The 57,671-nt window shown below is 56.0% G+C and carries 54 protein-coding genes and 2 tRNA genes (1 of these 56 cut by a window edge); 27 read left to right on the top strand and 29 right to left on the bottom strand.

Annotation, left to right across the window (positions count from 1 at the left end; translation table 11 throughout):
• The 8 genes from ACSYSO_RS02010 to ACSYSO_RS01975 all read right to left on the bottom strand — a co-directional run.
• Positions 1-100, bottom strand: partial view of a hypothetical protein gene (locus tag ACSYSO_RS02010; protein WP_489760374.1) — the start only. 191 nt of this gene lie to the left of the window's left edge; the window shows 100 of its 291 coding nt (coding positions 1-100); it begins with the start codon at positions 98-100; the stop codon falls past the left edge of the window.
• 2 nt (positions 101-102) lie between these two features.
• Entirely contained in the window at positions 103-558 is a 456-nt protein-coding gene (locus ACSYSO_RS02005) for a DUF4176 domain-containing protein (RefSeq protein WP_489760373.1), read from the bottom strand.
• A 5-nt stretch (positions 559-563) separates the two neighbouring features.
• Positions 564-5,234: a type VII secretion protein EssC gene (gene essC, locus ACSYSO_RS02000; RefSeq protein ID WP_489760372.1), complete on the bottom strand. Its 4,671-nt coding sequence runs from the start codon at positions 5,232-5,234 to the stop codon at positions 564-566.
• A gap of 108 nt (positions 5,235-5,342) precedes the next feature.
• On the bottom strand, positions 5,343-5,636 hold the full coding sequence (locus tag ACSYSO_RS01995; protein ID WP_489760371.1) for a WXG100 family type VII secretion target: 294 nt from the start codon (positions 5,634-5,636) through the stop codon (positions 5,343-5,345).
• Between the two features lie 85 nt (positions 5,637-5,721).
• Entirely contained in the window at positions 5,722-10,710 is a 4,989-nt protein-coding gene (locus ACSYSO_RS01990) for a hypothetical protein (protein ID WP_489760370.1), read from the bottom strand.
• Positions 10,707-11,252, bottom strand: a complete 546-nt coding sequence (locus ACSYSO_RS01985) for a hypothetical protein (protein WP_489760369.1) — start codon at positions 11,250-11,252, stop codon at positions 10,707-10,709. Before ACSYSO_RS01985 ends, ACSYSO_RS01990 begins: the two co-directional genes overlap by 4 nt.
• Positions 11,249-12,970 carry a serine/threonine protein kinase gene (locus ACSYSO_RS01980; RefSeq protein WP_491701913.1) on the bottom strand — a complete coding sequence of 574 codons (1,722 nt, stop codon included), beginning with the start codon at positions 12,968-12,970 and terminating at the stop codon, positions 11,249-11,251. Before ACSYSO_RS01980 ends, ACSYSO_RS01985 begins: the two co-directional genes overlap by 4 nt.
• A 324-nt stretch (positions 12,971-13,294) precedes the next feature.
• A tRNA-Arg gene (locus ACSYSO_RS01975) sits at positions 13,295-13,367 on the bottom strand.
• A gap of 170 nt (positions 13,368-13,537) precedes the next feature.
• On the opposite strand from ACSYSO_RS01975, the gene ACSYSO_RS01970 reads away from it, so the two are divergent.
• Positions 13,538-14,152 carry a CYTH domain-containing protein gene (locus tag ACSYSO_RS01970; RefSeq protein ID WP_491701912.1) on the top strand — a complete coding sequence of 205 codons (615 nt, stop codon included), beginning with the start codon at positions 13,538-13,540 and terminating at the stop codon, positions 14,150-14,152.
• A 129-nt stretch (positions 14,153-14,281) separates the two neighbouring features.
• Here the strand turns inward: ACSYSO_RS01970 and ACSYSO_RS01965 are convergent, their stop codons facing one another.
• The 3 genes from ACSYSO_RS01965 to ACSYSO_RS01955 all read right to left on the bottom strand — a co-directional run bounded on the left by ACSYSO_RS01965 (position 14,282) and on the right by ACSYSO_RS01955 (position 17,545).
• Entirely contained in the window at positions 14,282-15,235 is a 954-nt protein-coding gene (locus tag ACSYSO_RS01965; protein ID WP_489760366.1) for a tetratricopeptide repeat protein, read from the bottom strand.
• A 67-nt stretch (positions 15,236-15,302) separates the two neighbouring features.
• Complete coding sequence (locus tag ACSYSO_RS01960) at positions 15,303-16,316, bottom strand: DUF8094 domain-containing protein (RefSeq protein ID WP_491701911.1); 1,014 nt, start codon at positions 16,314-16,316, stop codon at positions 15,303-15,305.
• Positions 16,316-17,545, bottom strand: a complete 1,230-nt coding sequence (locus ACSYSO_RS01955; protein ID WP_489760365.1) for a hypothetical protein — start codon at positions 17,543-17,545, stop codon at positions 16,316-16,318. The genes ACSYSO_RS01960 and ACSYSO_RS01955 overlap by 1 nt, the downstream gene beginning before the upstream one ends.
• Before the next feature lie 176 nt (positions 17,546-17,721).
• Here ACSYSO_RS01955 and ACSYSO_RS01950 point away from each other — a divergent pair, with 176 nt between their 5' ends.
• On the top strand, positions 17,722-18,717 hold the full coding sequence (locus ACSYSO_RS01950) for an FKBP-type peptidyl-prolyl cis-trans isomerase (protein WP_489760364.1): 996 nt from the start codon (positions 17,722-17,724) through the stop codon (positions 18,715-18,717).
• A gap of 160 nt (positions 18,718-18,877) precedes the next feature.
• On the opposite strand, the gene nucS is transcribed toward ACSYSO_RS01950, so the two are convergent.
• The 10 genes from nucS to ACSYSO_RS01900 all read right to left on the bottom strand — a co-directional run bounded on the left by nucS (position 18,878) and on the right by ACSYSO_RS01900 (position 28,383).
• Positions 18,878-19,807, bottom strand: a complete 930-nt coding sequence (nucS, locus tag ACSYSO_RS01945) for an endonuclease NucS (RefSeq protein ID WP_489760363.1) — start codon at positions 19,805-19,807, stop codon at positions 18,878-18,880.
• Positions 19,808-19,949: 142 nt separating this feature from the next.
• Positions 19,950-20,228 (bottom strand): F0F1 ATP synthase subunit epsilon, encoded by a 279-nt coding sequence (locus tag ACSYSO_RS01940; protein ID WP_489760362.1) that lies wholly within the window; start codon positions 20,226-20,228, stop codon positions 19,950-19,952.
• Positions 20,228-21,712, bottom strand: a complete 1,485-nt coding sequence (gene atpD / locus ACSYSO_RS01935) for a F0F1 ATP synthase subunit beta (RefSeq protein ID WP_489760361.1) — start codon at positions 21,710-21,712, stop codon at positions 20,228-20,230. Before atpD ends, ACSYSO_RS01940 begins: the two co-directional genes overlap by 1 nt.
• Positions 21,713-21,720: 8 nt before the next feature.
• A complete protein-coding gene (locus tag ACSYSO_RS01930) occupies positions 21,721-22,668 on the bottom strand; it encodes a F0F1 ATP synthase subunit gamma (RefSeq protein WP_489760360.1) in 948 nt (315 codons plus the stop codon).
• 3 nt (positions 22,669-22,671) lie between these two features.
• On the bottom strand, positions 22,672-24,303 hold the full coding sequence (gene atpA / locus ACSYSO_RS01925; protein ID WP_489760359.1) for a F0F1 ATP synthase subunit alpha: 1,632 nt from the start codon (positions 24,301-24,303) through the stop codon (positions 22,672-22,674).
• A gap of 61 nt (positions 24,304-24,364) precedes the next feature.
• Entirely contained in the window at positions 24,365-25,192 is an 828-nt protein-coding gene (locus ACSYSO_RS01920; RefSeq protein ID WP_489760358.1) for a F0F1 ATP synthase subunit delta, read from the bottom strand.
• A gap of 66 nt (positions 25,193-25,258) precedes the next feature.
• Positions 25,259-25,792: a F0F1 ATP synthase subunit B gene (locus ACSYSO_RS01915; RefSeq protein WP_489760402.1), complete on the bottom strand. Its 534-nt coding sequence runs from the start codon at positions 25,790-25,792 to the stop codon at positions 25,259-25,261.
• Positions 25,793-25,840: 48 nt separating this feature from the next.
• On the bottom strand, positions 25,841-26,071 hold the full coding sequence (atpE, locus tag ACSYSO_RS01910) for an ATP synthase F0 subunit C (protein ID WP_489760357.1): 231 nt from the start codon (positions 26,069-26,071) through the stop codon (positions 25,841-25,843).
• Positions 26,072-26,138: 67 nt separating this feature from the next.
• A complete protein-coding gene (gene atpB / locus ACSYSO_RS01905) occupies positions 26,139-26,951 on the bottom strand; it encodes a F0F1 ATP synthase subunit A (RefSeq protein ID WP_489760356.1) in 813 nt (270 codons plus the stop codon).
• Between the two features lie 403 nt (positions 26,952-27,354).
• Complete coding sequence (locus tag ACSYSO_RS01900; protein ID WP_489799057.1) at positions 27,355-28,383, bottom strand: homoserine O-succinyltransferase; 1,029 nt, start codon at positions 28,381-28,383, stop codon at positions 27,355-27,357.
• A gap of 280 nt (positions 28,384-28,663) precedes the next feature.
• Here ACSYSO_RS01900 and ACSYSO_RS01895 point away from each other — a divergent pair.
• A tRNA-Met gene (locus tag ACSYSO_RS01895) sits at positions 28,664-28,737 on the top strand.
• On the opposite strand, the gene ACSYSO_RS01890 is transcribed toward ACSYSO_RS01895, so the two are convergent.
• Positions 28,697-28,984 (bottom strand): helix-turn-helix domain-containing protein, encoded by a 288-nt coding sequence (locus ACSYSO_RS01890; RefSeq protein ID WP_491702041.1) that lies wholly within the window; start codon positions 28,982-28,984, stop codon positions 28,697-28,699. The two genes, ACSYSO_RS01895 and ACSYSO_RS01890, sit on opposite strands and share 41 nt — an antisense overlap.
• Positions 28,985-29,074: 90 nt before the next feature.
• Here ACSYSO_RS01890 and ACSYSO_RS01885 point away from each other — a divergent pair, with 90 nt between their 5' ends.
• On the top strand, positions 29,075-29,311 hold the full coding sequence (locus tag ACSYSO_RS01885) for a helix-turn-helix domain-containing protein (protein ID WP_491701910.1): 237 nt from the start codon (positions 29,075-29,077) through the stop codon (positions 29,309-29,311).
• A gap of 2 nt (positions 29,312-29,313) precedes the next feature.
• A complete protein-coding gene (locus ACSYSO_RS01880; RefSeq protein WP_491701909.1) occupies positions 29,314-29,499 on the top strand; it encodes a hypothetical protein in 186 nt (61 codons plus the stop codon).
• Positions 29,500-29,504: 5 nt separating this feature from the next.
• Here ACSYSO_RS01880 and ACSYSO_RS01875 read toward each other — a convergent pair whose 3' ends face one another.
• Complete coding sequence (locus ACSYSO_RS01875; protein WP_491701908.1) at positions 29,505-29,792, bottom strand: hypothetical protein; 288 nt, start codon at positions 29,790-29,792, stop codon at positions 29,505-29,507.
• A 103-nt stretch (positions 29,793-29,895) separates the two neighbouring features.
• Between ACSYSO_RS01875 and ACSYSO_RS01870 the strand changes: the two genes are divergently transcribed.
• The 21 genes from ACSYSO_RS01870 to ACSYSO_RS01770 all read left to right on the top strand — a co-directional run bounded on the left by ACSYSO_RS01870 (position 29,896) and on the right by ACSYSO_RS01770 (position 44,710).
• A complete protein-coding gene (locus ACSYSO_RS01870) occupies positions 29,896-30,051 on the top strand; it encodes a hypothetical protein (RefSeq protein WP_491701907.1) in 156 nt (51 codons plus the stop codon).
• Positions 30,035-30,172 (top strand): hypothetical protein, encoded by a 138-nt coding sequence (locus ACSYSO_RS01865; protein ID WP_491701906.1) that lies wholly within the window; start codon positions 30,035-30,037, stop codon positions 30,170-30,172. The genes ACSYSO_RS01870 and ACSYSO_RS01865 overlap by 17 nt, the downstream gene beginning before the upstream one ends.
• Entirely contained in the window at positions 30,172-30,372 is a 201-nt protein-coding gene (locus tag ACSYSO_RS01860; protein ID WP_491701905.1) for a hypothetical protein, read from the top strand. The genes ACSYSO_RS01865 and ACSYSO_RS01860 overlap by 1 nt, the downstream gene beginning before the upstream one ends.
• A gap of 425 nt (positions 30,373-30,797) precedes the next feature.
• Entirely contained in the window at positions 30,798-31,157 is a 360-nt protein-coding gene (locus tag ACSYSO_RS01855; RefSeq protein WP_491701904.1) for a hypothetical protein, read from the top strand.
• Positions 31,154-31,351 carry a helix-turn-helix domain-containing protein gene (locus ACSYSO_RS01850; RefSeq protein WP_491701903.1) on the top strand — a complete coding sequence of 66 codons (198 nt, stop codon included), beginning with the start codon at positions 31,154-31,156 and terminating at the stop codon, positions 31,349-31,351. Before ACSYSO_RS01855 ends, ACSYSO_RS01850 begins: the two co-directional genes overlap by 4 nt.
• A complete protein-coding gene (locus tag ACSYSO_RS01845) occupies positions 31,348-32,091 on the top strand; it encodes an HNH endonuclease (protein ID WP_491701902.1) in 744 nt (247 codons plus the stop codon). Before ACSYSO_RS01850 ends, ACSYSO_RS01845 begins: the two co-directional genes overlap by 4 nt.
• A 116-nt stretch (positions 32,092-32,207) precedes the next feature.
• Positions 32,208-32,528 (top strand): hypothetical protein, encoded by a 321-nt coding sequence (locus ACSYSO_RS01840; RefSeq protein ID WP_491701901.1) that lies wholly within the window; start codon positions 32,208-32,210, stop codon positions 32,526-32,528.
• Between the two features lie 5 nt (positions 32,529-32,533).
• Positions 32,534-33,964 (top strand): hypothetical protein, encoded by a 1,431-nt coding sequence (locus ACSYSO_RS01835; protein ID WP_491701900.1) that lies wholly within the window; start codon positions 32,534-32,536, stop codon positions 33,962-33,964.
• Positions 33,965-34,051: 87 nt separating this feature from the next.
• Positions 34,052-35,197 (top strand): phage portal protein, encoded by a 1,146-nt coding sequence (locus ACSYSO_RS01830; RefSeq protein ID WP_491701899.1) that lies wholly within the window; start codon positions 34,052-34,054, stop codon positions 35,195-35,197.
• Positions 35,184-36,776, top strand: coding sequence for an HK97 family phage prohead protease (locus ACSYSO_RS01825; RefSeq protein WP_491701898.1), 1,593 nt, complete (start codon positions 35,184-35,186; stop codon positions 36,774-36,776). Before ACSYSO_RS01830 ends, ACSYSO_RS01825 begins: the two co-directional genes overlap by 14 nt.
• Complete coding sequence (locus tag ACSYSO_RS01820) at positions 36,773-37,108, top strand: hypothetical protein (protein WP_491701897.1); 336 nt, start codon at positions 36,773-36,775, stop codon at positions 37,106-37,108. Before ACSYSO_RS01825 ends, ACSYSO_RS01820 begins: the two co-directional genes overlap by 4 nt.
• On the top strand, positions 37,105-37,464 hold the full coding sequence (locus ACSYSO_RS01815) for a hypothetical protein (protein WP_491701896.1): 360 nt from the start codon (positions 37,105-37,107) through the stop codon (positions 37,462-37,464). The genes ACSYSO_RS01820 and ACSYSO_RS01815 overlap by 4 nt, the downstream gene beginning before the upstream one ends.
• 15 nt (positions 37,465-37,479) lie before the next feature.
• The gene (locus tag ACSYSO_RS01810; RefSeq protein ID WP_491701895.1) at positions 37,480-37,953 is read left to right on the top strand and encodes a hypothetical protein; all 474 of its coding nucleotides are present in this window, start codon (positions 37,480-37,482) and stop codon (positions 37,951-37,953) included.
• A complete protein-coding gene (locus tag ACSYSO_RS01805) occupies positions 37,946-38,326 on the top strand; it encodes an HK97 gp10 family phage protein (RefSeq protein WP_491701894.1) in 381 nt (126 codons plus the stop codon). The genes ACSYSO_RS01810 and ACSYSO_RS01805 overlap by 8 nt, the downstream gene beginning before the upstream one ends.
• A gap of 3 nt (positions 38,327-38,329) precedes the next feature.
• Positions 38,330-38,743: a hypothetical protein gene (locus ACSYSO_RS01800; RefSeq protein ID WP_491701893.1), complete on the top strand. Its 414-nt coding sequence runs from the start codon at positions 38,330-38,332 to the stop codon at positions 38,741-38,743.
• A 132-nt stretch (positions 38,744-38,875) separates the two neighbouring features.
• Positions 38,876-40,597, top strand: coding sequence for a tape measure protein (locus ACSYSO_RS01795; RefSeq protein ID WP_491701892.1), 1,722 nt, complete (start codon positions 38,876-38,878; stop codon positions 40,595-40,597).
• Positions 40,594-42,105, top strand: coding sequence for a hypothetical protein (locus ACSYSO_RS01790; RefSeq protein ID WP_491701891.1), 1,512 nt, complete (start codon positions 40,594-40,596; stop codon positions 42,103-42,105). The genes ACSYSO_RS01795 and ACSYSO_RS01790 overlap by 4 nt, the downstream gene beginning before the upstream one ends.
• A 15-nt stretch (positions 42,106-42,120) precedes the next feature.
• Positions 42,121-43,317 carry an SGNH/GDSL hydrolase family protein gene (locus ACSYSO_RS01785; protein ID WP_491701890.1) on the top strand — a complete coding sequence of 399 codons (1,197 nt, stop codon included), beginning with the start codon at positions 42,121-42,123 and terminating at the stop codon, positions 43,315-43,317.
• Positions 43,318-43,596 carry a hypothetical protein gene (locus tag ACSYSO_RS01780; RefSeq protein WP_491701889.1) on the top strand — a complete coding sequence of 93 codons (279 nt, stop codon included), beginning with the start codon at positions 43,318-43,320 and terminating at the stop codon, positions 43,594-43,596.
• Positions 43,597-43,598: 2 nt separating this feature from the next.
• Positions 43,599-44,432: an endolysin-like domain-containing protein gene (locus ACSYSO_RS01775; RefSeq protein ID WP_491701888.1), complete on the top strand. Its 834-nt coding sequence runs from the start codon at positions 43,599-43,601 to the stop codon at positions 44,430-44,432.
• A gap of 11 nt (positions 44,433-44,443) precedes the next feature.
• A complete protein-coding gene (locus ACSYSO_RS01770) occupies positions 44,444-44,710 on the top strand; it encodes a hypothetical protein (protein WP_491701887.1) in 267 nt (88 codons plus the stop codon).
• Here the strand turns inward: ACSYSO_RS01770 and ACSYSO_RS01765 are convergent.
• Together ACSYSO_RS01765 and ACSYSO_RS01760 are read right to left on the bottom strand one after the other, a co-directional pair.
• Positions 44,707-45,534 carry a tyrosine-type recombinase/integrase gene (locus ACSYSO_RS01765; protein WP_491701886.1) on the bottom strand — a complete coding sequence of 276 codons (828 nt, stop codon included), beginning with the start codon at positions 45,532-45,534 and terminating at the stop codon, positions 44,707-44,709. The genes ACSYSO_RS01770 and ACSYSO_RS01765 overlap by 4 nt on opposite strands.
• Before the next feature lie 200 nt (positions 45,535-45,734).
• Complete coding sequence (locus ACSYSO_RS01760; protein WP_491701885.1) at positions 45,735-46,073, bottom strand: winged helix-turn-helix transcriptional regulator; 339 nt, start codon at positions 46,071-46,073, stop codon at positions 45,735-45,737.
• Positions 46,074-46,335: 262 nt separating this feature from the next.
• Between ACSYSO_RS01760 and ACSYSO_RS01755 the strand changes: the two genes are divergently transcribed.
• Positions 46,336-46,974, top strand: coding sequence for an SDR family oxidoreductase (locus ACSYSO_RS01755; protein ID WP_489760540.1), 639 nt, complete (start codon positions 46,336-46,338; stop codon positions 46,972-46,974).
• Positions 46,975-47,168: 194 nt separating this feature from the next.
• On the opposite strand, the gene ACSYSO_RS01750 is transcribed toward ACSYSO_RS01755, so the two are convergent.
• From ACSYSO_RS01750 to ACSYSO_RS01735, 4 genes are all read right to left on the bottom strand, one after another.
• The gene (locus ACSYSO_RS01750) at positions 47,169-53,729 is read right to left on the bottom strand and encodes an LPXTG cell wall anchor domain-containing protein (protein WP_489760542.1); all 6,561 of its coding nucleotides are present in this window, start codon (positions 53,727-53,729) and stop codon (positions 47,169-47,171) included.
• A 159-nt stretch (positions 53,730-53,888) separates the two neighbouring features.
• Complete coding sequence (locus tag ACSYSO_RS01745; RefSeq protein WP_489760543.1) at positions 53,889-54,758, bottom strand: hypothetical protein; 870 nt, start codon at positions 54,756-54,758, stop codon at positions 53,889-53,891.
• Positions 54,759-54,991: 233 nt separating this feature from the next.
• Positions 54,992-55,312, bottom strand: a complete 321-nt coding sequence (locus ACSYSO_RS01740) for a WhiB family transcriptional regulator (protein ID WP_491702040.1) — start codon at positions 55,310-55,312, stop codon at positions 54,992-54,994.
• 439 nt (positions 55,313-55,751) lie between these two features.
• A complete protein-coding gene (locus ACSYSO_RS01735; RefSeq protein WP_489760545.1) occupies positions 55,752-57,296 on the bottom strand; it encodes a hypothetical protein in 1,545 nt (514 codons plus the stop codon).
• Between the last annotated feature and the right edge of the window lie 375 nt (positions 57,297-57,671).

Raw genomic sequence — 57,671 nt, 5'->3', positions numbered from 1 at the left:
GCAGAGACATAGAAATAGATTTCACCTTTGAACCGGCATCACTACACCCACGCGTCAGCTCATCAAGCCTCGCCTTATTCAGCTGAATCATCCCACCCATATTCACTCCTCACCTTTCACAGTATTCTCATCAATATCAGTCTCAGATGCACTATCACCATTCTCAAGAGACTCGGTACCGTCAAGATTGTCAGACTCAGCGTCGTGCAGGTCCGCATACGCATCTTCAACAGTCTGATTAATATCCTCCTGAGTTAGCGGGTCAGGATGAGCTTTATCCATGGTAATGAATCGTAGCGCCTCATCGATGGTCTTCACCATCTCAGCGTTCTCCTCATCATGGAACCCTTTAAACACAACCTGCTTAATATCTTCATGATTGAAGTAGAGCAAGATGTCACTCATCATCCCTTCGGGATATAGACACCCACCATAATCGACATAAAGCATGCCTTGATCGTGCGGCACAGACACACCCCGAGAAACAATCATTAACTTTTTATCGTTGCCTCTCACCTCAACGACGCTACCCAACGGCAGAAAATCTGGAGCATCCATATTCCTTATTCCTTTCTTTCCGATTCTTGAAAAACCACTTTGACCTCATGCGGAACACCATCAACAGTGCTGTACCCGCCATCATCGCCAAGATTCTTTTTACGCTGTCCGTAAGTCAGCGGAGTGACAACGCTTTGTGATTCAAAACCAGACCCAATCCAAAGTCCATTGTTTATTCCTATTTGCGAAGTAAACCATGACTCACTATTGACATTCCGCGCTTCTGCAGCAGCATCAAACATAACGATACGAATGTTGTCTTTAAGCCGAAGTCCTTCCAGCCATTTCGTAAGTTCCACAGCTACACCAGGTTCGGCTCGTTGCAAAGCATTACTCATTCCCGAAACAAATATCAACGTGGTTTTCTCAGGAAGCTCTGTGAAATTGGCTGCGGCATCGAGCCACTCTACAAATTCATGAGCATCGACAGATTCGATCTCACAGATACCGGGCAGTTCCTCAAGTTGCTCGCTCACATCAAAAAGGTACGTCTTGAACCGTGTATCAATGGAACTTACCCGAATCATCTCTTCTATGAAAGCAGTGCCTGCCTGCACCTTATTGTACGAACAACGTTCAATAGCATGAGCATCAAAATCAAACTCTGCTGGAGATAGGTCGTCAACATGCAACCCATATCGTAGATTAAGCGAATTGCCGACTTTCGGTAGCTGTTGCAGCACTGCTTGAGTTACATGCTCCGGCAAAACCGGCACAGCTTGGGCCGCACCGAGCACATTGCCCTCAACGTTCCTTACTTCTGCGCGTAGATCGGCACATATTTGCACCGCATACCCAAACTCGTCGGCATCACGTCCGAGCACTTGCGCGCCCTGGAACATAAATGTGGTGTCTTCACTCTTGACCAGGCCTTGAGCAAAGGCGGTAGGACGAGATACTCCGTTCATGCTGCCCAGTAGATTCATGTACTCGTCCGCGTTATCCAGCATGAACACCATACGCTGCTTCACATTGCTGGCAAGTCGCAACCTTACGTCGCTGGAAGAAGAAGCTGTCAGCAGCAATGAAATACCTACACGCTGACCATCACGAGCTATTTTAACCAGCCGATCCATCAGCTGCTGTTCGTAAAGCTCGGTGAAAGCGGCGATGCCGTTAATCACAAACACCACTGCTGGCATATCGTCATGCGTGGCGGTGTAGCGTTCGAACGAACCGCCGAACGGCACCAGCGTGCGCCGTCGATCCTGGATCATCGCATCGAGCATGTCGAATAGGCGCATCACTTTCTCGTCTTCGCCATTCACGATCACATCGCCCACCTGCGGGGCCGCTGCCAACGCAGTCAATGATTCCGAACCGAAGTCAATCGCATAGATATTGCATTCACTAGCCGTGTGTGTGCGTACCAGATCAAGTAGCATTGCCAGCAACACCGATTCCATGCCCGAGTCTGCGCTGCCATACAGAACCGCATTGCCGCCAGCAGTCAACGGCAATGTGAGCAACCGCTGCTGCTGATGCGCCGGATCATCAAGTATGCCAACAACCGGCTCCAGCACATATCCATCCTGCGCGGCATACTCATCAGGCTCCTCGAATGCAGCGTCTTCCGCCACTTCGGCGCTGTCCTCCAACAATGCCGCATCACGCTGGCGCACCTCTTGCCGATGCTGTTCCACACGTTCAAGCGGCAACAGTTCCGGCAAAGGATCCAGCCAAAGCTGGCGTGCACGCATATGCTCACTCTGCGCCACTTCAGCAATGTGCTGAAGCACGACCACCAACTGTGGCGCCGCGTCTTCTGCGGCAAGCCCGTCGTGCGTCTCCGGCTTTGCCGCGGCAATTACCTGCCCGAGATTGGATATCAAATCTACAGAGTCATCCACTTGCTTTCGGTATTGTTCCGTAGGTACATAGGGGCTTCCCGAATAGGCAGCCTGCCCCAAGGCAAACATCTCGTTGTACCCTACCAGCATATAGAACCGGCCTGCCTGAGTCAGCTCCGCCGCGTCCGGTCGCTGTATCATCTCTTGTGAATCGGCGGCATCAGCCACCTTAAGTGAGACCTTGAAACGGGAATTACTCCAAATCTGGTCATTGACCACACCACTTGGCTTCTGCGTGGCCAATACCAGGTGCACTCCCAACGAGCGGCCGATGCGCGCCGCACTCACCAACTCGTCCAGAAACTCAGGCTCCTGCTGTTTCAGTTCTGCGAACTCATCTGCGACGATGAACAAGTGCGGACATGGCTCGCTCACCAAGCCATCGCGATACATACGCAGATACTTGTAAATATCGACGTTCTCGCCACCGGCCACCTCGCGCGCCTCATTGAAGAGCGTCTGCCGTCGTTTCAACTCGCTTTGAATCGAAACCATGCTGCGCACAATGGCAGCACCGTCAAGGTTGGTAATGGTACCGGCAAGATGCGGCAACCGTATACGATTGTTGTCAAAGGCACCAGCCAAGCCACCGCCCTTATAGTCGATAAGCACAAAGGCCACTTCTTCAGGCGAATATTCCACACACATGGACAGTACCCATGTGATGATGAACTCTGATTTTCCAGATCCTGTGGTGCCCGCAATAAGACCGTGTGGGCCGTGGAATTTCTCATGCAGGTTCAGATTGAACGGCTCCCCTTGTGAATCCACACCGACTCTGGCCGCCAATGTCTCGGAAGCATGCGATTCATTCCAGCGAGCTTTGACATTAAGCTGTTCAACATTGCCGGCCTCATACATATCAAGGAAGTTCAGCGAATCAGGCAATACGGAGTGCGCTTCGGCCACATCAAGACGCACCTCAGCGAGCGCCTGCGAGAGCCTGAGGCAGTCCTCATCGCTCGCAAAGGCATCAGCTACGAAACGTAGTCCTCCATTGGAGGTGTCATCCGCGCCAAGCAACATTCCCTCGCTGCCATCCACCGAAATGATGGCGGTGCACTGCTTGGGCAGATCGTTACGATTCGCCGCCTGACATACGAGAGTAAAACCAGGAGCGGGCCTTCGGGCAAGGTCGTCAATGAAATCGCTTTTCTCCATGAGACTCTTTGACGTGCAGACCACCACGTAGTAAGGCATCGCAATACTGTCTTTGTCGCTTTCTTCTCGACGCTCTTCGGCGATCTTGCCGAGATGCAAGGATAGGCCAGACGTTTCCTGTGCGGAAGTGGCCAAATATCGCTCTGCTCGGTCGTCCGAGAACATGTGGGGCAATGCCTCGGCCCAAACCCACCGCTCACGCTCATCCGGATCGCACACCAGCACTATCTTGACATCTTCGTACGAATGCAACGCGGCAATTTGCGCCACCAAACCTTGCATCAGAGCGGTTGCAGTGTCCTTCATACCGTGCAAACCGACCACAGCGTTTTTGGTCAGCCGCAAGGCAACCGGAACATCTCTGACCTCTTTCGGCTCGCGCGCCAACTGATAGACCACCTGAGACAAATCATCTTTTTCAACAGTAAAATGCTCTTCAGGATACCGTATATCTGCGTTCAACGGAATGGTCCCCATCCCCAAACGCAGCTCTAAAAAGTCATCGTGAGCGCTCGTGCGGTCCATCATGCGCGAGTCTCCCGCAACCACACGTTGGATGCTCTCCTGAGTGCTGATCCTGTTTTCACTCAGAATACGCTTTTGCTGTTGCGATGCCGCTGCAATCCTGCTGCGTACACCATCAAGATATTCGGCGTACCGTTGCCGTCTTTTTACCTCTTCTGCAGCAATCTGCTTATTCTGCACTCGCTTGCTCAGTATTGGCCAAATCACGCTGCCCAACAACATGGAAATTGCCATGACAGCAGTCGGCAGCACGGACATCAACGACCCACCGGGTTGCTGCGCCTGGGAGAACGAGGATGCACCGGATACCAGCGAAGCAAGTACCATGAACATTGAAGGGCCGACCTGCATTGCGGCCGACGTCTTGTCAGGCTTTTGCGCAGCCGGGGGCTGATCCACCGAAATGGCAAAGGGCTCTACGTCTCTTTTGAATCTAGGTGCCGGGTAAAAATATTGTGAATCATCGTCTCCATCAATGCCATCGTCTTGGTCCTGGTCCACCACCGGCGGCTCATGGTATTCCATGCAGCCATCTCCCAATCGGGGTTCAAACCCAATGGGACGGTTGTAACTGATGAAGTTGGCTCCCACAGTTATTTTCAATCCTAGGATTTCCACCACATCAGAGGGGTTGAGCTTGCATGGGGCAAGCGCGGCAATCCGAACACCATTTACGTATGTGCCATTCCCTGAGTCAAGATCGGTGAGTGTAAATAATCCGTCGGCAAATTCAAGACGCGCATGATCAGTGGAAACGTATGGCGAATCGTAGACGAACTCATTATGCGGCGATCTGCCTATCGTCAACGAACCGTCTGCGGTAAAGCCGGTAATGGAAAATGTTGTATCCCCAATACCTGTTGGAGACACAATGATGGAAGCTTCAATGTCTCCTCCGCGCACCGTATACGCACAGGTTTGCAGCGGGTCAATGTCAACTCGGTGATGCTGATGCCCGGCCTCATCAAATAATTCTGTTCCTCTGCGTGGAGCCAGAGTCCACGCCTCGTGCCGAGCCTCCACCAAGGCCAAGCGACGATGTTCTTCACCCTCAGAAGTCGTGAGCCATTGGATGCCGGAAGCCTCATCCGGCAGCGCAACCGCACTGATTCTCGCGTTCTCAAGTATGGTGAATAGCATATCTTCTCCCTGCTCCACATCTCAACATTGCTACATTTCTTGGTTCAGCCACCGCATGGTGCGGCAAAGCATGCTCTGCCGCACCATAAGCTGCTGGTAGGGCTAGATTCAGCCGCGGAAACCACTCGCGATCTGCGAATCGGTATCTTCAAGCGTCTGAGCCGTCTGGTCAAGAGACCTAGCGATCTCGTTGATCAGATTTTCTGCCTGCACAAAGCTCGGGCGCAGCTCCTGGAAACGCTGTGCATATGAGCGGCTCGAGGCGCCTTCCCACTCGCTCTGCAACTGTTGGAGCAAATTATCCATCTTGTGGATCACTCCATCAACGTTGTTGGCCTCTGTCCTGTACTGTCCAGCACGCTGGCGCATGGTATCCGGCGTAATCCTAATTTGACCTGCCATGGTTATTTCCTTTCCATAACTCCCGAACCTCACGGGATTTCCACGCCGACTTTCGGCGCAAATCTATAATGATGCTTTCGGATCTTTATCTTCCGAAAACATTCTTCTGGTACGCTGTCGTTCGTCTATATCTGATCAACAGCACAACTCCCAGCGCAGCAAGTGCGATGGCAAGAATGGTGATAACAATGCCGGGCAGCAGCAGTCCCTTGACCATGGCGTACGACCACCAACTGGAGGCGACTATCACATTGCGATATGCGGATACTGTCGTGTTCCCCGCCATATCAACTGAGGTAAGCGTAATGCTATGAGCCTTTTCATCGGCATTGAGCTTGTATGACATTGGTGCCAGCACATCATCACCCGACCACTGCGCGACATTGTGTCCATCGACGTTCATCGTGACTGAACGCAGTGCCACATCGTCATGCGCGTCCACCACAAAATTGTGCGTCGGCTCGTAGAACACCGATTTGTCGCCCAAATCCGCGATCTTCGAAGATGGAGCATGACCGTCAACTGCAAAGTTGACTTGTGCGTCACCATTGCGTCGCTCATTCTTCTTGTTCATCGTATTCTGTGACAGATTTCCCGCTTCGTCCACGGAAGTCATACGCAGCCGGTAATAACCATCATCGTTGAACAGTGATGCAGGAAAATCGTAAACTGCCATCTGCCACCCAGATGAGTCTTGCTTGGTCATGTGGTAATCGGCTCCGTCGTTGATGGAAGATACTTGTTGATCGTGCACCAACTCCATATGCGACTTTGCGATATCGATACCGCTGACATTAATTTCAGTCACTCTGATAGCGCGCGGAGACTTGATGTACTTACCAAGCACGTCCTGCGCGCTCTTGTCCAGAATATAGTTCGACCCAAATCTGTTGAGGCTGTACACGACTTTCTGTTCGCTCTCATTGCCGGCCTTATCTTTGATCGTGGCCGTTAATGTATATACATCGTCATTGTCAACGGTGTGCCCAATATCTTCAAACGATACTGTCTTTGATGTTTCTCCTTCAGACTCGGAATCCTTGACATAGGCAAAGTTGTCTTTGGCTTTTCCACGCTTGGCGCTTTCACTGCGCGATTTCCCCGGTATATGAGTGCGAGTCAGCGTGTAATCGGTGAGCATAGAGTCAAAGTTCGCGTCGCTGAACTCTATCTTTGGCAACAAAGTGCCTGAATACGCCGTCTTATCGTTGACACCAGAAATCACAACCTGCGGCTTTGTCATATCAACGATGAATTCAGGCTCCTCAACCACTTCCGCCACGTTGCCGGCCAAATCCGTAGCTTCGACTCGCAATGTGTAGTGTAATTCCTTGTCGAAGTTGACTGTCGCCTGACGTTCGTAATCTTCGTCCGCCGCACTCCATCCACTAGCTGCAGGAGGAGTGACCGCACGTCCCTTGTCATCCTTGGCGGTTGTGCTGATAATGGTCTCATCCGCGCTGAAGTTACGTTCAGTTTGACGGATAGTGGCTTTACGCGTTGCCTTGTAATAATTGCCAGACTCGGCATCATCGTTATCAAAGCTCAGAGAAAGTATCGGTTTCTGTGTATCGATGGTGAACTCTTCATGATATGGATGAGCACGATGCTTCGCAGGATCGGTTAGGCTGACGTCAATCAACCAGTCTCCATCTTGCTCGCAGGGCAAATCGGCGACCCATGTTTTACCATCGCCATTGTCGTTCTTGAACTTTCCGGCAGTAACACGTCCTTTTGACCCGTCAACTGCATACATGACAACATCTCGCCACTCATCATTGGTTTTGATAAAGTCAAAATTCGATTCGACAACAGTCACTGTCCCGTTACGTTGCGCCTTGTAATATTTCCCGTTGCGCACATCATTATTGTCGTAGGATACACTGATGGCCGGCGCCACCTTGTCAATAACGATTCCCGAAACCTTCTTTGGCAGATTCGCCGACTTCGCGTTCCCTAGATCGATGTGCGCTTGATTACCGGCCTTGTCTTTGATACTGACGACCGAGCCAGCCAACACCAATCTCTGCGAATCGTTACCGAATGCGATATTCACATTGCCATTGCTGCTGGTCGTTATGGCTGGGTGCTGAGCGTCGACTTTTTGCCACTGCCCAGAGAACTGTACCGTACCGTCATCAATACCTGAAACCGCATCTGCAGTTTGCACTGTAATATGTTCATCACCTTGTGCGAAAATCCATCCCCATTGAGCAATATCGACATCGGAGTAATGGACTTCCGAGAAATCCGGGGCCGTGTAATCAACACAGAAGTGCGAATCCTTACTGAGCGCTGTTGTGGAATCATGCCCGATAGGCACATAATCGAACCATAACCGGTACTCGCCTTCAAGGGAACGATGCTGCCCATCGATCTGTGACTGGGGCATAGGCACACTTGTTGACCACTCGTCCGAGTCGCTGGAATCCTGTTTGAAATCAAGCAACTTGACGCCCGGAAACTCGTTGCCACGAGATGCCTCGCCATCACCATTGCCGCACTTCCACTGTTGTTGTTGCTCATGTGCACCGCATAATGAATACCTCAGAGGGCCATCAGAACGGCCGGGCAGATGACGTGTCACATCAAACCACTTATCATGAATGGTCAGCCGTGCACTCACAGCCCCACGATGGTAGAAAGGATTGCTGCTTTCGGGCGCTCCCTGATTATCGACAAGAGTGATATTGGACGTGACACTTCTAGTATCATTGACCACAACCACATCAAATCCAGGATTGAATGGCGAACCGTCACTTGCCAGTACCGCGTCAGCATCAGTCATTGTGGTATCTGTAGTGCAATTACCAGCATAGTCACACATTGATGCCACCATGCTACTTATTGGATATGCACCATCAGCATCAAGCTCAACACTGGCTGAAAAACCAGACAACTCGTCGGTGTTTAAAGTCGTTGTAACACCTTCGTGAGAAGGATGCTTACCCTGTGCTACAGCAAGCGCATCAGCATAATCATCGTAACGTACATAGCTGAATGAGAATGAACTCACCCCGGAAACTTGTCCTTCACTCAACTCTCGCTTTACAGCATTTTCTCGAGCATGCGACCGCGTGTCTGAGACTCGTCTAAGGAGATCTTCGGCATCGACCTTGATTCCAATATGACGCTCAGGATTAGTGGCAGCAACCGTGACAGGCACTGTCCCAGATTTATCCACAAAGGAATTGTTCTGCAGCCACGTATCCGCAGATGAATCAGATAAGGTGACCGCTGCCACTGCAGTGGGAGCTGTGCCGTCAATTAGTACGGAGTTTATCTTAGCTTCCACAGTATTACTGCCACCATTCACAGCATTTGTCGAACTGCTCAGCATGGTTGGCACAGTTGTGTAACTCAGCGCATATGTTACTGAATAACGTCCCTCACCAAGCACCGTATTTTCATCGTTTTCTGTCTTGCCTGTACGAGCATTCACATCACAAGGATGTTTTCCGATACACCGTGCTATGTTGCTGTTCGCATCTTCCGATGAGAGGTTGTAGGTCACTTTGGGGCCAAACACACTCAAATCGTTCTTAAGCGCATTACTCAGTTCGTGGCTAAGATTCGGAACAACGGTAACTTGCTTAGCTTTGAGTGTTTTCCCTTCACAAGAATCCTCATCCGAAGCCCCACACAGCACATTCGAAGACATATCTTTGATCTTTATACCGAAAGAGTCATGATATATATCAGTACTCGGGAATGCAACAAATTCCATCTGCTGCACCGAACTACCGCTATCATTCGCATCTGCGGCAAAGGGAGGCATCTTATCTAACGTTGCCACATCACCTGCATTACCGGCTTGGTCAAACGCACGGAGGGCAAAATCTGACAGCTTTACTGTGCCGATTGTTCCTACCCGCCCTATTTGCTTTGTTCGAATCAACAAGCTCTGATCAATATTGAACTCACAATGCAACGTATCATCTGACGGACTATTGCGCCCGTTTTCTGCTGAGCATCGCACTGCTGCAGGGTCCAGTACGTCCCCTTTGTACATCACCTGAAATGCTTGCGGCCCCGACACGGTAGCATCTATCTGCTGCTGACTCACAGATGCAGTACTGCTGGTAGGCTTAGGCTTCCAATCGGTAACCTTTACCTTCACTCGCACACCACGCTCATCGACTCGAAGTGTGTGCTTACTTCTATCTAGGCTAACCTGATTGTCATCATTAAAATCTATGCGTTTCCCGGCCTCGTCAGGCTCAACCACGTCAGAGATTCCTACAATAGGTTTTCCTTCATCTTGCGAAACAGGAATTTTGACAATACTTCCTTTGTCAAAGGTAACTGGGTGCGCATCGTTGCCTTCGCCAACAATCTCTTGTAGTGCATCGCCAAGTTTGACGTAGATGAAAGAACCATGCTTTGCAACGGATATAGAATCCACAGTCGCCGAAAGGTGCACAGCATCTGCTGGCCACTGATCATTGGCACCCAGTGAAGTAGCTACTTCGTAGCCACCATTATCGTCACCCTGATGTAGGCAACCATAGTCATCATCATGGTTTTCCGATGCTGCATCAACCACACAGACTTTGAGCTTAGCCTGCTGCTTATCTTGTGCCTGCCATACGCGTAATTGCCCGGGCCGACCTAGAGGCGTTGTCCAATCTCCGCTAAAACCAGCATCCTGCGCTTTCCCCGCTACTCCCCCATAGGTTAGGATGCGGATGTGCTGCGCAAGAACACTCATGTTGCCATCTGCGTTGCGATAATAAGGAGCGATTGGAATAGATGCCTTGCTATCGTTTGCCGAGGTCAAAGGTGAGGAAGGAGTGGCTTGATTTTTCCCCAATACCGGCTGAATCGCAGACTGCAATTGAGCCAGTTGCCAATCGACCAGTGGTTCCAAGTTTGCTGTATCTGCAGTTTGGTCTTCTCCGCCACCGTTAGCCTCTTGCGTAGCGACGGCACCGCCATCGCTGCGCGAACCGGTCACAGCGTCAGCAGCATATGCAGCTGCTGAAACACCCAACCCGAAACTTCCAACGATAGATGCCATAGAGATAATCAATGCAATATTGCGAAGTTTCCTCTTATTCGTTCGTTTCATCATCGTTGCTCCTCCCCGAGTAGCGTCGTGCCCAGTTGTTCTTCGTCGGTTCTCGGAACATCTCGTTTACCAGCAGACTGTTGCGCCGCAACGTTCTGCGCTTCATGAGACTTTTCATTGCTTCCTGAATTCGCATTTGCCAGTAACGTTGTACCTTGCTGAGCATCCGCTTCTTCTACTAGCAACGTCGTTTCCGTGTCTTTTGCATCGTCTTCACTACCGTCAGATACTGAATGAAGTGAGCCATTGGTCATATCCGTTGAGGAACCCACACCTAAGGATGACAAGTCCAACGCCTTACCAATTTCACTCGCATCCCAAGGGCTCTCAAGTGCGGAACCTTCAGCGCTTGAACGGCGATTTGTTGCATTCCATCGACCACTGGTATGCTTCAACTCAGCAATGCGCTTTTGTGCAGTCTTACCGGTAAGAGTGTCTCGTATTTCTCTAATATTCCAGGCTTTGAAACACGCCACCGCTGCAACTAAGCACATGCCAGCAGCAGTGAAAAGTACCGCAGCAGTTATCTGAAATCCTGAACTCATCGCTTTGCCCCTTTGCCGGTAATATCTATAAAAGCTTCGCTAACTGCTTGTTGCGCAGGTTCCACCGCTCCTAACGCCGACTCATATTCTTGTCGCAGCTCGTCTGTTGCAGGACTCACTTCTTGCGCCAAACGCCGTGCTGCTTGCACCGCCTGTTCCAAATCTTTTTGAGAAACACCATCAGCTCTGAATTTGCGCGGGTAGGTACGCACTGCGTTGAGTATCAGATTCGCCGTTGACAGGCGCATGACATCATTGTTACTCGTCTTCATATACTCTGACAGCTGCATCATCTCTTTGAAATATGGCGCATATTTGCCTTGATCTTCACCCTCATTGATCAGCGGCACAATGGTGGTTTCAAAATTGGCGATAGTGAGATACAGAACCGCCAACTGTTGGTCTTTGAATTCATAATCGCCGGCTATCTTCATCCAGTGTTCTGCGGCCTGCATACGCACATGCTGCATCTGTGAATTTCCATTGCCATTCTCAGATCTCGACGGCGTGTAGTAGTACCAATACAGTTTCCCGATGCTAAATGCCAGCTGTCCCCATGATTCGCCGTTCCGTTGAAGGCTGTCGGTATTGGCGCTCAGAAGCTGCTGTAGTTGCTGATGCTCGGTGTCGCTGAGTATTCCATCTGACTCATAACGCTTAATCAAGCCGTTATATGGTCCTATCTCAGATGACCTAATGCCCGCTGCAGCAACATATTGAGCCTCAGCGTCATTGTTGTTGACTGCTTGCCCGGCCAAATCCATGTGATGCTCATAACTTGAATTTGCGGTAACCGCCCCAGCACCAAGCACCGCTCCACCGGTGATGAGAAATACCACGGAAGCTGCGCACAGCGCACAGAACACATGCCATTTAAAACGCATACTACGCCGAAGCTCAGCGTCTTTATCTGCTGCATGTTCAAGATCGTATGCCATTGCTGCACAATCGCCATACCGTTTCTCCGGATCCTTGTGCAAGGCCTTGGCAAGAACACGTTCCAGACCTGCAGATACTTCTGGAAGCATCTGCCTGATCGGTGGTAAATCGTACGGTTCCTCATCCAGTTTCTCACCAACGAGCAGCACATAGAGCAGCGCGCCGAGACCGTATATATCAGTTCTTGCACTGCATCTTCCGTGCTCATCGTATTGCTCTGGAGCAGCAAATCCTGGGGTACCCATCCTAGGTTCATAATCGCTTGGAAGCTCGCCATCCTCAGGTGGCATCTCACAAGCGATACCGAAATCGATCACGCGAATAGCACCTTCGGGAGTAACCATGACATTGGACGGCTTCACGTCTCGATACACCATTGGCGGAGTGCGTTCATGCAGATAATCAAGCGTATCGCACAGCTGAATGCCCCAAGATATAACCGTACGCTCAGTCTGCTTTCCCTCCGATGCTATAGTTTGCGCTAAAGTTTGCCCTTCCACGTAGTCCATCACAATAAAGAAGCTGCCATGTTCCTCAATCAAATCAACGATTCTCGGAATCGCGGGATGATCGAACGTCTTTATGAGATTCGCTTCGCTGACCAATCCGTCAATGATGCGCCTATGCTCAGCATTATCTTTGATATGGCGAATTTCTTTGATCGCCCACTGTTTGCTAAGAGTAGTGTCCAATGCCAAATACACAGTTGACATACCGCCGCAGCCAATTTCAGTCAAGATGCGGTATCGGCCTCCGACTGTTCTTCCCCCTTCGCTCATAATGATTCCCGTCTCTCGCTCGCTTTGCAGCAATACCCTCACGCCAACTCACGTGAACGGTAAACGTCAACTGCCTGTCTTGTTTTCCATTACTCTACAGAATGGATGAAATTTGCAAATATTACATCTAGGGAAATATGGTATAGATAAATATACATATTCGTGCATCTAACCAATTACTTAGTCAATCAAGATGCATATATTTCAAAAAGCACATTAAAAAGCTTAGAATAGTGACACAAATCACAATTCACCAAAAGAAAGAAGAAGAAAATCCGCATATAACTGTATACACGTTTCAACACCGGCACCATTGCACGAGCGTGGGCTGAATGGGATTCGAACCCACGACCTTCTGTTCCGGAGACAGACGCTCTATCCACTGAGCTACCAGCCCTCAACCTAGACCAGTGTACACACGTACTCGAACAATGCCACGCCGCACACCTAGCCCATCACGCACCAGCCTCACACCCAGCATCGAACCCACCGGCTCGCCTAAGCGAACCGCACAGCCAACACTCAAAGACGCCGCACACCGCTACACTTAAAGCCATGATTCCCGAGATGAACGAATTTGAATTCGACCGTCGCTTCTACTGCAACGCCGTGCCCAAGACGCTTTCCGACGACGATTTCTCGGCGCTCATTGTGCAGAGTTACTACGTGCATAGCGACAACTACGCATTGCGTGTGCGATTGAGCAGCAAAACCACACGCCTTGACATGAGCTCAACCGTCAATCCCATCGACGTTCTTGCCCAATATCAAGACAACTTCACCGAGGCTTCGCTCACCGTCAAAGGCCCGTCTGTAGGAGGCACACGCTACGAGGCAGAACGTGACCTCGACCCCTTCATCGCCGCAGAACTTATCAAACGCGGTGGCGTGACGATGATTAAAAACCGTTTCAGCGCATGGATCGGTGAAGACGGCTGGGATATAGATGTATTTGGAGGCTGCAACGCTCCTCTGGTCATTGCGGAAGCCAAGCGCAGCAGCCCAGTAACCAATCTGATCATCCCCGACTTCTGCACCACCGAGATTACCGATCAAGCCCGATTCTCCAACGACGGCCTGGCAGAAAACCCGTTCAATCGTTGGCAGAGCGACTTTGAACAAGAACTGCGCGAGGCGGGCCCGCACTTCGAGCAGATTTACGGTACCAATCGCACCGTTTGATGGGTTACGTAGCTGAGGCGCACGCGCTCAGCTATCAACATTCCAGCCATTGCCAAGCCGGGTACAACCTGTACACATCGCAATACCCGGCCTACAATCAGCGGACCCAGCAAATCAGCAACACTGCAATCAATACATCAAGCCAGCCAGCCGACGCCTTGCACTCTTCAATCGGTCATCGTCCGCTTCGGGAATGGTGAAATATTCCAGCAGACGCAGCCGAACCGGCTCGAGATCCCCACGATGCCCATCAGCAAGGAAATCCAACAGTCGACTGAACGCGTCACCGATCTGACCGCCAATCATATCGATGTCAGCCACCGCCAACTGCGCATCCACATCGTCCGGTCGGTCTGCGGCGGCAGCACGTACCACCCGCACGTCAGCATCTGCCGAACGGCCCAACAGCAACGCCTTGGAACGTTCACGCGCCGCCAACGTGTCATTGGGGTTGGCTTCCAGCACCGCTTCATACGCAGCGGCAGCCCCGGCATAATCACCCTGCGCTGCCAGATCATGAGCCTGCCGATGTTCCTGCGGCACTTGCTCTTCCTCAGAATGCTCCGCGGCACCCTCCTGAGGATCTCCCGAATAAGGGGCGCGACCCGCCACACCTGATTGCTGGGCAATCTGCACTATCTGCGGCAACAGTTCATCAGCCACTCGTTGCAGTTCCTCATCGTCGAGCAACCCCTGAGCAATAGGCATGGGGCGGCCTGCGATAAGCGCAAACAGAGCCGGTGCACCTTGAACCTGAAGCATTTGCGCCACTGTCGGATTCTGCGCGATGTCAACGCGAGCCATCTGCATCTGTCCATCCAACGCATTGACAGCATCGCCCAAAATCCGAGCCATGGAAATCAGCCTGTCATCATTGCCCACCCACAGCAGCAACAGCACAGGGTACGTGGCAGAAGTCTGCAGCACGGCTTGGAACGTCGACTCATTGACATCGATAACGTAACCACCTGCCGCAGGGGCGCCGCCTGATTGACCTGGTTCAGCTTTCACCTGATGCTTCAGTGCGCTCAAATCAACCGCGCCTGCAAGGGAAACTCCCGGACGTGCCTGCTCTCCTGCCATGGTGCCTCTTTCCCGCGCCTTACCGGTGCTGGTGCTCTATAACCTCAATTGAATATCACTTGTTTTATCAAAGCGCTGAGACCTGTATGGGCTGACGCTCAGCTCCCACGGCCGTCACCTTCTGCCCGGAATGAGCCGCAGGAATATACAACGCCACTACATTGACGTAGGAGACCTGCATTTTGCTCGTGGCCTTGCCGTTGCCGAACAACGCACGCTCTTCGTCCGAGGCAGGCTGCGATTCACGTCCTTCACCGGCCGTACGAGTCCACTTGGAATCAATACGCGCCACTACCAAATCACCCCCGTCAGCGGAGCGCATGACGGCCATCTGATCTGCTGCCGGCGTGAAGGTTTGCGACTGTGTGCCGTTGTTTCGCGCCATGCCGTCCTGCACCGTCTGTGACAGTTTCGAGAGTTCGGACCGGAAGTGATCATCGGCAAACTGGCCGGCATATTTGCTTTGCCCACCGTTGGCGAGCACATCGGCATATTGCGCCACAGCATCTTCAGGAGTCATGATGAGTCCCGAATCCTTTGGATTGCCCATCTGCGAACCGATTGAGGGGATAGCAAACTTCGGCAGCGTCACCCCGGGGAACAACCTCGCCACACCCCACAGCTTGTAGTTGCTGTGAGCGCCCGACTGTTCCATAACCATGAGCCTTTTGGACTGCTGGTCGTGCGTGGTGGTCGTAATCGAGAAGACGGCACGTGGCCACCCTGCGGTGGTGGGAATTACCGTCTGCGAGATATCTCGCGGAATGGTGGCCTTTGCATCGAGCGTGCCTGTAGCTTGGGCGATCTGCAATTCACTTTTGCGCACGTCAAGTGCCGGGCCGAACACCTTGGCATCGAGCCCATCCGCACTTTTGGCTTGATCAGCGCGGTCGAGCGCGTCGAGGATGCCGCCACGAATCTTCTTCTCCTGGGCTTCGGTCAGATCGGGCACTTGGTCTGTGCCTTGCGGTGCCTGCGCTTGAGGAACCTGACCCTCGCAACCTGATACACCGAACATAGCGGCTATGGCGAGCGCGGATGCCGCCAATCGTTGCGCCCATCGCTTCGTTGATACATTCATCACTTGCCCACCTTGTCACTGCTCTGAAGGCCACCATGAGACGTATGACCAACTCCTGCCGGAGGCTTCGGCACTGCTGAGGGTGCTGGAGGTTGAGCCGGAGCGCTGGGGGGCTGCGGAACCTCATTCGACAACCTGGTGAGATACGTTTCAAGCTCACGCGGATCAATTACTGAAGTTTCTGCGGTTTCCTCGCCAAATACAGGCTTTGATCGAGGTCCATTGGCAGAGGCAAGACCTGCCAGACTGGCAGATCCTCCCACCGGCACTCCGCCTAGACCGCGGTCGATGAGCGCCGTACTTGCAGATGCTCCGGTATGTTTGGCTGCGACTCGAGCCACGATGTTGTTGGTGGTCGGATCGATGATGCTGGGACCGGCTTGTTCTGCGGCCGCTGCCGCGCGCTGAGCTTCGGCTTCCTGTGCTTGCTCGCGTGCTGCGGAGGTGTGACGCCCCGGACCTGAAGAACTACGAATGTTTCGAGCCAGACCTTGAATGCTTCCGGTGAGCGCTTCGGCCACACTGACCTCTTCGGCTGCACGAATCTGTTTCTGCCTCTTCCTTCTCTGGAAGTGTTCCTTCACCTGCTTGGCGTCAAGAGACAGCACGGAAGCACATAATAGAGCCACTAATGCCAAAACCGCTGCAGCGATGTAGAACGGACCGGTGTTGTTGGAGAGCTTGGTTCTGTCCCAACGCATACGCACCTGTGCAGAGGACGAGTCCGATCCCAAATCGACTACCGCCACCTGACCGTCGTCGGCACCACCGTTCAGTTTCACATTCCGCGCCCCGCAAACAACACTCGACCACATATCTGATTGTTTGAACGGTACAGCACTGCCACCGAGCGGTTGCCCGTCAGCTTTCGCCGATGCGGTGGAAAGCGTGGACCAATCGCTTAAACCTGTGATACGCGTATATTTCGCCCCTGAGAGCCAGCCGTTCACATCCTTTGCAGTTCCGATGGCCACGCACATATCTGTGCCGGTTTGAGCTTCCGCGCCTTTGCCGTGCTTGCCGTTTGCTTCACTCCGGCCCACAGAAATCATGGTGTTTCTGCCTGGCAGATTCAACACGCCAGCATCGGTAACTATGTAGCGGCTGCCGGACACATCGGCGCTTGCATCAACCTGATCACTCGGCTTCCAGACTGTGTCGTTGAGCAGTCCCAGCACTAGAAAAGCCAGCGCGAGCAGCCCGAAAATAGGCGTGACCACGCCTCGCATGATCCTCGCCTTTTTCGTCGTTCTGACGTTTTTCCGCCGTGCTCTGCTTGTTGTAGAAGTCATAACAGCGTCCATTCTACAGCGTCAGCCTGATAGCAGCACATATATAAGCGCCATTACGCGTTAGCCGAGTCTCCCAGCTATGGAAATCATGGACAGCCGCTAAGGTAGGAAACATGAATAATATGAACAAGTTCCATCGCATTGTTGGTAGTGCGATGGCTGCCGTTTGCGCTTTGAGCCTAGCAGTCGGGCTGGCGGGATGCGGCAGCGATACGGCAGCCGACCAGAAGAAAAAAGACGACACCTCACAGACCAGCAAGGCTTCAAAAGACGACATGGTGCAGATGGCCGGAGTGAGTGCCACCGGTGAGCCCGGGCAGAAACCCCAAGTTTCCTTCCACACTCCAATGAAGGTAGTCAACCATTCCTATGCCGTGATTCAGAAGGGCAATGGGGCTGCGCTTAAAGACGGCGAACGCTTGTGCGTGCAGGATGTCTCCTTGAACGCCAAGGACGGTTCGGAGCTGATGAGCTCGTGGGAGAAGAACACTCCTGACTGCTCGCTTGTCTTGAGTTCGAAAAGCATGAACGCCACCTACTACAATGTGCTCAAAGATCAGAAGATCAACTCCACCGTTGCGTTCGGTGTGAACGACAATAATTCTGCTGGCACGTCCTATATCATGGCGCTCACCATCGTCTCCTCATCGCCGAACCGCGCGCAGGGCAAGAAAGTCGACAATATCCCGGAGAAGCTGCCCAAGGTCTCACTTGACAGCAACGGCAAGCCCTCCATTGATCTGAACGATTTCCACTCTGACGGCAATCTCATCGCGCAGCCGCTCATCAAGGGCGACGGCAAAGTGGTTGAGGCTCAGGACACCATCGACGCCCACTACACCGGTTGGATACGCGACAAGAACGGCAAACCCAAGCAGTTCGACTCCTCCTGGGACCGCGGAGAATCGTCAAGTTTCTCGCTGCAACAGGTTGTCTCGGGCTGGACCAAAGGTTTGACCGGGCAGACGGTCGGATCTCAAGTGCTGCTGATCGTTCCGCCGGACGAAGGCTACGGCAGCACGGAGCAGAAGGGCATTCCCGCCAACTCGACACTGTACTTCGTGGTTGACATTCTCAACGACCAAGGTGTGGTGCAGTCACAGCAATAAGCGACACTGACATCGAGAAGGGGTTGTGCAACGTATAGTGACGTTGCACAACCCCTTTTAGTTTCGGTATCCCAGACCACTCCATCGATTGCCACAGCGTTGACCCGCTTTGCAGCCTTCACACGGCTGAGGTCGGAATAGGTATACAAAACAAGCGCGATCAGAACAGGCGCAAGCTGTCGTCCTCTGTTCCCTTCATATCGTCGTAGTCCAAAATCAAGCATTCGAATCCGCGGGATTCCGCCAATACTTTGGCTTGCGGCGTGATGGTCTGCGCTGCAAATATGCCTCGCACCGGAGCAATGAGCGGATCTTCATTAAGCAACGCACAATATCTGGTCAGCTGCTCCACACCGTCGATGCCTCCATGCCGTTTAATCTCAATGGCGACATGACCGCCGTTAGCGTCTTTGGCCATGATATCAACGGGCCCAACGGGAGTAGGGTATTCACGTCTCACCAACGTGGCGCCCTTGCCGATGCGTTCAATTTGCTCAGCGAGGTAGCGCTGCAAATGGTCTTCCACACCGTCTTTGACAAGCCCGGGATCTTTCCCTAAATCATAGGTGTGATCAGAATAGACATGGCTTACCGTCACTTCGAGTATGTCGTTGGACTTTTGCGCCGCAACTCGGAATATCTTTCCGCTGCTCTCCTGCACCACGGTTTTGGCCCCAGACATGCGCGAGTTGCCGAACAGCGCAGCCTCATCGACCAGTAAATCGGTACCGTCGTCCTCGAATAGCGCGACTTCTTCAAGTTCTCCGCTGCTTGCATGTTCAGCAGCGTTCATCGCTGTTTCCTGCGGCTCCGCAACATCTTGCGGGTCTGCAACTGCCTCATTGTCCACTTCGCAAACGCCGCCGTCTTCACCTTCGACGTTCCTCTGCTCGTCACTCTGCTCTTCGACAGCGATTTCCTTGATAGTGCAGGGCGCTGCCATCCAGTTCAGCGGCTTGTATGAGCCCAATTCTGAGAAAATCAGAAAGCTGTTATCTGCCTTGATCAACAACACACGCTTCGCCTCTGGAAGGTAAGCGTTAAGCCTTCCGGAATATTCAGCACTGCAGTCAGCAACAATTATTCGCACCCCTCCACTCTACCCGAAACCCGAAACCTTGATGTGATACAGCCCACGCACCTCGAAAACCAAACGAGGGCACCCGCCATCTGTGCGGATGCCCTCGTGCCTCACTGTGAAGCTAGGTAGAGAGTGGTTCATCGACTCACGATTACTGCGCGGAATCGCGAACCTCACCCTCTTCCACGGCTACGGTAAGCAGGTTAGAGTCAAAGGAAATGAATCCATCGGTCACCGAGAAGGTGTGGCGCCGGCCTTCGGTATCAAGCGCGGAAACAATGCCACCGGTGATGACAGTGAGCACCGGCTCATGCCCGGGCAAAATACCCATGCCACCTTCAGAAGCGGGGATAGTGACCGAGGTCGCCTCTCCGCTCCACAGCGGACGATCCGCGGCCACGATGTTCACCTTCATGGAAGACCCAGTCATCACTCACCGTATTCCTTCTGCATATCGTGCCACTTGTGCTCGAGGTCATCGATGCCTCCGATGCCGGAGAACGCCTGCTCCGGAACCTCGTCGTACTTGCCGTTGCAAATACGGCTGAAGGCCTCGATGGTCTCTTCAGCAGGTACGTAAGACCCTTCGCGACCGGTGAACTTCTGCGCAACGTAGAAGTTCTGACCGAGGAACTGCTCGATCTTGCGGGCGCGATTCACGGTGGTCTTGTCTTCCTCGCCGAGCTCGTCAATGCCAATCAGGGCGATGATGTCCTGCAGCTCCTTGTTGCGCTGCAGAATCGCCTTGACCTGGTTGGCGGTGTCGTAGTGCGCCTGACCCACGTAGCGCGGATCGAGGATGCGCGAGGTCGAAGCCAGCGGATCCACGGCCGGGTAGATGCCCTTTGAAGCGATGTCACGAGAAAGCTCCGTGGTGGCGTCCAAATGGGCGAACGTCGTGGCCGGGGCCGGATCGGTGTAATCGTCGGCGGGCACGTAGATGGCCTGCAGCGAGGTGATCGAGTGGCCGCGCGTCGAGGTGATGCGCTCCTGGAGGGAGCCCATCTCGTCCGCCAGGTTCGGCTGGTAGCCCACGGCGGAGGGCATACGCCCAAGCAACGTGGACACCTCGGAACCGGCCTGCGTGAAGCGGAAGATGTTGTCGATGAAGAGAAGCACGTCCTGGTTCTGCACGTCGCGGAAGTACTCGGCCATCGTCAACGCCGTCAGCGGCACGCGAAGACGGGTCCCCGGCGGTTCGTCCATCTGGCCGAAGACCAACGCGGTCTTCTCCAAGACGCCAGCTTCGGCCATCTCGCCAATCAAATCGTTGCCCTCACGGGTACGCTCGCCCACGCCGGCGAAGACGGAAACGCCGCCGTGGTTCTGCGCCACGCGCTGGATCATCTCCTGGATGAGCACGGTCTTGCCCACGCCTGCACCACCGAAGAGGCCAATCTTGCCGCCCTCGACGTACGGGGTGAGCAGATCAATGACCTTGATGCCAGTTTCGAACATCTGAGTACGACTCTCAAGTTGCTCGAACGCCGGGGGATTGCGGTGAATGGACCACCGTTCCTTGATGTCGATATGTTCGTCCGGCTTGGCATTGAGGATATTGCCCGTGGCGTCGAAGACATGCCCCTTGGTCACGTCGCCGACAGGCACCTCAATGGGACCGCCAGTGTCTCGCACCGTGGCACCACGCACCAGGCCGTCGGTTGGCTTCAGCGCAACCGTTCGCACTGTGGAGTCGCCGAGGTGCTGCTCAACCTCAAGGGTAATCTCCTTGAGCGTCTCGCCTTCCTCATCGCCCACATTGCTGATGGCAACCTTGAGAGCATTGTAGATGTCAGGCATGTGGCCTGCCGGAAACTCGACGTCAATCACCGAGCCCTGAACGCGTGTCACGCGCCCGGCGCTGGGGTCGTTCGTCGGCTTTTCGGCAGCCGCCATAGACTGGGTCTCAGCCATATGCGTCCCTACTCTTCCTTCTTGTTCAGCGCATCCGCGCTGCTGATTATCTCAGTAAGTTCCTGGGTGATCGAAGCCTGACGCGAAGCATTGAGTTTGCGCGTAAGCTCGTCGATCAGATTGTTGGCGTTATCGGTAGCAGTGTGCATGGCGTTCTGCCTGCTGGCGGTCTCCGAAGCGGCCGCGGTGAGCAGACATTCGTGAATGCGCGACTGCACGTATTTCGGCAGAATCGCATCGAGCACCTTCTCGAAGCTTGGCTCGAACAGGTACAGTGGCGGTGTCTGCGGCTCTGGCACCGCGGCATCGGTATCCCCACTGGCACCCTGCGTTGCAGCACTGTCTCCGGTTTCAGCAGAATCCACTACCTGCACCGGCAACATACGCAATACACGCACCTTCTGTACCACCATGTTCACGAACTCGGTGAACACGATATACAGCTCGGAAACACCTCCGGCAGAAGCCGGCTGCATATAGCGCTGCAGCAACTCGTCGGCAATCTCACGTGCTACTTCCACGCCAGGATGGTCACTGCTGCCCTCCCAGGTATGAGCAATCACGCGGTTGCGATACTTGTAGTACGAGATGCCACGGCGACCATACACATACAGCTCGGGCTGCTTGCCTTCACCGTCGAGGCGCGAGAGCAGCGATTCCGTCTCGCGAATAATCGAAGACGTGTATGCGCCGGCCATGCCTCGATCCGCCGTCAGCGCGAGCACGGCCACCCGGGGGTTGCTTTTGCGCTCGGTGACGATCGGATGGTCGATATCGGTGTGCACGGCCAGCGCCTGCACGGCGTCGAAGATCGCATCGCTGTACGGCTTCGCATTCAAAGCCACAGTGCGAGCCTTGGCGATGTGCGAAGACGCAATCATCTCCTGCGCGTTGAAGATTTTACCCAGCGACGCAGTGGAGTTGATCCTTGTTTTCAATGCGAGTTGAGACGCCATACGCTACCTGTCTCCCGCCTTGATTTGCTCCTGCTCGACCTGAGCCGGTGTGAAGTCGTCCTGTTCCTTCTTGGAGACAAGCGGCGTGCCGGCCTTCGTCACGTACGTACTACGGAAATCCTCAACGGCCTTCTCCAAAGCCGCTTCCGTCTCGCTGGTGAAATCTCCGGTATCGCGAATTGTGGAGAGAACGCTGGTGTTGTGGTCAACATAGTCCAGCAGCCCCTTCTCAAACGGCAGCACATCCTCGATTTCCAAGTCGTCAAGCTTGCCGTGCGTACCGGTCCACACCGAAACCACTTCCTGCTCCATCGAGTAGGGCGAGAACTGCTGCTGCTTGAGCAGCTCGGTCAGGCGGGCGCCGCGGGTGAGCTGGGCCTTGGAAGCCGCGTCCAAATCGGAGGCGAACATGGCGAAGGACTGCAGCGAGCGGTACTGGGCCAGCGAAATCTTGAGCGTGCCGGAAACCTTCTTCAAGGCCTTCGTCTGCGCGGCACCGCCCACACGGGACACGGAGATGCCCACGTCCACGGCGGGGCGCTGGTTGGCGTTGAACAGGTCGGACTGCAGGAAGATCTGGCCGTCGGTGATCGAGATGACGTTCGTGGGGATATAGGCCGAGACGTCGTTCGCCTTGGTCTCCACGATCGGCAGGCCGGTCATCGAGCCGCCGCCGAGCTCGTCCGAGAGCTTCGCGCAACGTTCCAGCAGGCGGGAGTGCAGATAGAACACATCGCCCGGGTAGGCCTCGCGCCCCGGCGGGCGACGCAGCAGCAGGGAAATCGAACGATAGGCCTCAGCCTGCTTGGAAAGGTCGTCGAAGACGATGAGCACGTGCTTGCCGTGATACATCCAGTGCTGACCGATGGCCGAGCCGGTGTAGGGGGCGATGTACTTGAAACCTGCGGAATCGGAAGCGGGGCTGGCCACGATGGTGGTGTATTCCATGGCGCCGGCCTCTTCCAGGCTCTGGCGCACGGAGGCGATGGTGGAGCCCTTCTGGCCGATGGCCACATAGATGCAGCGCACCTGCTTCTTGGGGTCGCCGCTCTCCCAGTTTGCCTTCTGGTTGATGATGGTATCGATGGCGATGGCCGTCTTGCCTGTCTGACGGTCGCCGATGATGAGCTGGCGCTGGCCGCGACCGATCGGGGTCATGGCGTCGATGGCCTTGAGACCTGTGGAAAGCGGTTCGTCCACCGGATGGCGGTGCATCACGTCAGGTGCCTGCGCCTCCATGATTCGGCGGCCTTCGCTCTTAATCTCGCCCAAACCATCGATAGGTTTTCCTAGCGGATCGACCGTACGGCCAAGGAATCCGTCACCTACTGGTACGGACAGCACCTCACCGGTACGGCGCACCTCTTGGCCTTCCTCGATGCCTGCAAAGTCACCGAGTACAATGACGCCAATCTCACGTGGATCAAGGTTGAACGCCAAGCCGAGCGTGCCGTCTTCGAACGTCAGCAGTTCGTTGGCCATGCAACCAGGCAGTCCCGTGACGTGCGCGATACCGTCGCCGGCCGTAGCAACATATCCCACCTCTTGGGCGGGAGTGTCGCTGGGCCGGTACGACTCGACGAAATCGTCGAGCGCCTCGCGCACCTTGGCGGGATCAATGGTAAGTTCTGCCATTGCATCACTCCTTATTCATTAATTGTTCTGGCTTATGCCAGTAAGTCTCGCTTTGTCTCGTTCACACTTGAGCTTTGACGCTGCGTTTGAGCGCATCAAGCTGAGCCACCACGGTGTTGTCCCACACCTCGTCGCCCACCTGCACCCGCATACCGCCAAGCACCGATGGATCGACGACTGAGTGCACATGCACCTGCCGTCCAAGCTTTGCCGAGTAAACCTCGACAAGTCTCACCATCTGATCGTGAGTCAGCGCTGTGGCCGTGGTAACCGTCACCATCGACTCTCCCATATGACGGGAGAACTTGGCAATCAGCCATTCCACGGTTCCCAAGAATCGACGGCGCCGCGGGTTGAAGGCGATATGCTCAATCAAGTGCATCGTCACCGTATCAAGTCCACTATCGTCGAACACGCTGTGCAAAAGGTCAACGCGTGCCTGTGCAGGAGCAGATTCGTCGCCGAGTTTGCTGCGCAGTATCGGCATGTCAGTCAGCACCGATTGAATCTGTGCCAACTCGACCGAAACTTGCAACGTGCTGTCTGCAGCATCCGCGGCATACATCATCGCATCCACCGCGAAATCCTCCACGGCATTGGCGATGTCGGAGACACGGCTCCACTTGTGTGCCACCAAATCAGTGAGAATCTCAAGCGTCAGAGGGTGGACGGCATCACCGACAATCCTCTGAATCAACGTCACTTTGTCGGCAGTGTTCCGCGAAGGATCAGTGAGCGAACGCTCAACCTGAGCATTGCCGTCAAGCAGGTCAGTGAGCTCAAATAGCTCCTCGCCGATGCGCCCGGCTTCGCGACCTGAATCACGAAGTTTGGGAGCCAGTGAGTCTCTAGACTCACGATCCGCACTCAACGATGCTTCTCCTCGCATGTTCACCCCTTCCACAAATCATCTTGGTGCCTTTGGCTGCACCGACAAGCACAGCCATTTTCCGCGTCACTGACGCTGCTTCTCGTCTTCACCGCCCAATTGTCCAATCATCTGATCGAGCATCTGGGACTGTGCAGCGGAGTCTTGCAGCTTCTCACCCAAGATCTTGCCAGCCAACGCCGTAGCCAATTCGCCGACGTCACCTTTGAGACTCACCAACGCCTGCTGCTGCTGGGAGGCGATGGAACGCTCCGCATTGGCAGTAATCTGCGCAGCCTCGGCATCAGCCTTGGTATGCGCGTCGGAGATGATGTGAGATGCCTCGTCACGGGCTTCGTCTTTGATCTTCGATGCTTCCACGCGAGCGGAATTGAGCTGATCTTCGTACTTCTTCTTCGCTTTGTCCGCATCCGCCTTGGCCGCTTCAGCCTTGGAGATGTTGCCTTCGATCTTCTCGGCGCGTGCGTCGAAGATGGCGTTGAACTTGGGCATGAAGAACTTGTAGAAGAACAGTGCGACGATAACGAGAATGATCAGGGACCACACAATGTCGTACACCTTGGGAATGAACAGGTCAATGCCGCCCTCTGCAAGTGTCATCATGAAGCCCTCCTTTCAGTTTCGTGTTTCAAGTACCGTCGTCCAGGCTCAGTGAGCCATGATGAAGGCGACGAAACCGATCAACGCCAACACCTCGACCAGAGCCAAGCCGATGAACATGATGGTCTGAATCTTGCCGCTCATCTCAGGCTGGCGGGCCGTGGATTCCATGGCCTTGCCGAACAGGATGCCCAGACCGATGCCGGGGCCGAGAGTTGCCAGACCGTAGCCGATGACGCTCAGGTTGCCAGCGACCTCCGCGAGAGTGATGATACCCATTTGTTTTCCTTTCTAACGTGGAGAATTCACATTAAAATCTTGATTATGCCGTACGTACGGCAGCGAACTACTCTTCCGGATAGCTCAGGTTGATGTAGACCGTGGCCAGGATGGAGAAGACATACGCCTGCAAGAATGCGACGAACACTTCGAAGCAAGTAAGTGCGAACCCACCGCCGAACCAGAGGGCGCCCACAGGCAAGCCCACCAGCTTGTTCGACAGGTCGAAAATCTCGTACTGCGCATATGCCAGGCAAGTCGCCACCATCAGATGCCCCGAAATCATGTTGGCGAAGAGTCGAATCGTCAACGAAGCCGGACGAATGATGAGCAGCTCCAGAATCTGGATGGGCGCATAGAGAAGATAGATAGGCCACGGAACACCGGGAGTAAAGACCTCTTCGCGTATGAAGCGGAAGAAGCCACGCTCACGGAAGGCAGCCACCCAATATTGCACCAACACCCACACAGCGAACAGCAGAGGCATGGCAATCGTCGCCGTGGCGGCCATGTTCATGCCCGGAATCACACCGCACAGGTTGAAGACGAAAATCGTGAAAAACAGTGTGGCAATCATGGGCACGTAGCGCTTGCCGCGCAACTCCCCCATGGTCTCGTAGACCACACTGTTCTGCACGAATTCGATGCCTGACTCAATGAGTCCTTGCCATCGACCAGGGATAAGCTTTGCACGGGATGCGGTAAGACCCAAAATAAGCAGCAACAACGCCGTGGCAATAACGCGGATGAGCACAATACGGTTCATGGCAAACGGAGTGCCTTGGAACAGGATCTCCGGAGGCAGGAAGTCCTCTACAGACGGCAGTTCAGGCCCCGAACCGGCAGCTAAAACCATACCTTTGCCAACCATTCCCACCATGGTTACCTCCTATAGTTCCCCTTGCTGCCCCAAGTCTATGCCTGACGCTGGAAATGACAGTGAGCAATCTCACTGGCTATTCAGCAAATGGTAAAAGAACGAGTGACGACGGTTCGAAACCGGTGTACACGCTCTTCGACTTCGAACAGATGGTTAGTGATTCTACGCCACTCCTCGCTCATTTGTAAGTTTTGCTCATTTTCGTTGGAAAATCAAGGATTTTCGGGCGTTTCGCGACCTGATTCAGAAGCAAATTACCTCTTGCAACATTCATATATTGCGACATTAAATACAATATTGTCGAAATATAAATTGTTTATAAGACCTCTCGACATGCATTCAACTTTGACTTAAGAATCACACGCCATCACACACCAAAAATATACTCACCAAGACAACCGTCTCAACGAAGTCCATAGCCTCGGGTTCGCAGAGTCGTAAACCCATCGGAACGAGCCTTCCCGGGAGCATGCCGCATGGCACGATCCGTCCCCAACCGCTTCTGCGAACGCAACTGCGGAACCTCATGCAAATCATACGGAGTGGTCTGATACACCCAGTTCAGCCAGTTGCGCCACAGCAGGTTTGCATGCGCACGCCACGAAAACAACGGCTCGGCAGACGGGTCATCATCAGGGAAATAGTTATACGGTAACGGCACATCATGCCTCCCCTGAGCCATGTCACGCTCATATTCCTCACGCAATGTGGCCTTACCGTATTCCCAGTGCCCGAGCACGAACACCTCCGAGAAATCACGCGCAGCAATCAGCCCAGGACCAGACTGAGGCCCCCACGTCAGCACCTGCAAATCACCGTTGGCAGCCACGTCCCCCTCATTGACCCCAGCAAGCCTTGAGTGAGGCTGCAACGAAATCTCATCAAAACCGTTCGTCAGGAAACAGTACTCATCCTGCAAAAACTGCGGGAACACCCCGAACAGTTTCTCATCCCTGAGTTCCTTCCGCACACCATACCCACGATATAGGCCCGCCATCGCCCCCCAGCACAGGTACATGGTGGAGAACACATGAGTCTGCGCCCAGTCGAGGATGGCAGTGAACTCATCCCAATAGTCCACCTGTTCGAACTCCAGATGCTCCACCGGGGCGCCGGTAACAATCAGGCCGTCATAGTAGTTGTTTTCGAACGCATCAAGATTCTCGTAAAACTTAAGCAGGTGATCGGCGCTAACATGGTGGGACTCATGGGTGGAGGTCTTCATGAAATCGACCTCCACCTGCAACGGCGACTTGGAGATGAGACGCAGCAGCTGCGTTTCAGTCTCCACTTTCTTCGGCATCAGATTAAGGATGACCAATTTCAGAGGACGAATACGCTGGCGTCGTGCATCAGGATTCTCCAGCGCAAAAATACGCTCCGAGTCGAGAATGGCTCTGGCAGGAAGACCGCTGGGAATGTTGATAGGCATGGCACCATTATGGCCTCGTAGAAGGACGGGTACAACATCACGCTGCTCACTCGTACAACATCACTCTGTTGACGCGTAAAACTTCACTCTCTTCAACTCGAGTCTGCAAGAGACGAATAACCGCAGCGATTTAGCGCACCACCTACATCCTGTAATGAAATACCACAGTGACGCACATGATGAAACACACGATGAAATACACGTGAAACGCCGAGAGCGAAACCAATTTGACTCATGGCACATTCCCCGTAATAATAGAGAGCGTTGCTTAGGCGACCGTCGCGGGGTGGAGCAGCTCGGTAGCTCGCTGGGCTCATAACCCAGAGGTCCAAGGTTCAAATCCTTGCCCCGCTACTAATGCCTCCGGTTTCACGTTGAAGAAATCGGAGGCTTTTTCTATGTCTTCAAGACTCCACGTTAACTTTCCCCGCATCTTCAGCGATATCGAGGACGTCGCTTGGCCAAGTGCAGTTGCCAAAGTTTTTTGATTAATTCCAAAATACGCTATTGCCATTCGTAAATTACGAGAGACAATTTGTTGCAAAGTCAAGCTCTTCGCTGTCGTTGAAGGCGTTGTTCTATCTATTGTTGCTGTTTCCATAGCAATTAGCTTAACACAGACGCAAGCAAATTAATACATTTAACTATTATAATTTGCTAAATATAAAATTCTGTGCTTTAATGTGTATCCATGACGCAGAATAATTCATCTATGATAAACTCAGGTCGGCGAATCGCAATGCTGCTTGCAGCAAAAGACATGACACAGTCATCTTTGGCCAAGTATCTTGATCAATCAACTGCATCAATCAGCCGAAAAATTTCAGGCGCACTTAAATTCTCAAGCACTGATTACATGGCAATGGCCGACTTATTTGATGTCAGTATTGATGCGCTAATGGCCCGTGAACCAATGGAGGTTAAATAATCATGGAATCAATCACATTAAGCATTCCATCCGGTGGATTCAAACTCTTCGAGTTTCGAGGTGTCCGGCTGCTCATTCCTCATCGCCTGTCCAACCAACTGCTTGACGCAATCAAGCTGGACCTAGTCGCCCAGCTTGATCACGAAATCGCTACCCGTACACCATCGGAAAACGAGCACACGGAATGAATACCTCAGTTCGTCGCTGCAGATTCCTCAGACGGTGTATCTATCGAAAACAGCTCCCAACCACCTTCATCCTTGGACTTTTGCGCTTTCCAGTGAAGTGCGTTGCTCATATTCAGGTAAATGGGTCCCACTGCAGTATGAGGATCGTTGGGGCGAATGCATGCCGCTTCATGTCTCTTGACAGCATCATCCATCTCCATCAAAGCATTTTGTGCGTCGCTCTGCGTCTGAAACCAATATACTTGCGCTCTTTCTTCTGCAATAAACTGCACGCGAATCTGATATTTTGCCATGATATTACTTCCTTCTTGTGTTGTTTGTTACGTCAATCACAATCCTACCTCACAAGAAGGCACCTCTTACCAACCCCAGAAACGCTCACGGGAAGGCTGTGACATGCTGACCGTATACCGGCTGACTATCACCCTGTGCACCCTGCTGGTGGCGCTCATCTTCGCCGTCACCAGCCTGTGGACACTGTGCTGGCTGTCTTTGGCGTGCCTGCCGGTCATGCTCATCTGCGGAAGGAAGGCGTATGAAAGCGAAGCTTAAACACACGATTCGCCTGGTCGGCCGGCTGTGCCTGGCACTGCCGTTGCTGGCGGTCATGCTGCTCATGCTCATCGCCTGGTCGGCCGACCGGGCCTGGGACTGGATATGGAAGGACAACTGATGACTAAAACGAGTATTTCGATGAGCTATGAATACCTGGGCACGTTCGCGCTGAACGTGGAGGACGGCCGACACCGCTGCGCCACCATACTGAGCACGGACGAGGTCACCATGCTCAAAGCCCAGTGCCTGGACGCGCTGGCCAGGCAGAAAAGATGGCTGGACCAGGACTGCCCTGACATGCCGGTGCCGCCGGAATGACCTTGTGTTGCCGTTCATAATTTCATGCCCGTACCGTAGGCCGTCATGCCTGCGCAGGGCGATATGGCCGCGCCTTGCCCAGCGCGTTACAAACACACGCCCCTGGCGGCGTGGTTACCACGGCTCGGGGGAGCCTATGCGGGTGTATCGAGCGTTGGTCCGCGTCTGCACAGGGACGACCGACGGACTCCACCGGTGGTTCGCCGGGCTGGCCAACGCAACCGCCGTCGCAGCCTCGTGCTGCTTCCACAAGCGACGCCTGGCTCCGGCCGAAGCAACCACTGGGGAACCTTACAGGGCTTGGTTCCGGGACTCATACTCGTTTTCAAGCGCCAAGGTTCCCCGCTCAACCTCCACCATCCGAAGATGACCTTTATCCACCAACCAGTCCACTTATCCACCACCCAACCAAACAGGAGATCACTATGGGTTACACCGTTGACTACCAGCCCACCTACGCACGCAACACCCGTCCCCGCCGTTATCGTCGTATGCCGGTGACGAGCAAACCCATCCGCAAGACTGACATGGTCAACGCGGTACGCTGGCACCTACCCCAGTTGGAACACGACACTGTCTCGACCAGCTCCATCAGTTGCGCGACCGTGATTCGTATCCTCCGGCTCGACCAGATCGCCAAAACCACCGACCCGTCCGGCAAGCACGTGCTGCGTCAGCTCATCGCCGAGGGGTGGGTGGACAAGCCCAGCAAACACGGCACCATCCTCGGCTTCGACCGCGAACCCTTGCTGGCCGGTCTCAAACGTTACGCAGGAGTCGCATGATGAGTCCGAAATCCAAACTGACTGTAGCTCAGGCGGCGAAGTATTTGCATGTCAGCCAGTCCAAGCTCAAGGCCATGCGCAGGGATGGTGTGGGGCCGGTATGGTTCAAGTCCGGCGAGGCCGTCAACTCGCCGGTCTTGTACGAGCTGGACGACCTCGACCGGTACGTGCGCTCATGTAAGGAGAAAGCATGAAGCGGCGGGTCAGAGGCACGATAAACCCGAGGGTGCGTGCCGAGGTCATCGAGACGTGGGGCAATAGCTGCTGGCTGCACCTGCCCGTCTGCACCGGCAATGGTGAGGAAGACGACCACATTGTGCCGTTCAAGGCCGGTGGCCAGGGCACAGTGGCCAACATCCGCAGGGCATGCAAGGCATGCAACATCAGCCGCTCCAACCGTGTACTCTCCGGATATGGCGCGACGATCCACACGGTCATCGGCCCGCCGTGCGCCGGCAAGAGCAGCTACGTGGCCGAACATGCAAGCGGGGATGCTCTAGTGCTGGACTTCGACCGACTTGCTGCTGCGCTCATGCCCGATGTGGACGTCAAGCACGAACCAGCGCCCTCACTCATCGCCACGGCGCAGGGTGCGTGGCAGGGGGCCTACAACAAGCTGGTGCGCCTGAACACGCCGGCGGAGGTGTGGCTGATCAAGAGCTTGCCTATGTCGCATGCACACCCGAGGATGTTGGATGAGTGGCTGGCCTTGGACTACACCATCCATGTCATCGACCCTGGAGCGGAGACCGTGTTCGCCAGACTTGACGACGAGCTGCGCAACGAGGGCGCGCACCTGACGGCACGCCAGTGGTACGCCCTGCACATCAGCCAGCAGGCCATCGACGAACGGCAGAGCAAGCGTCGCACCGAGCTCGTGGCCCTCGGTCTGCGCTCCGATCCGGACGCGCAGCCTGACTGGCCGCAGTGGTGACGATTTTTTAAACAGCCGGCCGGCCAAATCACCCCGCGCCAACTTTTTTACTCTCTCGAAACCAAAATAAAAAAGTTAGAAAACGGCAGAATCGCAACGAAAATTAAGGAAACACAATGGAGCAGCAGGGAGTCCTGGAAGGGTTCGAGGAAATCACCCAGTACAGTCACTTCAAAGAGCACAGCACACGCCTGTTCATCGAAGAATTCTTCAAAGACAAGACCATGAGCGCCGCAGCGCACGACTATGCCAATTCCCTGCTTTGCGTCGCCTACAACATCGACCGTTACAACGCGGCAACCACACCGAAGAACATCTCCACGCTTATGGACACCTACAACAACACGATGGCGTCACTGCGTGAGCTCTACCCTGAGACCCAGCCGCTTGATGACGAGATGGCCGGTCTGCTGCAAGCATCGAGTGTGGCCAAGTGACGCCCATGCGTGGCGGTACACCCCGCAACCCCGACCGCAAGACCGACGGGCCACTTGTCGGCGAATATGCCAGGCTGCTTGGCACACCGTTCCTGCCCTGGCAGCAGTACGTCGCCGATGTGGCCGGCGAGCTCGACGAGGATGGCAGTTACTTCTACGACACCATCATTCTTTCAACGCCTCGTCAGTGCGGCAAGTCCACGCTCGTGGATGCCAAGGACACCCGCAATACCCAGTGGGGGCCGAACCGTTTCATCTACTATCTCGCCCAAACAGGCAAGGACGCCGGCAAACACTTCAAGGAATACCTCAAACGGCTCGGCCCATCACCATTGTCAGCCATCGCCGCGCGCCCGTACCTCGGTGCCGGTGACCTGCGCCAGCCCTTCATCAACGGCAGCACCATCATGCCCATGAGTATCACGAAAGTGGCCGGCCACGGCGTACAAGGCGACATGATCACTCTCGACGAGGCGTTCTCACTTTCGGCCGAGACCGGCAAGAACATCATCGATGCTTTTCTACCGACCACGGCCACCCGCTTCATGTCCACCGGGGTGCGCCCGCAGGTCTGGATCACCTCGACCGAGGGGACCGCGGAAAGCGAGTTCTTCAACCAGCGCATCGACGAATGCCGAGAAGGCAAGCAAAGCCGGCGCACCTGCTGGTTCGATTGGGGTATCCCCGCCGGAGCCGACCCGGAAGACTTGGAAACCATCATGCGCCACCATCCGGCAGCCGGACTGCTCTGGAACATCGACCAGCTCAAGGACTTTCACGACCAATTCAAAAACGATCCAGCCGGCTGGGCACGAGCATTCGGCAACCGACGTGACGAGGGCATCAGTGACCGGGTCATCGACGAGCGATTATGGGAGGCGACGGCGACCCGGCCGGTGGGGCCCGGCGAGCTCGCGGGCCGGCAGGTCACGTTGGGCGTGGCCGTGGATGTGGACTCGACCCATACGAGCATCAGCGCGGCCATTGCCAACCAGGACGGCACCGTGACCACCCAGCTCTTGAAGGTCATCGATGGCACCGGCGCGGCGCCCGACGAGATACGCCGGCTTTCCGAGACCTACGAGGCGCCCATCGCCATCGATACCAAGGGCACCGCCGCCGACCTGAGCGACCGGCTGCGTCATCTCACCGACGGATGGGGTTCCCCGGTGCTGCCGTTCTGCGATCTTACGGCAGCCGACTATCTGACTTGCGGGCAGGCGTATGTGAGCGGACTGAACAACCACGGCATCCTGCATGCCTCGAACACAGCGCTAGACGCCAGTGCCGCGAGTTCAGCTCGCACATGGTCGGGCGATGCGTGGCGGGTGACCCGCAGGCGTTCCACCGGGCTGACCAGTCCCTTGGAGAGCTGCATGCTTGCCGCGTGGGGTGCCAGTCATCGGCCGGAAGACGATATACCGGTCATCGTGTGACCTACTTTGCCTTACTTTACCCTGCTTTGCCTTACTTTGCCCCACGCTTGTGGACAGATTCAGGGTTGCTGATGCACCATCAAGGCCATGAGCAAGCAAATGGGAATGTGGCAGCGTATACAGCTGGCGGGCGATGTTCTGACCCGCGGCGAGGATGCGCTCGACGACATCCCCGAAGATATCAGGCCACCATCGCGTCGTGAAGCGTACGACCCGTTAACGCTTTCCACGGTGTTCCGCGGCGTGCAGGTGCTCCAGACAGCCATCGCCGGCCTGCCGATCTACGAGATGCGTGGCGGACTCAAACTCGATATGACAAGCAGCCTGGTGGAACATCCGGACGTGAACCGCAGCCGGCGCGACTTCCTCTCCGACATGGTGGCCAGTATGGTACTCGACGGCAACGCCTTCGTCCGACTGATCCGCTTCGATGGGCAAGTGGTGTCGTGCGAGGTACTGCCCCCCACGCTCGTGACCGTCACCGACGACGGCAACGACCCCGCCTGCCCGAAATTCCGTTACAGCTATCTTGGCCACGACTATGGGCCGGACGACATGGTGCATTGCAAATTCCTGAACGTGCCCGGACGTCTGCGCGGTCTCGGCCCCATCTCCGCGGCACGCGAGGAGATCGAGGGCGCGAAGCTGGCCAAGGACTACAAGACGAGGTTCTACACCGATGGCACCAACATCAAGGGCTATCTCAAGACCGAGGCCAAGGTCCCGTCGGATGCCCTGCGAAAGATCAAAGAGGACTGGGATCGGGAAGGCAAAGCCGGCGAGACCAGATTCATCACCAACGGACTGACCTATGTGCCTCTTGATATGAAGCCCGCGGACCTCCAGTTCCTGGAAACGCAGAAGTTCGACACCACGCAGATCGCCAGGCTGCTCGGCATACCGGCCAGCATCATGCTCGCGGCCGTGGACGGCAGCAACCTGACCTATTCCAACATCGAACAAAGCTGGATTGAGTTTGCCGACTACACCCTGGCCGCTTACACGGGTGAAATCGAGGAGCTGTTCGACCGTCTCCTGCCACGCGGCCGTCAGGCGCGTTTCGACTGGGATTCGAGCCGACGCAGCGACACCAAAGACCAGTACGAGGCCCTCGCCTCCGCCATCAAAGCCGGATGGATGACGCCAAACGAAGCCAGAGTCATGCAACGTCTCGCACCTCGCGCGGACATGGAGACACAACCAGCAAAGGAGAGCATCGATGAGCAAAAGTGACGAGAGGCTGATGGAACGGCGCACGCTTGATGTTCGCGGCATTCAACTGCGTGACGCTGAAACCGGAGATGGAAGTGAGCTCTCAGGCATCGCCGTACCGTTCAACACCGCGTACCGCCTGTGGAGCGACTACAGCGAGTATTTCGACCGCGACACCGACTTTGGTAACCGCAAGACCGTGAAGATCAGCCGCGACCACGGCGAGCTGATCGGCAAAGTCACCGGCATGGAAAGCCAGGACGACGGCCTTCACATCACAGCTAAGCTCTCCGATACCGCAGCTGGCCGCGATGCCGCCCAGCTCGTGCGTGACGGCGTGCTCGACGGCTTCTCCGTAGGCTTCTTGCCTGTAGAAAACGTCACCGTCTACGACGACCAGACCGGCATGACGGAAGTGCACCGACGCAAGGTCGAACTGCTTGAGGTTGCCGTGACCGGCACTCCAGCCTATCCGGACGCAGTCATTCAAAGCCAGCGTCACGAAACCATAACCGAAGACCGAACCCAAATAAAGGAGCCAGAAATGGACAAGGAACTGATTGACATGCTCGAAGGCATCAAGGACGAGCAACGTAAGATGAAGGCAAGCATCACCAAAGGCCTAGACGTCGAACCACGCAAGCTGGTGGGCTCAGCCTACCATTCCCAGGGCGAATACTTGCGTGGACTGTATAACCAGGAGCCCGAGGCCATCGACACCATGAAGCAGTCGCGCGACTTCATCGCCGTGGGCGACACCGGCAACCAGACCACCTGGATCGCCGACGACCTGCGCCTCATCGAACAGCGACGCAAGGTGGCCGGACTCCTCACCCATGACAGCCTGCCCGAAACCGGCATGAACATGGAATACAACGTGGTCGAGTCCGACACTATGGCCGCTGGCAAACAGAAGAATCAAGGTAATCAGCTGGCGTTCGGCAAAGTCAAGTTCGGTACCAAGAGTACCGATGTGGAGACCTACGGCGGATACACGTCGCTGAGCCGCCAGACCATCGAACGTGCCACCACGCCCATGCTCAACACTGCTCTCAAGGCCCTCAACAACGCCTACGCGAAGGCTACAGAGCAGAAGGTGCGCGACTTCCTCTATGACCTGATCGCCAACAACTCTAACCCCATGCCCGCACCCGCGGCAATCGAGGCGATGACAGCCTCCCAGTGGATAGGCATCATCCTGGACGCGGCCGAGGAGATGGACGACCGCAACGCTTCGCTCACACGTCTGGCAGTCTCCAAAGACGTGGCCAAGGCTCTCATCGACCTGCATGATCAGGGCGAACGTGCTGTGGATATCAGCGGCCAAGGCTCCGATACGCTTGGCTCTTTCGACTTGACCGGCACCGTGGGAGACATCATGCGTGTGCCCATCCAGCTGTTACCCAAGGCACCTGCCGGCACTGCAACATTCCTTGACCCGCAGACTGTGACCATCTGGGAGTCTGGCGGCCCCACGCAATTGACCGCAGCCGACCCCACCAAGCTCGTCAACGACTACAGTGTTTACGGCTATATGGCCGTGGCCGAAACATTCCCGGATGGACTGCTGCCTATCAAGTTCGCTGGGGTGGCGGCATGACCTCCAACGACGAACTGCTCAGTAGGCTGCGCGACGAGGTTGCTCAGCCTACTGCCGATACGGATCGCCTCACCGCCAAGCTCGCCTCGGCCACGACCTACGTGAAGTCAGCGGTCGGCAGTCAGAGCGTTGACGACGAGGTGCTTGCCGACTGCATCGTGAGCTGTGCGGCCGACCTGTACAACAGTCGCAACGCCAGGCTTGGCGTCATGTCGGTGAGCGGAGGCGACGGCACCGTGGACGCAGTACACGTGTCCACCGACCCGCTGCGCAGCGTCTGGCCCAAGCTCAACGCCGCAGGCGTGCTCACCGGAGGACTGGCGGTCGCATGAACATCATCAAACAACGAGAAGAGCTTATCGAGCAGCTGACCGAAAGCGCTGGAAACCTTGTCACTGTTGTCACCATCGACGCTCAGGAAGTGCAACCGATACCAGGGAAAGCAGCCATCTTCATTGAACCACCTGAATTCGAATACGAAGGATGGGAGATCACCACCGCCACATTCAAGGCATGCGTGGTCGCCGGCACTCCCGAGACGCCAGTGGCGGCGTTGGACGTCATCCTTGAAGTGCTGGCCAAGCTGCACGCTGACGGCATCAACATGGAGAGCGCGAAACCGGTCACTTACATGCAAGGCAGCGAGAGCCTAGCCGCGTATGAAATCACCTTCAACCCACTCGACTAACCAAGGAGAACAATTATGGCGGGCAAGAAAATCAGGGTGCTGGGCAAAGGCCAGCTGACCATCGGCAAAGCCAACAGCAGCCAGCCGTTCGACGCGGACGTGACCAAAGTGACATTGACACCCAAAACCGATAGCACCGACCCGATCGAGTTCCTCGACGGCCACCACGAGTCCGACAGCCAGACCAACTGGACGTTGGACGGCACCATCAAGGAAAACTACAGCGCAACCGGGTTGCAGGCCTGGTGTTACAACCATGCCGGTGAGGAACACCCGTTCACGTTCACCCCGAACACGGCAGGCGAGTTGAGCTTCCACGGCACCGTGCTGGTCGCTCCGATCGCGATCGGCGGGGACGTGAAGAAACAGAACGACCAGGACTTCTCCTTCACCGTGTCTGATATCCAGTTGGAGCTGACCCAGCCGGCACCCGGGTCTCATGACGTGCCGGCCGGTTCGTCCGGCGGGCCGGTGGCCGTGCATGTCTAGATCACTGGTCGAGATCAAAGGGTCGGCCCAGCTGGCCCGCACGTTGCGCAAGGCCGGCGCCGACGCCAAGGATTTGAAAGCCGTGAACCGCAAAGCCGCCGACCTGGTCGTGCCCGCGGGTCGGTCGTTGGTGCCGAAACGGTCGGGCAGGTTGGCCTCGTCCATCCGCGCCGGCGCCACCCAGAAGGCCGGTGTCATCCGCGCCGGCAGGAAAACCGTCCCGTACGCCGGCCCGATCCATTGGGGCTGGCCAGGCCACCACATCAAACCAACCACCTTCCTGGCCGACGCGGCCAAACAGACCGAACCCGCATGGGTCAACCTTTACACCCAGGAAATCCAACAGATCATCAAAACCGTGCAAGGAGCATAAACCATGACCACCACCATCACCACCAACTATATCGACGGCACCAGCAGCATCTGCTCGCCGACCCTGTTCGACACCATCCAGGCCGAACGGCATGCCGCGGCCAACGGCATCGGCACCCTTCAAGAGGCACCCATCACCATGATGGCCTACAGCACGTATGTCACCCTGCGCCGAGGCGGGCAACTCACCCCGGGCATGACATTCGAAAACTGGGCGCAAACCGTGTCCAGCATCGACACCACCGACACCAACACCGACACTGTCCCAACCCCGGCTGCCTCGCCTGCGACACCGGACATGACCGGCCTGCCGGCACCGACCGGCACCGACCCGGCGACCGGTATGGATGAGGGGTCGGGTATGGCGTCGGTCCCTTTGCCCTCTGGCCTGCCGACTCCTACGGACGTCTCAGCCTGATCCTGTCCGCCAGGTTCGGCGGCACGCCCTGGGCATGGCGGCAGGAAACCCATGCCGATGAACGGGACTGGGCCACCGCCCTGGATTTATTGGACGAGGAGCAGCGTGAGATGAGAGAGAGGAGACTGGGTGATGGCTAAGAGCGCGATCCTGACGGTCAAGATCATCGGTGACGGGTCAGGGGCCAGCAAAGCCATGGCCGGCACCGCACGCTCGGCATCGAGCATGGCCGCCAGGTTCGGTGCCGTATCCGGAGCGGTGGCCGGGGTGGTCGGGTCGATGACCAGCAAGGTCGTCGGCTATGTGTCCAACCTGTCCGGCGAGATGGCCGACACCTCCGACAGCGCCCAAGCGTTCGCCAACACGTTGAGCTTCGCCGACGTGGATGATTCGACCATCAAACGATTGACGAAAAGCACCCAGGTGTACGCCGACCAAACCGTCTTTTCGCTGTCCGATATCCGCAACACCACCGCCCAGCTCGCCAGCAACGGGGTCAAGGACTACGACCAGCTGGCCGAGGCGGCAGGCAACCTGACCGCCGTGGCCGGAGGCGGCGCCGACGCTTACAAGAGCGTGGCGATGGTGCTCACCCAGACCGCCGGCGCCGGCAAACTCACGGCCGAAAACTGGAACCAACTCTCCGATGCCATCCCCGGCGCCAGCGGCAAGCTCCAGGAGGCCATGCGTGCCAACGGCGCATACACCGGCAACTTCAGGGATGCGATGGCCAAGGGGCAGATCACCAGCGAGGAGTTCAACCAGGCGTTGATGCAACTGGGTATGTCGGATGCGGCGAAGAAGGCCGCTAACGACACCAGCCAGCTGGGCAACGCTTCGGGCAACCTCGAGGCGAGCGTCGTCAAGCTCGGTGCCGGATTCATCGACCTGGTCAAACCCCAGGTCACCGACTGGATGGCCAAGCTGGCGGACAAGGTGTCCGGTCTTGCCGACAACATTCCCGGCCTGGTTTCCCAGGCTGTCCAGTTCGCCAAACAGCTTGGCGATATCGCCAACAATGTCGCCCCGGTGGTTATCGGCATCACCACTCTGGTCGGTGGCATCACCCTGCTCTATAGCGTGATGAGCGCGGGCGGGCTCTTGCAATGGGTCAGTTCCCTGTCGGTGGTGACCGGCGTCACGCAGACCTGGACGGGCGTCACCACGATAGCCAGGAACGCGCAGGCCGCATTCAACTTGGTGCTGGAGACCAACCCGGTCATGCTGGTGGTCGTGGCTCTGGCCGCGCTCACGGCCGGTCTGGCTTATTTCTTCACTCAGACCGAGACCGGCAAGCGGGCGTGGAGCTCGTTCACCGGGTTCCTCTCCACCAGCATCGCGAACATCCGGCAGTGGTTTGGCCAGGCCGGTGACTGGATTCGGTCGAAATGGCAAGGCCTGATGGACTGGTTCGGCAGCGTACCGGGTGCGATAAGTGGGTTCTTCTCGGGCATCGGGGACAAGCTGCTCGCACCGTTCCGCTGGGCCGTCGACCATATCAAAAGCCTGTGGAACTCCACTATCGGCGGGTTCGGGTTCGACCTGCCCGACTGGATTCCCGGCGTGGGCGGTCAAAGCTTCAAGATCCCCATGCTCGCTTCTGGCGGTGTCATCCAACGCTCGGGCATGGCCCTGGTCGGCGAGGCCGGCCCCGAACTGCTCACCCTGCCCAGAGGCGCCCAAGTCACCCCGTTGAACCGTGCCAGCTACAGCCTGACCGGGGCGAATAATAATGGCGGCCGTGCGCTGCCGGTCAACGTGACCATCAACGTCGAAGGCGTGGCATTGGACGGCTATAAAACCGGCCAGAAGCTCATGAAAGCCCTCGAAGACTATACAAAGGCACACCAATGAGACAACCGTTCCTCTATCTTGATCGCGGGCATGGTTGGGAGAACCTGACCGGTCACGCCGGTTCGGTGGCCATGCTCGCCGCGTTCGACATCGACTGGGGCACCGACACCCCCACCAAACAACCCGACGTGAGCGTGGCTCATTTCAAACTCCTCGACCGCACCGGCCACCTGGCAGGCAACAGCACCGCTCTGGCCGGCGCGAAGGTGCTCATCCAACTGACCCGCATGCCCCAATGGTCCGACCTCAACAGCACCACCGCATGGCAGCGCCAGGACCGCAATATGACATGGGCGTCGTTCCACCGCACCCACACACCCACACTCTCGGCGCAACCCGACCCGACCGCGCTGACCATCTTCCGTGGCACCATGGCCACCGGCAACACCGTCACCCAACAGGACGACGGCACCTGGCAGCTCGACCTGCACGCCAACTCCAACCTGGTACGAGCCACACGCACCACCGAACAAGGTCCAACCAGCACCGACCCGGCCTTGAAGGGCATGCATTGGACCGGCACACCCGCCCAACGACTGGCCGAAATACAACGCCGTCTAACTAAGCTTGGCAGCCCGCCCCTGGCATCGTCGACGATCATCTGGCTCAACACCTATGTCACCGCGCTGGCACCCTACCCGTCAGACAGTTTCCCGGACCTGACCACCGTGCTCTACCACCACGCCGGCCACGCACAAGGCATGCCCCTGTATTACGAAACCCACAGTCACAGCGATGGTGACCGGCTCGAGGCATGGATGGCCGGCGACCCGGCATCCATCACCCTGCACGCCGACGGCACCCTATCGGCCGAAACCTCGTCGTGCAGCCAGCCGGTGCTGTCCGGCGACCTCATCCAGGTCGACGCGCACACCCTGACCCTGCCCGACCCGGTCAGCCAGGTCATCATCAAAGGCAAAGCCGCCACCTTCAACGACACCACCAATACCATCGGGTTCGAGGATGCGCAGATCACCATCGGCGACCGAGGGCGCCTACCGTCGAATCTGACCGAAACGGTTAGCAGCGCCGTGTTCGAGTCAGATGTGGTGATCGAGGACCGGTCGGACGGGCATTGGAAAGGCGGGATATGGTCTCCCGGGGACGCGGTGCGCGGCCGGTGGGCCGACTGGCTCAAAGCCGCCACCATGCGCCTGCGCCCCGACAAGCTCACCGTCACCAGCCACAACATTGATATCGACACCCACGAGCAGACCCTCCAACCAGCACCCAGCCTGTACGCTTTCATCCACAACCGGTACACGCCCCTCCTCTCGGACGACGGCACGCCCGCCACATCCGGGGTGTGGCTGGCCATCGGCGGCACCCTCAGCTTCGACTGGAAGCGCGACGAGCCGGTGCTGTCCAACGAGCTGACCTTATGGCCCATGCCGACCGTCCCGCCCACGTTGAGCGCCTGGAACGACCTGAAGCCCATCGGTCTGCCCTGGTCTCGCCTGGCCTTCACATGGGGCGAGTTCGGCCAGATCACCCACTTCAAAAACTAACAAAGGAGAACTGTTATGCTTCAGACGCCGCGATACAAAATCAAATACCCGGCCGGCACCGACCTGGTCAAGGACGCCGCCAGCCAATTCCAGCAGATGGCCCAAAGCATCGACGACAACATCGACACCCTGCCCGCAAAGATCACCGCCGATCTCACCTCGGCCACAACCCAGGCAAAACAAGCCGCCACCCAAGCCCAACAGTACGCAACCCAAGCCGGCAACGCCTCCGACACCGGCATGGCCACCATCCTGACCGACACGGGCAAACAATCCTACACCGCCATCAGCAAGCGCATCATCCCCGACATACGCAAAGTGCTCGTGGTCGGCGACAGCGTCTCCTCAGGGGCGGGCACATCCAACCCGGCCACGAAAAGCTGGCCGGCGCAACTTGCCAGATACACCGGCTGGACCGTGTACAACTACGCCGAACCCAACGCCGCGTTCGTCCAAGCCGGCACCGGTGCCAACAAGGCCAACTTCGCCGGCCAACTCAAAGCCGCCGCCACCGCGTTCGGCGGAGGGGCCAAGAACATCACCGACGTGATCATCGCCGGCGGTGTCAACGACAAAGCCAACACGTCCGGCGTCTACAACGCCGTTCGTTCCACCCTGACCCAGGCGCACACCACCTACCCATCGGCGCGCATCCACCTCGTACCGGTCATGCTCGGCCGGTACGGGATGGGACGCTACAACAACGGTACCAACATCGCCTCGCTGATCTACCTGATCGGCGAGGCCGCCGTCGGCCCGTGGATCAACCTCATCCCTTATGCATGGGAGTGGAACAACGGACGGGCCGACTGGGCCGCGGATGACATCCACCCCAACGACGCCGGCGCCGAAAACCACGCGCTATGCGTGCGCATGGGCATGGATGGCACCCCTCCGAGACCCATGTATTTCAGCCAAGGTACCCCTAGTGCGGGTGTGAAGGTCAACCAGGCCAACATCGTCTGCTCGTCAGGCGTGGTCAGCATCGACCTGAACATCACCATCACCGCGGCCAAACCGGCCTACAGCACGCTGGTAACAGTACCCGAATGGGCAAGCCAGCGCATCAACGGAGCCATGACCTGTGGCCTGCAATCCAACACCCAAGCGCCGTTCGTCTACCTCAGCTCCGCCGGCCAGGTCGCCAGCACCGGCGCCATCCCAGCCAACACCCAACTCTACATTGCCAAGGCCTTCCCTCTAGGGAGCTAAATGAGTGAACCCGTCCTTATCGCCTTGGCCGGGGCCGCTGGTGTCATCATCGGCGCCATCGTGCAGACCATCGGCCACATCATCCAAACCAAACACGACGGTGATGCCAAAAGCAGCGACCTGCTGCTCGAGGCCCAACGCCAACTCGCCGACCAGCTGGCCGACAACCAACTGCTCTGGCAACACAACCGCAAACTCGTCGACTGGATATGGAGTCGCAAAGGCCCGCCACCCCCAGACCCGCCACCCACATTATTCAAGCACGAACGAAAGGACTGACCATGCCCTCACTTGACCTGCTCATCGAGCGGATGACCTACTGGTGTCGGGACGTGAGCCTGGGCTACAGCCAACCCAGACGTTGGAATATCCGGCCCGGAGGCGACTGCGACTGCTCCAGCCTGATCATCTTCACGCTCCGGGAAGCCGGCTTCGACACCGGCAACGCCACCTACACCGGCAACCTGAGTGCGGAGCTGTGCGCCCGAGGCTGGACACGCCTGCCCCCGGACGGTCATCCCCAACCGGGCGACATCCTCCTCAACGACCGCCAGCACGTCGCCCTCAGCCTAGGCAACGGACTACTCGCCCAAGCAAGCCAGTCCGAAACCAACAGCATTGACGGACAGCCCGGAGACCAGACCGGCCGTGAAACCAACATTTCCAACTACTACGACTACCCCTGGGACGCATACCTGCGCTACCAACAACCCACCACTCAAGGAGAAGACATCATGATCAGTGATGAAGACGCCGCCAAGATCGCACAACAGGTCTGGAGCTACAACTGGCAATCCACCGCCACCGGAGGCACCACCTACAACACCATCGGCGCCATCTACGAGAAAGTCAAAAACCTCGCAGGCGATGTTTGGGCTTACAGCTGGAACGACAGCACCACCCCGTTCACCGAACTGTACGCGACCGGTGACCATACCATCGCCGCGGAACACAAAATCGACCAGATCATCGCTACCCTGACCGCCCAGCAAGCCGCCATCACCGCTCTGGCCAGCAGTATCGGCGCCGACCCCGCCACCATCGCCGATACCATTCAGCAAGCCGTGAGCGACAAACTCAACCAACTGCACATCAACATCACCACCGACCAGTAAGAGACAACACCATGAGCACACCCAAACACGCCAACACAAGTCAAACCGACCCGGCCAACCCGGACACCGGCATGGAAACCAGCGAATACCAGCCAGTCTTCAGCGCCCGCACACGCACCGGCATCTACATCGTCTGTTTGGCCCTTGTGGTCATCGGCACCGCATGCACCGCGTTCGGCCAGCTCCAACTCGGCGACTGGCTGGCCAACACCGCCGGTATCATCGCCGCCGGATTCGGTGTCGCATACAACCCCACCAGACTCAACAAAATCAGCTAACTGGCCAACTGTACGCCAGCCATACCAGCCCGAAGCCTGGCATCAGGCATGGCCACATATCGCTGCGTAGTTTCCACTGATTCATGGCCAAGCAGTTTACTAACCAGGTAAAGGTCATGGGTCTGCTCATAAGTTTTCGTCGCATATCGATGACGCAGACTATGAGCAGACCATTGTCCGTCCAACAGCCTGGTAATATGCTTGCCAACATAACTAGCTTCGACATGCCCTGACCAGCGGCCAGGTAAAAGCCAGCCGCCCCGGTCAACGATATGTTTGGCTAGATCATCAGGCAACGGCACAATACGCTGCTTATCACCTTTACCATGCACGATGAGTGACTGTCCTACAAGATCGTCCATAACATCATCACTGCGAACTTGCGCGATTTCTGCTCGTCTCAGACCGCATTCTGCAGCTAAACGAATCATAATGACTTCGGTCTCATTAGCATGAGTCAGCGCAGTAAGAATAATTCGGTCAGGGCACGGCCTCGGGTGCGCATGAGGACGACGTACGCTCGGCATACCTGCCGATGCATCAGATTCAGCTCGGCCAGTGCTATATAACCAGCCAAAGAAGCTTGTACAAGCATTGCGGTTACTTTTTCGTGTTTCTGGTTTCCATTGTTGTATAGCAAACCAGTGCAGCAATATTTCTGCGGTTACATCCCGTGGAGAGCCTTTTATATCACGGCTCATTTTAGATATCTGGCTGCGCCTGGTCGACACCGTCAATGATGACAAGCCCGCTGCATTCAGAGATTCAAGCCAACTGTTTATATCATCGCGCCACAACGGCGCTGCTTCTCGTTTTCCAGGCATACGACCTAATTGTGCATCAAGCCGTTAGGATGAACTCAGGTGGTTCCGGGTCGTGGAAGTCATGAGGTTGAACCTTGGACTTCTGAGGTTCAAACCCAGAGGTCCATAGTTCAAATCTATGCCCCGCTACTAATAACCGCGGAATTCCAACGAATTCCGCGGTTTTATTTTAATGGCAGCCCGATGCAGAGGCTGTTGGACTAATCGGAGATCTGATCGAACGCAGCATACAGGGATTGGAACAAACCTGCGCTTTTCTCGGCAATGATGCGCCCTGCCTCGGTAAGCGAATAAACGGAACTACGCCCCTCTGACTTACTCTCAATCAATTTATCATCGGAAAGCATGGTAAGCGTGTAGGAGAGCATACGATTGCTGATACCGTCCACACGGCGGCGAAGCTGTGAGAACCGTGCATCACCTTCACACAGCGCCGCAAGCACAAGGATGCTCCAACGGCTCGTTACATCGTTAAGCAGTGCGCGTGCAGGGCACTTTGATGAAAACATATCGTAGCGCGCCGGCACAGGCTCATTCATCGCCACTCCTCCTTCTTCTTCCTAGGCCACAGCAAGTCTCAAGCGCAATAATACTCTGCACTCATCAACCGGCAACAGCAATTCGCTGGTTCACTATGAGCTAACACTAACATTTTTATAGTGGTAACATTTTGTTAGTCCACACTGGGCGGGCACAACTATGAACGAAACAGTGAGTCTTCAGCTACGTTGCCACGGCAACAGCAGCATGACCATCAGCAGTGCCACAGACAACATACCTCCATCTAGAAAAGGACATAACATGAGCAAGAACATCGCAGTCGTGGCAGCCAACGGCAAGGGAGGACAGTTCATCGTGACAGAGGCAGTGCGGCGCGGATTGGACGTGACGGCAGTGGTGCGCGGCGAAAATAAAACAGACGCGCCACATGCCATCATCAAGGATCTCTTTGACCTTACGCCAGACGATCTCGCTGGTTTCGATGCTGTGGTGGACGCGTTCGGCACTGCGCCAGCGAACGCCGACGAACACATCACATCACTTAAACACTTGGCAGATATCCTTTCCGGTACCGACACCCGACTGCTGGTTGTCGGCGGCGCGAGCAGCCTCTATACCAACAAAGAACACACCTCCCAGCTTTCCGACACTTTCCCATTCCCAGAGGAAATCAAAGCCGTTCCCTTGGCCAAGAGCGCAGCGCTCGAGCAACTTCGCCAACGCAGCGACGTGCATTGGACTTACATCAGCCCTGCAGTCGACTTTCAAGTGGATGGCGAGCGCCGCGACACATACACTCTGGGCGGAGAGGAATACACCACGGACGAGAATGGGGTCAGTGCTATTAGCTACGCCGACTACGCCATCGCCATGGTGGACGAGATTGAAGCCGATACAGAGCACACGCATGACCACCAGCGCATCTCCGTGCGCTGGTAATTGTGCGGCAGTGGGACAGGAGGACGGAAGGACAGGCCACACTCATGACGTATAGGCACTTCAACCACAAAATGGCATGAGCCCAAGAGAGGCGTAGCCCGATTGAGAAAGAAATAAAAGGCCGGGGAGAAGACCTAAGTCTTACGGAACATCCGAACAGATGTCTCCCCGACTTTTCCCTTCCGTTCACTTTGCTACACGGCAGCCGGCTTGCTGCCGTCCAGTTGTGCGCGCTTGCTGCGGGTCACCACGATAACTGTGCCACCGGCAGCCGCAACAATCACCACCACAGCAAGAGACATGATGGCCACACCAGTAGCAGGCAGCGGATCAAGGCGACCGTTCCAGTCATCCGGATTGGCCTGCACCTGCGTTTCCCGGCACAACTGCTTGCCGTCGATAGTGACACGATCGGCTGACACCTCATTCACCCGGTCTGTTGAAGCAGCAGCATCGGAGGCAATGTTCTCCGCCGGCTTGACACCAACAGCAGGCTCACCCTCACTAGGCTTGACACCGGCAGGCTTAGTGTCAGCCAGCTTAGCGCCGTCAGGCTTGCTCTCGCCATCACCCTTGCCGGCATCAGGATTGCCGGTATCAGCATCACCGTCCTTGTCGAACGGGTGGGTATCGTCCACCCGGCATTCCAGCAGCGGGGTGCCGGTGACCTTGGCCCTGTCGGTGTGAGCGCCCTGCACGCCCTTGAGCGTACCGGTCACTTCCACCGAATCTCCGGGCTTGAGGACGAGAGTGTCCCAGTTGTCGGGGTATTTCAGGTCAACGACCTTGCCCTGACCGATCACGGTCTCGTCCTCCAGCTTCAGGTCCTTGGCCTGATACCAGGCACCACGACCATCCTGCGGATCAACCTTGCTCGTGTTACTGATGGTGAACACGATTTCGGTGTCTCCGCGCATGGTCAACGCCTGATCAGGGGTGTCACGGTCACCATCGGGCCAGCCGGCCTGCCGGTCCCACTTCTCGATATGCAACCCAGGCGTCAAATCAGGAGTACGCGTCCACACCACATTAGACGGCAACACTTTGTCGTTGTAATGTTCGTCGAACCGGTTCTCATGATGCTCCGTGACCTTGAGACGCTTGACCTGAAGGTAGGCACGCCAGCCGGCCTCATGCTTGGTGTCGGCAGAAACCAGAGCACGATACACGTCAGTCGCGTTCACCGTTACCAAGCCCTGATCGTTCTGGCTCACCTGGAACAGGTCACCCTTCACCTTAAGCGTGGACGAGTCGAATCCGGTACCGGCGATGCGATCACCCTTAGCAGCAACCTGCTTACCATCCTGGTACAGGTCTCGGGTGGCGTACACGGCCCACTGGCCCGTGTACTCATCGTATTGTGGGTCGAGTTGGTCGGTGATGTCCCACCGGTCCACCTGCGGGTAGGCACGGTTAGGCGGGAGGATGCTGGAGTCGAGTTGGTAGAGGAACTTGCTGTCCTTCCACACGCTCTTCCCGTTCGCCGATTCGCCCCCGACGTTGATGACCACGTCCTTGCTCGGGTTGATGGGCTTGACCGGGTTGGATACCTGATTGGTCACATCCTTCCGGTTGTCAGTGATCTGAGTGGCCTGGTTCTTGATCACATGCCCGTCCGTGACCTTGATGACCTTGAACGGCAAGGTCACATCAAACGTGCGACCACACAGACTCTGATCAATATACGGCTGAGAAAGCGGGTCAAGCTTGCGTTCACCGTAGGCTTTCAGATCCGTGGGTTGCGGGTCACCCTTCACCGTTTCACCGGTCGCAGGAATGATGGTGTCCACGGTCTTGGCGAACACGTAAGCCACACCCTTGTTGATTTGGATGTTGAACTTGGACGTGACATCCTGGCCAGACGCTTTATCCTTAACCGTAATGGCCTTGGAATCCACGTTCAGGTAGTCCTGTTCGTAGTCATCGACCAGACCGAGGCGTTGCATCCGATAGGCCATATCCTTCAGATCATGGGCATCCAATGTGAGATGGTATTCACCCTTGTCGCCAAGCAGGAAGGTTTTACCATCCACGCTTACGGTGGGTTTGCCCGTCTGGGTCACGTCCTTGACGGGGGTGATCTGAGGAGGGGTGTTCTCCACCTGGTTCGAGGGCACGACACCGTTGTTGATGGTCAGCCAAGCCTGGTTATCGATCACCTCACCGGTCGGAGCATCCATATTCACCCGAGCTTCGAAACGAATCGAGATACGAGGGTGGCTGCCTTTCTTCCAGTTCGCCAACACCCACGGCTTGTTGAACGCAACCGTGAACGCATGAGCCGAATCATCCCACACACTCGTCCATTGGGAGCGGGGAATGATCTTCCCCGTGTTCAGGTCAGTGATCTCCAACGTCGGCTTATCAGGAGTCGTATACCGGTCATACGTGTCCTTCACCTGGACATTGGTGACCTCATACATGTCCGTGGCCGGGATCAACGGTTCGGCATTGACCTGGTATTCGAGCTTCTGACCGGGCAACACATGCTTGCCGTCCACGCTTTCCATATCCCCGCCCTGCGAGCTTTCGGCAAGCACATCCTTATGAATCTGCGGAACCGTCACACAAATACCGGGACGATTCGAATCCACACCAGCACTACCCGCCTGCTGACCACCAAGATTATCCAACGCCGGCCCGTTGCCGGGGTTCGAACACGTATCCAACTGGTCGCCGGGCTGCTTGCCATAATCGGCACGCAGCTTGGCCGGGTCGAAGTTGACCGTGAACGAGACGAGCATGCTGATCTGACGCGGCTTACCCATCAGCTTCAACCCGCTCGTGTACTCCGGCTTCGCCACCGCCTTCACCGTACTGCCCGAAACCGTGATAGTGAACTGGCCGGTCACGTCACGACCCTTCGCGTCAATGGCCTCCAGAGAGGATTGTTCGGCGGTGGTCACGTCGGCGTCGTAGATACGAATCTTGGAAGTGCCTTGGAAGTCAACGATACGCTCCGCATTGCTCCAATCATCACGCAGGCTAATCGACGGCACCCTGGCCAGCGTGGCCGGCACGGTCGCGTTCACCACGCTAGCCACACGGTCGCCCAGGCGGAAGCTATGCGCATCCGCACCGGTCTTATTGGACTTAGTCGGATCGATCACCAGCTTATAGTCGTTCGAATCAGAGAGCGGGTCGCCGTTCTCCAAACCCACCCAACTCTTGTCAGGGTTGGGCGTCCACACGAACACGGGAGGCACGTTGGTCTGCACACGCTTGCTGTTCCACTGCTCGAACCCGGTATTCGTCAGCTTCACGTTCTTACCGTTCGTGCGGGTGGCGTCCTTGAACCGACCGCCAATGTAAAGCTTGACGAGATGGTCGGCAGGCATATTCTCCGTACCCTTGAGCACCGAAGGCTTGGCAGTCGCCACGGTTGTGGTGCCGACCACTGTGATGGTGAACTCACTGGTACGGTCCTTGCCGTCGATCCACACCTTCGCCTTGGACGCGTCGGTGAAATCAACATACTTGGCGGCATCCGACCAGTCGTCGGTGATCTCATACTTGTTGAGATCCGTGGCAAGGTTCTTGGGCAAACGACCGTTCACGACCGCTCCTACCTCGTCGCCGGGGATGAACACGTGATTATCCTCGCCGACGTTGTTGGTACGGTTCGGATCAGCGGTGTTCAACGCACCGTTGGCGTCGAGCAGCCAAGCCTTGTCAGGCTTGGGACTACGCACGAACACCGGAGGCGTGTTGGTGGGCACCTTCTTGTTGTTCCACTGCTCGCTGCCGGTATTGGTCAGCTTCACTTCCTTACCATCAGTATCCGTAGCCACCTTGAACGTACCACCAACGTAAAGCTTGACCGGCTTATCGGCCGGCAGGTTCTCGGTACCTTTCAGCACCGAAGCGTTGGCAGTGGCGACCGTGGTGGTGCCGACCACCTTGATGGTGAACTCACCGGTGCGGTCTTGACCGTCGATGTATACCTTGGTCTTGGACGTGTCGGTGAAATCAACGTATTTCGCGGCGTCAGTCCAGTCGTCGATGATCTCATACTTGCTCAAATCAGTGGCAAGCCCCTTGGGCAGACGACCGTTCACGACCGCTCCCACACTGTCGCCGGGCACGAACGTACGCTGATCCTTACCGACCTTGTCTGTACGATTCGGATCAGCGGTGGCAAGCGCACCAGTAGCGTCGAGCACCCAGGCCTTGTCAGGCTTCGGGCTGCGCACGAACACGGGCGGCACGTTGGTGGGTACCTTCTTGTCGTTCCACTGCTCCGAGCCGGTATTGGTCAGCTTGACTTCCTTATTGTCAGTATCGGTAGCCAGTTTGAACGTACCGCCAACATAAAGCTTGACGACCTTATCGGCAGCCAAGTTCTCGGTGCCCTTGAGCACACTCGCATTAGCCGTGGCCACCGTGGTGGTGCCGACCACCTTGATGGTGAAGTCACCGGTGCGGTCCTGACCGTCGATATACACCTTGGCCTTGGACGTGTCGGTGAAGTCAACGTACTTGGCCGCATCCGACCAGTCGTCGATGATCTCATACTTGCTCAAATCCGTGGCAAGCCCCTTGGGCAGACGACCGCTCACGACCGCTCCCACACTGTCGCCGGGCACGAAGGTGCGCTGGTCCTTGCCTGCAGTGTTGGTGCGGTTCGGATCGGCGGTAATCAGCGCACCAGTAGCGTCGAGCACCCAGACCTTGTCAGGATTGGGACTACGGACGAAGACACTGGGAATGTTCGAATCCACGCCTTCGTTGCCCCACTGCTCGCTGCCACCATTCGTGGCTGTCGCGCCTTGGGGCACGTCGGTGAGCTTGACCTTACCGGAAATGATAAGCTTCACCGGCTTATCGGCAGGCAGATCCTTCGTACCAGCCAGCACAGCAGACTTGGCCTTGGCGATGGTCTTCGAACCACTGACCGTGATGGTGAAATCGGACGTGCGATCCTTGCCATCCACATACACTTTCGCCTTACTGGCATCAGAGAAGTCCACGTAGGACGCGGCACCAGTCCAGTCATCCGTGATCGTGTAGGCTTCCAGGTCACCGGTCAGACCGGCCGGGATACGACCGTTCACCACCGCACTGATCTTGTCTCCAGGCACGAACGTGCGATTGTCCTTACCGGCCTTGTTCGTACGCCCCTTATCAGACGCGACCAACGCACCATTCTCATCGACCGTCCACACCTTATCCGGCTTAGGGGTCACCTTCGGAATCTCCTTATGGTCACCGGTCTGGCAGTCCTGATTGTCACCGTTCCAACAGGCCTTGCTGTCATCTTTCAGGACCTGGTCTTGTTTGGTGACTTTGGGATAGGTGGGCACATGCAAGGTCACCAAACGCGGCACCCAATCCTTGACATGGGCCTTGACGATGATCCTGCCCGGCTGACTACGGTCGATGCTGATATCAGCGCCGGTGGTCGCACCGGACTGGCCGTCAGTGACCTTGACCTTGGACAGGTCGTCATGGTCGGACGCGCCGACCCATGCGTCCTGCAGGATCGTGTCATACAACCACACATGGGCCGAACCGGCAGTATGCGCCGAGACTCTGGCGACATAGGGAACGGTGTTGGCGACCACCGACGCTGACGAGGTGGGCGTCACGTCGTCTTTCTTCCACAACGTCTTCGTGGGTTTCACCGGTTTGGTATCCCATGCCTCGGCAGGATCACTATCCGAATAGGACACCGGGCCCGCCATATGCCCCGATTGAGGCACATCCAGACCGAACCCGAAATGACCGGCAGGCCATTCACTCCAACCGAAATCACCCGGGGTGAAGTTAGGCCCTTGGGTGATTGAGTTGTTGCCCATCAGGAAGTTCTTCGACCGGCTCTCATGACCACCGTTGGGGTACCCGTACCAGTGCAGGGTGCTGGTGGCCCAAATGTTCTCACCAATCGTGGAACCGTTGTTCGAGGCCACCACCTGATCATGCACAGCACCAGTGGCACCGGTGTTTGCGAACCCGCCCTGCTGCTGTGTGTTCACGCTCAAGTTATAGTTGTTGACCGGCTGGTCATGCTTCAACACCACACACGACTGCGTCGTACGCGGAGCAAGAGACTTAGTAGCAAGCTCGTTCACGTACCGCAAATAGTTATCGCGGTCTGCGGCATTGGCGTTGAGTGCTCCAGTTAGCCCATCCCAACTGTCCTTTAATGCTGTTGCAAGCGCTCCTGATGGTGGTGCACCTCGGTAGACGGTCTTGCCCTTGTAGCCGTCGCCGATGAAACTGCCGACGAGTACGATGCGATAATCTGAACGCACACCGCCGTAATTGCTGATGGCATCGTTGTATGCACGGTCGCATGCGCCGTCTGGGTCCATGAACGCTTGGGTACCGCGGCCATCTTTCCCGAAGGTTCCAGCGCTCCAAGCGTCCCATTTACCCATCTCGGTATACGCGTTACCGTCACGGTTGGGCGTATCCCAAGCCCACCAACGATACTCATAACCAGAACCGTTGTCTCCGCCGATGACACCACCAATACCACCGGAGCCGCCGCCATCATCATCTTGTGCGCCGATTTCTGGCCGGTATGAGTTCAGCCGGGCTTCAAGGTCGGCGCCCGAGCCTTCAACCGTGCCGACACCACCGGCCATGCCCGCCAGTGTGCTCTGTTTCACGGCTTTCGTAGTTGTTTTCTCCGGTTGAGCCACGGCTGTCACTGCGCTGCCGGCGAGCATCGAAAGCGCCACCACACCAGCAGTGATACTGGCGACCAAGCGTTTTGCGAAGCCGGAATGATTCCTGCCTACATCAGACATAGGAACCGTCCTTTCGTTCTTTTGAACACTCCCGTTTTCGGGAGATGCTCTACCCTATGCCGGCAAAGAACGAACGTTGGGCGGACAATGCACAAAAAATAAAAAGAGCCGAACACCATACAGATGCTCGGCTCTTCAGAAATACGAATTCTCAGAAAATCATTGACAATTCATCATATTAGGACCACACGCATTCAGGTCAGGATTAGCATGCTGTTGAACCCATTCGTCCCAGCCTGCAGGCATGCCATCAGCCTGCAGGCCATTGTTTCCACCGATGGTGCCTCCAACCCCGTTGCTGCCCCCGTTGGGTGATGCCGGTTTCGCCGGTGCGGGAGTGTTGTTCTGTGCCGGGGCACGATGGTTGTTATTGGCAGGAGCACGACCTTGAGAACCACCACGTTGTACGCTGTTACCACGTTGCGACTGTCCAGCTTGACTACCAGCAGACGAACTAGCTTGAGCCGCAGCCTGTTCCGACTGAACCCGTGCCGCTTCATCAGCCTGCGCTTTCACATCCTTGGAAGCGTTCACCGCATCGACCGCAGCATGAACACCATTCACATCCTTCTTGTCCAGCACATCCTTCAACTGGACTCGCACGTTCTCATCAGCCACCTGACCGGCGGACTTGTCATACACCTGCTGCCCATCAGCCAACGTCTTCGCGTCACGCGAATCATGAACTTTCCTCACATCAGCACGCAGAACAGCCAGCGCCGCATCTGCATGAGCCGCCGAGCTCTTTGCCCTGGCTGCCGATGATTTCACATCACGATTCTTAGTTGCGTCACATGAGATCTCAGCCCCCAATGTTTCGACTTTCATATCTTTACGCAGTGTTTCCAACGTCTCACGGTCAGCTACATCTCCGTCCGCAACAGCCGAGGCAACCTTCGCTTCCCCATCACGATAGGTGCGATACGCGTTGTGACTCTGCTCAAACTGACTGACAGACTGTGAACAGTCAGCATTCGCTTTGGCAAGCTCCTGCCGCTGCCACACCAATATCCCTATAATGATTGACACACTCACAATGACGACAACCAGAAGCCACCATTTCCAATGGTTTGTTAGTTTGCAAGTACCCGATTGAGAATCGTCAGGATTTTGATTCTCTTGCTTATTTGAAATGTGTGAAGACTCTTGCATGGCTGTACTCTTTCCTGAGCTCGCTATGTTGATGCGTATTGACGTTGCTACGTATTGTTAATTAATCAGAGACACTTTTGGCACGACATACTTCTCCACCGCACCAGCACCTAGCTGTCCCTTTCTCTATGATTCAGGTTGGGCTTGACACCGCTACGTCTCTGTTGCCGTTTCCGGCTCTCCAACTCACGCGCATAGTCTCGCGCATCGGGATGCGTTGTCAACCATACAAGAAGGCTACGGTATCGCGTTCTCTCAGTCCCTTGGACTAGATTCACACCATCCTGCACTGCTAATCTGGCTATTCGTTTCCGCATCGTCCACCCCAACCCACCAGCGATACCGCAACGCTCATGTGCAACGATCGCTCGAGCCAAACACTCGTTGTTCAGGGGGCAAGCAGCGCAAACAACCGCACCAGCACGACGCATAGTTCGTTGATCTGCCGTAATAACGCTTGCTTCCCCAAGCCCCCACATGTGGTCACTCCATGGCGCAGGAAACGCTCGGCATAGCGGCACAGGCTTACATGATTCTTCTCGTGCAGATACGCGACGAAATCCCATATTGTTCATGCTGCCAGCCTTTCCGACCACTCTGACAGACTTTTACGATTTGCCTCAATACACTGGCAAACGCATGTATCGCGGAACTTCATAACCACCCCTTATGATTAAGGGGACGAGCCACTTATAGCTCGTCCACATGTCAACGCTGACGGGGTGGGAGCCTGCAAAACAACTACCCCGCCGGCATCTTGTGGGTCTTTACCAGCACCCAAATCTCAGCGCCGCAAGCACGAACAAACGTATGTTCTACACTCTTGGACCATAGCAATACACAGGTGTGCATCGTCTCACCGCACCACCCCTATTCCTTGACAGACCTTGGCACAACTTGCGTGGGAGCATTCGCCCAATCTCCTCCGTCGCTTGGCGCCTGACTCACGTCACCCCCAGTACCGGGAGAAGAGGGTTCAGGAGCAGAAGGAGCAGGAGAGGTATCTCCAACGCCGCCGTCGGAAGGCGCCGCCGGAGCAGCGGGAACAGGATCACCAGAATCGGGGACTCCACTGTTTGCGGCCGGACCATTTGGAACGTTCACATTGCCAGAATCGTTCGATGCAGGCGTGCGCGGAGTTTGCCGAGACCCACGCGAGCGCCGGTTTGTTGACGAGTCAGAGGACGATGCACTGCTGCCTCCATTGTTGGTGGCGGTGCTGCTATTGGAGTTGTTATCGGCATCGGCTTGTTTGTTCATACTGTCGGCGACTGCATCAATGGCGTTCTGCAGGGCATCTGCAGTTTGTTGCAGTTCCTGTTCATCAGCGTCTTTGTCCGCCAGCAGTCCCTTGGCATTGTTGATTGCTTGTGCCAGCGAATCACGTGTGGCCTCATCTGCGACTTTTCCTTTGGAATCATCCAGCATCTTCACCGCTGCGTCATATTTTGCTTGAGCTGTTTCACGTACGGTGCCAGTTGCCAGCGCATTATGGGAAGCGGTGACTGCTTTTGCGGCCTTTACCGCTTTGCGCATGGCATCGGCTTTGGTGTCCATGGTTTTAGCAGTGCTCTCCAATACCTTGGCGGTGTCTCCAGCTGAGCAGGAAGGCACGTCGCCATGTTCCTCGACAGCGCGCACCGCTTTGTCTAGTGCGCTGACAGTTCCGGCATCTTTCACATCACTTATGGCGATACTTTTAGCCTTTTCCACACTGTCTGACGTGTATTGGCGAACAACCTGAGACAAATCGTTGGAGGATGACTGGCATTGCGACAAAGCATCACTCTGCTTCTTGCGAGATTGTATCCACAGCACTCCTGCAACAAGCGCGATGACAAGAACAATAACCACTGCAGTCACGATAATTTTCCGACGATTCCCGTTTGTTTTGCTGCTCTTAGCGCGGTTACTGTCTGCACTATATGGCTGCGTAACGTCGTCAAAACTGCTTCCGATGGCATCGGCGCTGACACCTGTGGTGGTAGCTGGTTTCTCGGATGCCGGAGCGGGCTCCTTTGAGAAAAGATCGGTGCTGTCTGCAACGAGTTGTGTTACGCTATCTTCGCCAAGGTGCGAATCCATAGGCTCGAATATCGTTTCCGGCTGTTCCGTTGGTGCATCGTCGTCAAACAGCGCACTGTTGATTGGCTCTGTCTGCAGACCAAAATCCATACTCGCGCCGGAGCGGGTGGTGCCATCAGAGCGAGTGAGACCATCAGGACGTACGGCATCTTCAAACAAACCGTCACCACTTGTATGGGCCGGAGAGGTTGCATCGTCCATATCGTCGAACCCGACACCGTCAAACGCCGCGTCATCAAATACCATTGTTCGATCACGGTCAGCAACGCTGCCATCAAACTCGGCATCGTCTGCAATCCCGTTGTCTCCTGTCACTTTTACATCCCCCATGACATCCCTTTTCGTCGGCCTGCAGGACAGCTATTTTCCCTGCACCATTCGTCGCACACTCATTATCTCATTGCCACTCGAATCTTTGCCCCATCATGTCTCCTATCGTGTCTGCCAATAATGACTGGATCTCATCTTCTCAAATACACACGCATGGCGAAATGATTCCCGGTCAATGTGGACGAATACTCACCCTCCTCGGCGTGTTGTGGATAACTCGTCCGTTTGCACGACACTTGTATGACACGTTCACACCAACTTGCATGACAATTTCTCTGTTTCATACTCTCCGCCGTCAAACGCGCTCCAGCAATCTGCCCAAATGCCATTGTCCGCCCAACTCGACTTGGGACTGCGCTAAACTTGGGCACAAGA

The sequence above is a fragment of the Bifidobacterium sp. ESL1130 genome (assembly GCF_058507935.1).
Note: the sequence above shows the minus strand (reverse complement) of the source record. Positions and strands in the feature narration are given on the sequence as shown.

Coding starts and splice junctions, on each gene's coding strand:
- ACSYSO_RS02005 (WP_489760373.1), bottom strand. CDS start 558: ATGGATGCTCCAGATTTTCTGCCGTTGGGTAGCGTCGTTGAGGTGAGA.
- essC (WP_489760372.1), bottom strand. CDS start 5,234: ATGCTATTCACCATACTTGAGAACGCGAGAATCAGTGCGGTTGCGCTG.
- ACSYSO_RS01995 (WP_489760371.1), bottom strand. CDS start 5,636: ATGGCAGGTCAAATTAGGATTACGCCGGATACCATGCGCCAGCGTGCT.
- ACSYSO_RS01990 (WP_489760370.1), bottom strand. CDS start 10,710: ATGATGAAACGAACGAATAAGAGGAAACTTCGCAATATTGCATTGATT.
- ACSYSO_RS01985 (WP_489760369.1), bottom strand. CDS start 11,252: ATGAGTTCAGGATTTCAGATAACTGCTGCGGTACTTTTCACTGCTGCT.
- ACSYSO_RS01980 (WP_491701913.1), bottom strand. CDS start 12,970: ATGAGCGAAGGGGGAAGAACAGTCGGAGGCCGATACCGCATCTTGACT.
- ACSYSO_RS01970 (WP_491701912.1), top strand. CDS start 13,538: ATGAACGAATTTGAATTCGACCGTCGCTTCTACTGCAACGCCGTGCCC.
- ACSYSO_RS01965 (WP_489760366.1), bottom strand. CDS start 15,235: ATGGCAGGAGAGCAGGCACGTCCGGGAGTTTCCCTTGCAGGCGCGGTT.
- ACSYSO_RS01960 (WP_491701911.1), bottom strand. CDS start 16,316: ATGAATGTATCAACGAAGCGATGGGCGCAACGATTGGCGGCATCCGCG.
- ACSYSO_RS01955 (WP_489760365.1), bottom strand. CDS start 17,545: ATGCGAGGCGTGGTCACGCCTATTTTCGGGCTGCTCGCGCTGGCTTTT.
- ACSYSO_RS01950 (WP_489760364.1), top strand. CDS start 17,722: ATGAATAATATGAACAAGTTCCATCGCATTGTTGGTAGTGCGATGGCT.
- ACSYSO_RS01940 (WP_489760362.1), bottom strand. CDS start 20,228: ATGACTGGGTCTTCCATGAAGGTGAACATCGTGGCCGCGGATCGTCCG.
- atpD (WP_489760361.1), bottom strand. CDS start 21,712: ATGGCTGAGACCCAGTCTATGGCGGCTGCCGAAAAGCCGACGAACGAC.
- ACSYSO_RS01930 (WP_489760360.1), bottom strand. CDS start 22,668: ATGGCGTCTCAACTCGCATTGAAAACAAGGATCAACTCCACTGCGTCG.
- atpA (WP_489760359.1), bottom strand. CDS start 24,303: ATGGCAGAACTTACCATTGATCCCGCCAAGGTGCGCGAGGCGCTCGAC.
- ACSYSO_RS01920 (WP_489760358.1), bottom strand. CDS start 25,192: ATGCGAGGAGAAGCATCGTTGAGTGCGGATCGTGAGTCTAGAGACTCA.
- ACSYSO_RS01915 (WP_489760402.1), bottom strand. CDS start 25,792: ATGACACTTGCAGAGGGCGGCATTGACCTGTTCATTCCCAAGGTGTAC.
- atpE (WP_489760357.1), bottom strand. CDS start 26,071: ATGGGTATCATCACTCTCGCGGAGGTCGCTGGCAACCTGAGCGTCATC.
- atpB (WP_489760356.1), bottom strand. CDS start 26,951: ATGGTGGGAATGGTTGGCAAAGGTATGGTTTTAGCTGCCGGTTCGGGG.
- ACSYSO_RS01900 (WP_489799057.1), bottom strand. CDS start 28,383: ATGCCTATCAACATTCCCAGCGGTCTTCCTGCCAGAGCCATTCTCGAC.
- ACSYSO_RS01890 (WP_491702041.1), bottom strand. CDS start 28,984: ATGGAAACAGCAACAATAGATAGAACAACGCCTTCAACGACAGCGAAG.
- ACSYSO_RS01885 (WP_491701910.1), top strand. CDS start 29,075: ATGACGCAGAATAATTCATCTATGATAAACTCAGGTCGGCGAATCGCA.
- ACSYSO_RS01880 (WP_491701909.1), top strand. CDS start 29,314: ATGGAATCAATCACATTAAGCATTCCATCCGGTGGATTCAAACTCTTC.
- ACSYSO_RS01875 (WP_491701908.1), bottom strand. CDS start 29,792: ATGGCAAAATATCAGATTCGCGTGCAGTTTATTGCAGAAGAAAGAGCG.
- ACSYSO_RS01870 (WP_491701907.1), top strand. CDS start 29,896: ATGCTGACCGTATACCGGCTGACTATCACCCTGTGCACCCTGCTGGTG.
- ACSYSO_RS01865 (WP_491701906.1), top strand. CDS start 30,035: ATGAAAGCGAAGCTTAAACACACGATTCGCCTGGTCGGCCGGCTGTGC.
- ACSYSO_RS01860 (WP_491701905.1), top strand. CDS start 30,172: ATGACTAAAACGAGTATTTCGATGAGCTATGAATACCTGGGCACGTTC.
- ACSYSO_RS01855 (WP_491701904.1), top strand. CDS start 30,798: ATGGGTTACACCGTTGACTACCAGCCCACCTACGCACGCAACACCCGT.
- ACSYSO_RS01850 (WP_491701903.1), top strand. CDS start 31,154: ATGATGAGTCCGAAATCCAAACTGACTGTAGCTCAGGCGGCGAAGTAT.
- ACSYSO_RS01845 (WP_491701902.1), top strand. CDS start 31,348: ATGAAGCGGCGGGTCAGAGGCACGATAAACCCGAGGGTGCGTGCCGAG.
- ACSYSO_RS01840 (WP_491701901.1), top strand. CDS start 32,208: ATGGAGCAGCAGGGAGTCCTGGAAGGGTTCGAGGAAATCACCCAGTAC.
- ACSYSO_RS01835 (WP_491701900.1), top strand. CDS start 32,534: ATGCGTGGCGGTACACCCCGCAACCCCGACCGCAAGACCGACGGGCCA.
- ACSYSO_RS01830 (WP_491701899.1), top strand. CDS start 34,052: ATGAGCAAGCAAATGGGAATGTGGCAGCGTATACAGCTGGCGGGCGAT.
- ACSYSO_RS01825 (WP_491701898.1), top strand. CDS start 35,184: ATGAGCAAAAGTGACGAGAGGCTGATGGAACGGCGCACGCTTGATGTT.
- ACSYSO_RS01820 (WP_491701897.1), top strand. CDS start 36,773: ATGACCTCCAACGACGAACTGCTCAGTAGGCTGCGCGACGAGGTTGCT.
- ACSYSO_RS01815 (WP_491701896.1), top strand. CDS start 37,105: ATGAACATCATCAAACAACGAGAAGAGCTTATCGAGCAGCTGACCGAA.
- ACSYSO_RS01810 (WP_491701895.1), top strand. CDS start 37,480: ATGGCGGGCAAGAAAATCAGGGTGCTGGGCAAAGGCCAGCTGACCATC.
- ACSYSO_RS01805 (WP_491701894.1), top strand. CDS start 37,946: ATGTCTAGATCACTGGTCGAGATCAAAGGGTCGGCCCAGCTGGCCCGC.
- ACSYSO_RS01800 (WP_491701893.1), top strand. CDS start 38,330: ATGACCACCACCATCACCACCAACTATATCGACGGCACCAGCAGCATC.
- ACSYSO_RS01795 (WP_491701892.1), top strand. CDS start 38,876: ATGGCTAAGAGCGCGATCCTGACGGTCAAGATCATCGGTGACGGGTCA.
- ACSYSO_RS01790 (WP_491701891.1), top strand. CDS start 40,594: ATGAGACAACCGTTCCTCTATCTTGATCGCGGGCATGGTTGGGAGAAC.
- ACSYSO_RS01785 (WP_491701890.1), top strand. CDS start 42,121: ATGCTTCAGACGCCGCGATACAAAATCAAATACCCGGCCGGCACCGAC.
- ACSYSO_RS01780 (WP_491701889.1), top strand. CDS start 43,318: ATGAGTGAACCCGTCCTTATCGCCTTGGCCGGGGCCGCTGGTGTCATC.
- ACSYSO_RS01775 (WP_491701888.1), top strand. CDS start 43,599: ATGCCCTCACTTGACCTGCTCATCGAGCGGATGACCTACTGGTGTCGG.
- ACSYSO_RS01770 (WP_491701887.1), top strand. CDS start 44,444: ATGAGCACACCCAAACACGCCAACACAAGTCAAACCGACCCGGCCAAC.
- ACSYSO_RS01765 (WP_491701886.1), bottom strand. CDS start 45,534: ATGCCTGGAAAACGAGAAGCAGCGCCGTTGTGGCGCGATGATATAAAC.
- ACSYSO_RS01760 (WP_491701885.1), bottom strand. CDS start 46,073: ATGAATGAGCCTGTGCCGGCGCGCTACGATATGTTTTCATCAAAGTGC.
- ACSYSO_RS01755 (WP_489760540.1), top strand. CDS start 46,336: ATGAGCAAGAACATCGCAGTCGTGGCAGCCAACGGCAAGGGAGGACAG.
- ACSYSO_RS01750 (WP_489760542.1), bottom strand. CDS start 53,729: ATGTCTGATGTAGGCAGGAATCATTCCGGCTTCGCAAAACGCTTGGTC.
- ACSYSO_RS01740 (WP_491702040.1), bottom strand. CDS start 55,312: ATGCGTCGTGCTGGTGCGGTTGTTTGCGCTGCTTGCCCCCTGAACAAC.
- ACSYSO_RS01735 (WP_489760545.1), bottom strand. CDS start 57,296: ATGGGGGATGTAAAAGTGACAGGAGACAACGGGATTGCAGACGATGCC.